The 57671-nt window shown below is 69.1% G+C and carries 41 protein-coding genes (1 of these 41 cut by a window edge); 24 read left to right on the top strand and 17 right to left on the bottom strand.

The window, feature by feature from the left end:
- From ACIRQP_RS13435 to ACIRQP_RS13410, 6 genes are all read left to right on the top strand, one after another.
- Positions 1-329, top strand: the end of a protein-coding gene (locus ACIRQP_RS13435; RefSeq protein ID WP_403888087.1) for a sterol desaturase family protein. It extends 592 nt beyond the left edge of the window; only the last 329 of its 921 coding nucleotides appear in the window; its start codon lies off the left edge, out of view; its stop codon occupies positions 327-329.
- Between the two features lie 146 nt (positions 330-475).
- Entirely contained in the window at positions 476-9973 is a 9498-nt protein-coding gene (locus tag ACIRQP_RS13430; RefSeq protein WP_403888084.1) for an amino acid adenylation domain-containing protein, read from the top strand.
- A complete protein-coding gene (locus ACIRQP_RS13425; RefSeq protein WP_403888081.1) occupies positions 9963-11627 on the top strand; it encodes a phytoene desaturase family protein in 1665 nt (554 codons plus the stop codon). Before ACIRQP_RS13430 ends, ACIRQP_RS13425 begins: the two co-directional genes overlap by 11 nt.
- Before the next feature lie 146 nt (positions 11628-11773).
- Complete coding sequence (locus ACIRQP_RS13420; protein ID WP_403888580.1) at positions 11774-13471, top strand: phytoene desaturase family protein; 1698 nt, start codon at positions 11774-11776, stop codon at positions 13469-13471.
- 39 nt (positions 13472-13510) lie between these two features.
- The gene (locus ACIRQP_RS13415; protein ID WP_403888078.1) at positions 13511-14746 is read left to right on the top strand and encodes a cytochrome P450; all 1236 of its coding nucleotides are present in this window, start codon (positions 13511-13513) and stop codon (positions 14744-14746) included.
- Between the two features lie 287 nt (positions 14747-15033).
- Positions 15034-16851, top strand: a complete 1818-nt coding sequence (locus ACIRQP_RS13410; RefSeq protein WP_403888075.1) for a right-handed parallel beta-helix repeat-containing protein — start codon at positions 15034-15036, stop codon at positions 16849-16851.
- A gap of 280 nt (positions 16852-17131) precedes the next feature.
- On the opposite strand, the gene ACIRQP_RS13405 is transcribed toward ACIRQP_RS13410, so the two are convergent.
- Positions 17132-17926 carry an SAM-dependent methyltransferase gene (locus tag ACIRQP_RS13405; RefSeq protein WP_403888072.1) on the bottom strand — a complete coding sequence of 265 codons (795 nt, stop codon included), beginning with the start codon at positions 17924-17926 and terminating at the stop codon, positions 17132-17134.
- Positions 17927-18036: 110 nt separating this feature from the next.
- Positions 18037-18798, bottom strand: coding sequence for an SDR family oxidoreductase (locus ACIRQP_RS13400; RefSeq protein ID WP_403888069.1), 762 nt, complete (start codon positions 18796-18798; stop codon positions 18037-18039).
- A gap of 189 nt (positions 18799-18987) precedes the next feature.
- Here ACIRQP_RS13400 and ACIRQP_RS13395 point away from each other — a divergent pair, with 189 nt between their 5' ends.
- The 6 genes from ACIRQP_RS13395 to ACIRQP_RS13370 all read left to right on the top strand — a co-directional run bounded on the left by ACIRQP_RS13395 (position 18988) and on the right by ACIRQP_RS13370 (position 27809).
- On the top strand, positions 18988-19944 hold the full coding sequence (locus ACIRQP_RS13395) for a helix-turn-helix transcriptional regulator (protein ID WP_403888066.1): 957 nt from the start codon (positions 18988-18990) through the stop codon (positions 19942-19944).
- A 124-nt stretch (positions 19945-20068) separates the two neighbouring features.
- Positions 20069-22603 (top strand): CehA/McbA family metallohydrolase, encoded by a 2535-nt coding sequence (locus ACIRQP_RS13390; RefSeq protein ID WP_403888063.1) that lies wholly within the window; start codon positions 20069-20071, stop codon positions 22601-22603.
- A gap of 307 nt (positions 22604-22910) precedes the next feature.
- Positions 22911-23513 (top strand): hypothetical protein, encoded by a 603-nt coding sequence (locus tag ACIRQP_RS13385; protein WP_403888060.1) that lies wholly within the window; start codon positions 22911-22913, stop codon positions 23511-23513.
- A 213-nt stretch (positions 23514-23726) separates the two neighbouring features.
- Complete coding sequence (locus tag ACIRQP_RS13380; protein WP_403888057.1) at positions 23727-24383, top strand: 2Fe-2S iron-sulfur cluster-binding protein; 657 nt, start codon at positions 23727-23729, stop codon at positions 24381-24383.
- On the top strand, positions 24380-25402 hold the full coding sequence (locus ACIRQP_RS13375; protein ID WP_403888054.1) for an FAD binding domain-containing protein: 1023 nt from the start codon (positions 24380-24382) through the stop codon (positions 25400-25402). The genes ACIRQP_RS13380 and ACIRQP_RS13375 overlap by 4 nt, the downstream gene beginning before the upstream one ends.
- A 7-nt stretch (positions 25403-25409) precedes the next feature.
- On the top strand, positions 25410-27809 hold the full coding sequence (locus ACIRQP_RS13370) for a molybdopterin cofactor-binding domain-containing protein (RefSeq protein ID WP_403888051.1): 2400 nt from the start codon (positions 25410-25412) through the stop codon (positions 27807-27809).
- 138 nt (positions 27810-27947) lie between these two features.
- Here the strand turns inward: ACIRQP_RS13370 and ACIRQP_RS13365 are convergent, their stop codons facing one another.
- The 4 genes from ACIRQP_RS13365 to ACIRQP_RS13350 form a co-directional block, all read right to left on the bottom strand.
- The gene (locus tag ACIRQP_RS13365; protein WP_403888048.1) at positions 27948-29006 is read right to left on the bottom strand and encodes a VWA domain-containing protein; all 1059 of its coding nucleotides are present in this window, start codon (positions 29004-29006) and stop codon (positions 27948-27950) included.
- Positions 29007-29321: 315 nt separating this feature from the next.
- Positions 29322-29756: an SRPBCC family protein gene (locus tag ACIRQP_RS13360; RefSeq protein WP_403888045.1), complete on the bottom strand. Its 435-nt coding sequence runs from the start codon at positions 29754-29756 to the stop codon at positions 29322-29324.
- Positions 29753-30226, bottom strand: coding sequence for a MarR family winged helix-turn-helix transcriptional regulator (locus ACIRQP_RS13355; RefSeq protein WP_403888042.1), 474 nt, complete (start codon positions 30224-30226; stop codon positions 29753-29755). The genes ACIRQP_RS13360 and ACIRQP_RS13355 overlap by 4 nt, the downstream gene beginning before the upstream one ends.
- On the bottom strand, positions 30223-30765 hold the full coding sequence (locus ACIRQP_RS13350) for an MBL fold metallo-hydrolase (RefSeq protein WP_403888039.1): 543 nt from the start codon (positions 30763-30765) through the stop codon (positions 30223-30225). Before ACIRQP_RS13350 ends, ACIRQP_RS13355 begins: the two co-directional genes overlap by 4 nt.
- Positions 30766-31161: 396 nt before the next feature.
- On the opposite strand from ACIRQP_RS13350, the gene ACIRQP_RS13345 reads away from it, so the two are divergent.
- The 4 genes from ACIRQP_RS13345 to ACIRQP_RS13330 all read left to right on the top strand — a co-directional run bounded on the left by ACIRQP_RS13345 (position 31162) and on the right by ACIRQP_RS13330 (position 34762).
- Entirely contained in the window at positions 31162-32160 is a 999-nt protein-coding gene (locus ACIRQP_RS13345; RefSeq protein ID WP_403888036.1) for a DUF1996 domain-containing protein, read from the top strand.
- An 87-nt stretch (positions 32161-32247) separates the two neighbouring features.
- A complete protein-coding gene (locus ACIRQP_RS13340; protein ID WP_403888033.1) occupies positions 32248-32814 on the top strand; it encodes a sigma-70 family RNA polymerase sigma factor in 567 nt (188 codons plus the stop codon).
- Positions 32811-33539, top strand: a complete 729-nt coding sequence (locus ACIRQP_RS13335; RefSeq protein WP_403888030.1) for an anti-sigma factor family protein — start codon at positions 32811-32813, stop codon at positions 33537-33539. Before ACIRQP_RS13340 ends, ACIRQP_RS13335 begins: the two co-directional genes overlap by 4 nt.
- A gap of 299 nt (positions 33540-33838) precedes the next feature.
- Positions 33839-34762, top strand: coding sequence for an SCO0930 family lipoprotein (locus ACIRQP_RS13330; protein ID WP_403888027.1), 924 nt, complete (start codon positions 33839-33841; stop codon positions 34760-34762).
- Positions 34763-35230: 468 nt separating this feature from the next.
- Here the strand turns inward: ACIRQP_RS13330 and ACIRQP_RS13325 are convergent, their stop codons facing one another.
- Entirely contained in the window at positions 35231-36673 is a 1443-nt protein-coding gene (locus ACIRQP_RS13325) for a hypothetical protein (protein ID WP_403888024.1), read from the bottom strand.
- A gap of 309 nt (positions 36674-36982) precedes the next feature.
- On the opposite strand from ACIRQP_RS13325, the gene ACIRQP_RS13320 reads away from it, so the two are divergent.
- A complete protein-coding gene (locus tag ACIRQP_RS13320) occupies positions 36983-37276 on the top strand; it encodes a WXG100 family type VII secretion target (RefSeq protein ID WP_403888021.1) in 294 nt (97 codons plus the stop codon).
- A gap of 517 nt (positions 37277-37793) precedes the next feature.
- Here the strand turns inward: ACIRQP_RS13320 and ACIRQP_RS13315 are convergent.
- On the bottom strand, positions 37794-38462 hold the full coding sequence (locus ACIRQP_RS13315; protein ID WP_403888019.1) for a hypothetical protein: 669 nt from the start codon (positions 38460-38462) through the stop codon (positions 37794-37796).
- Between the two features lie 243 nt (positions 38463-38705).
- Here ACIRQP_RS13315 and ACIRQP_RS13310 point away from each other — a divergent pair, with 243 nt between their 5' ends.
- Both ACIRQP_RS13310 and ACIRQP_RS13305 read left to right on the top strand, forming a co-directional pair.
- Positions 38706-39083 (top strand): hypothetical protein, encoded by a 378-nt coding sequence (locus ACIRQP_RS13310; RefSeq protein ID WP_403888016.1) that lies wholly within the window; start codon positions 38706-38708, stop codon positions 39081-39083.
- A complete protein-coding gene (locus tag ACIRQP_RS13305; RefSeq protein WP_403888013.1) occupies positions 39080-39703 on the top strand; it encodes a hypothetical protein in 624 nt (207 codons plus the stop codon). Before ACIRQP_RS13310 ends, ACIRQP_RS13305 begins: the two co-directional genes overlap by 4 nt.
- A 116-nt stretch (positions 39704-39819) precedes the next feature.
- On the opposite strand, the gene ACIRQP_RS13300 is transcribed toward ACIRQP_RS13305, so the two are convergent.
- The 4 genes from ACIRQP_RS13300 to ACIRQP_RS13285 form a co-directional block, all read right to left on the bottom strand.
- On the bottom strand, positions 39820-44211 hold the full coding sequence (locus ACIRQP_RS13300; RefSeq protein WP_403888011.1) for an FtsK/SpoIIIE domain-containing protein: 4392 nt from the start codon (positions 44209-44211) through the stop codon (positions 39820-39822).
- Positions 44212-44328: 117 nt separating this feature from the next.
- On the bottom strand, positions 44329-44694 hold the full coding sequence (locus tag ACIRQP_RS13295; protein ID WP_403888008.1) for a contact-dependent growth inhibition system immunity protein: 366 nt from the start codon (positions 44692-44694) through the stop codon (positions 44329-44331).
- Between the two features lie 142 nt (positions 44695-44836).
- Positions 44837-46807, bottom strand: coding sequence for an RNase A-like domain-containing protein (locus ACIRQP_RS13290; RefSeq protein ID WP_403888005.1), 1971 nt, complete (start codon positions 46805-46807; stop codon positions 44837-44839).
- A 159-nt stretch (positions 46808-46966) separates the two neighbouring features.
- Complete coding sequence (locus ACIRQP_RS13285; RefSeq protein ID WP_403888002.1) at positions 46967-48199, bottom strand: MFS transporter; 1233 nt, start codon at positions 48197-48199, stop codon at positions 46967-46969.
- 116 nt (positions 48200-48315) lie between these two features.
- Between ACIRQP_RS13285 and ACIRQP_RS13280 the strand changes: the two genes are divergently transcribed.
- Positions 48316-48762 (top strand): winged helix-turn-helix transcriptional regulator, encoded by a 447-nt coding sequence (locus ACIRQP_RS13280; RefSeq protein ID WP_403887999.1) that lies wholly within the window; start codon positions 48316-48318, stop codon positions 48760-48762.
- A 104-nt stretch (positions 48763-48866) separates the two neighbouring features.
- Here ACIRQP_RS13280 and ACIRQP_RS13275 read toward each other — a convergent pair whose 3' ends face one another.
- The 5 genes from ACIRQP_RS13275 to ACIRQP_RS13255 all read right to left on the bottom strand — a co-directional run bounded on the left by ACIRQP_RS13275 (position 48867) and on the right by ACIRQP_RS13255 (position 54327).
- A complete protein-coding gene (locus ACIRQP_RS13275; RefSeq protein WP_403887996.1) occupies positions 48867-49274 on the bottom strand; it encodes a nuclear transport factor 2 family protein in 408 nt (135 codons plus the stop codon).
- 418 nt (positions 49275-49692) lie between these two features.
- Positions 49693-51153, bottom strand: a complete 1461-nt coding sequence (locus tag ACIRQP_RS13270) for an MFS transporter (RefSeq protein ID WP_403887993.1) — start codon at positions 51151-51153, stop codon at positions 49693-49695.
- 143 nt (positions 51154-51296) lie between these two features.
- A complete protein-coding gene (locus tag ACIRQP_RS13265; protein WP_403887990.1) occupies positions 51297-51578 on the bottom strand; it encodes a metal-sensitive transcriptional regulator in 282 nt (93 codons plus the stop codon).
- Positions 51579-51650: 72 nt separating this feature from the next.
- Positions 51651-53879, bottom strand: coding sequence for a heavy metal translocating P-type ATPase (locus ACIRQP_RS13260; RefSeq protein WP_403888577.1), 2229 nt, complete (start codon positions 53877-53879; stop codon positions 51651-51653).
- A 136-nt stretch (positions 53880-54015) separates the two neighbouring features.
- Positions 54016-54327, bottom strand: a complete 312-nt coding sequence (locus tag ACIRQP_RS13255; RefSeq protein ID WP_403887987.1) for a heavy-metal-associated domain-containing protein — start codon at positions 54325-54327, stop codon at positions 54016-54018.
- Positions 54328-54503: 176 nt separating this feature from the next.
- Here ACIRQP_RS13255 and ACIRQP_RS13250 point away from each other — a divergent pair, with 176 nt between their 5' ends.
- The 4 genes from ACIRQP_RS13250 (at position 54504) to ACIRQP_RS13235 (ending at position 57528) form a co-directional block, all read left to right on the top strand.
- Complete coding sequence (locus ACIRQP_RS13250; protein ID WP_403887984.1) at positions 54504-55502, top strand: hypothetical protein; 999 nt, start codon at positions 54504-54506, stop codon at positions 55500-55502.
- A 121-nt stretch (positions 55503-55623) separates the two neighbouring features.
- Complete coding sequence (locus tag ACIRQP_RS13245; protein WP_403887982.1) at positions 55624-56004, top strand: BlaI/MecI/CopY family transcriptional regulator; 381 nt, start codon at positions 55624-55626, stop codon at positions 56002-56004.
- Positions 56001-56936, top strand: a complete 936-nt coding sequence (locus ACIRQP_RS13240) for a M56 family metallopeptidase (RefSeq protein WP_403887979.1) — start codon at positions 56001-56003, stop codon at positions 56934-56936. Before ACIRQP_RS13245 ends, ACIRQP_RS13240 begins: the two co-directional genes overlap by 4 nt.
- A 115-nt stretch (positions 56937-57051) precedes the next feature.
- Positions 57052-57528, top strand: a complete 477-nt coding sequence (locus tag ACIRQP_RS13235) for a GNAT family N-acetyltransferase (protein ID WP_403887976.1) — start codon at positions 57052-57054, stop codon at positions 57526-57528.
- The last annotated feature ends 143 nt before the right edge of the window (positions 57529-57671 follow it).

Here is a 57671-nt window from a genome sequence, read left to right as displayed (position 1 = left end):
CCGTCTTCGGAGTGGGCCTGTTCGTCGTCGCCCAGGGGTATTTCGTCCACGCCAATGTCGCCGTACGGCTCGGCCCGCTCAACCATGTCTTCGTGGGGCCCGAGCTGCACCGGCTGCACCACAGCACCGATCTGGCCGAGGCCGGGCACTACGGCTCCGACCTCTCCGTCTGGGACCGGGCGTTCGGCAGCTTCACCTGGCGGCCCGGCCGCGAACCGGCCGCCGTCGGCCTCGTGGACCCGGATTCGTTCCCCGGGACCGGCTCGATCGTCGCCACCCTGGTGCATCCCTGGCGACGGTCCGCGAAGGCCGGTGAAACCGCTGGCTGATCTCCCGGACCCCCGCTGTCGCGAACACCCCCGCTTTCGCGTCGCGCGTACCGCACCCGCTCTCCGCCCCCGCTTCGGCGTAGAGGCCCGGGTGCCCGCGCCTGCCCTTTGTGCACGTTGCGTGCTGACGACTCAAGGACGCTTCCATGGCTGAATCGCTCCCCACCACGCCTCCCGAGAAGATCGCGCTCATCGGCATCGGCTGCCGTTTCCCCGGCGGAGCCGGTGACCACCGGACCTTCTGGCGGAACCTGCTGGACGGTAAGGACTGCATCACACCGACACCGCGCGACCGGTACGACGTGACCACCCTCGGCAGCCGGGACAGGACCAAGCCCGGCCGCCTGGTGGGTGGCCGGGGCGGATACATCGACGGCTTCGACGAATTCGATCCCGCCTTCTTCGGCATCAGCCCCCGCGAGGCCGACCATATGGACCCGCAGCAGCGGAAGCTGCTGGAGGTGACCTGGGAGGCGCTGGAGGACGGCGGCCAGAAGCCGGCCGAACTGGCCGGGGGCGATGTCGCTGTGTTCATCGGCGCGTTCACCCTGGACTACAAGATCCTCCAGTTCTCCGACCTCCGGTTCGACACCCTGGCCGCGCACACGGCGACCGGCACGATGATGACGATGGTGTCGAACCGCATCTCGCACTGCTTCGACTTCCGCGGCCCCAGCGTCTCCATCGACACCGCGTGCAGCTCATCCCTGGTCGCCGTGCATCTCGCCTGCGAGAGCCTGCGCCGGGGTGAGAGCACCCTCGCCCTGGCCGGCGGCACCCTGCTGCATCTGACGCCGCAGTACACGATCACCGAGACCAAGGGCGGCTTCCTGTCCCCGGAAGGCCGCTCCCGTACGTTCGACGCCGGCGCGGACGGATATGTACGCGCCGAAGGCGTCGGTGTCGTAGCGCTGAAGCGCCTGTCCGACGCTCTGCGGGACGGTGATCCGATCCACGCCGTGATCACCGCGAGCGGGGTCAACCAGGACGGACGCACCAACGGCATCACGGTGCCGAGCGCCGACGCCCAGGTCACCCTGATCGAGCGGGTGTGCGCCGAGGCCCGGATCGCACCGGGCAGCCTCCAGTACGTGGAAGCCCACGGCACCTCCACCCCGGTCGGCGACCCCATCGAGGCCGACGCGCTCACCCGGGCCCTGGCCGTCGGCCGCGAACCGGGCGCCCCCTGTTATGTCGGCTCGGTCAAGACCAACATCGGGCACACGGAATCGGCCGCCGGAATCGCCGGCCTCATCAAGACCGCCCTCAGCATCGAGCACCGCACGATCCCGCCGCACATCAACCTTGAGCGGATCAACCCCGCCATCGACCTCGACGCCGCGCCCTTCAGCATTCCGGCACAGGTCACCGACTGGCCGGCGCACAAGGGCCCGGCGCGGGCCGGCGTCAATTCGTTCGGCTTCGGCGGCACCAACGCGCACGTCCTGCTGGAGGAGGCACCGCCGTCCACCGCCGAGGCGCGGCCGTCAACACCCCGCCCGCGCCACAGCGTTCTGCCGCTGAGCGCGCGCGACGCGTCCGCCCTGCCCGTGCTGGCCGAGGCGATCCGCCGGGAACTGGCCGAGCCCGCCGCGGGCGCCCCCGCGCGGGCCGTGCCCCTCGCGGACCTCGGCCACACGCTCGCGCACCGCCGCCAGCACCATGACGCCCGGCTGTCCGTCGTCTACTCCTCCCGTGACGACCTGGACGAGGCGCTCGCGGCGCATGTACGGGGCGAGGCCCACCCCCGCGTGCTCGTGGGCCGACGGCGCGCGGAGCGGCGGCGGCCGGCCTGGGTGTTCACCGGCATGGGCCCCCAGTGGTGGGGCATGGGCCGCGAACTGTTCGCCTCGCAGCCCGTCTACCGGGACGCCGTCGTACGCTGCGACCGCGAGATCGCCGCGCTCACCGGCTGGTCCCTCGTCGAGGCGATGAGCGCGGACGCGGCCGACTCGCGGATGGCGGAGACCTGGCTCGCCCAGCCCGCCAACTTCGCCGTGCAGATCGGCCTCGCCGCCCTGTGGCGCGCTCATGGGGTACACCCCGACGCCGTCGTCGGTCACAGCACGGGCGAGGTCGCCGCGTTCTACGAAGCGGGCGTGTACAGCCTGCGCGACGCGGCGCGGATCGTCGTGCACCGCAGCCGTCTGCAGCAGCGGTTGGCGGGTACCGGAAAGATGCTCGCCGTGAGCCTCACGGAGGAGGAGGCGGCACGCCGCGTCCGGCCGTACGGAGACCTGGTGTCCGTCGCCGCGGTGAACAGCCCGGCCGCGATCACCCTTGCCGGGGACGAGACGGCCCTCGGCGCACTCGCCGAGGAACTGCGCGCGGAGAAGATCTTCGCCAAGTTCCTCACCGTCCGCGTGCCTTACCACAGCGCCCGCATGGCGGAGATCAAGAACGAGCTGCTGTCCTGCCTCTCCGGCATCGAACCACGCCCCGCCCGGGTGCCGCTGTACCTGACCGCGCGTGAGGGCCGGGCCCAGGGCACCGAACTCGACGCGGACTACTGGTGGAACAACGTCCGCGACAGCGTCCTCTTCCGCTCGGCCGTCGAGCGCATGGCGGACGACGGCCACCGCGTCTTCCTGGAGATCGGCCCGCATCCCGTGCTGGCCCACGCGATCAGGGAATGCCTCGCGAACAGACCCGCCGAGCAAGGCACGGAGGTGGTGACCCTGCCCTCCGTCCGCCGTGAGGAGGACGAGGAGATCCGCTTCACCACCTCGCTCGCCGCGCTCCACAACCTCGGCTTCGACGTCGACTGGGGCGTGCTCCAGCCCGCGGGAAGGCCCGTACCGCTGCCGGGCTACCCGTGGAAGCGCGACCGGTACTGGACGGAGCCGGAGCCGGTGGCGCGGGTCAGGCTCGGCCGGGTCGACCACCCCCTCCTCGGCCGCCGGCTGGCCACCGCGGAGCCGGTGTGGGAGACGGAGCTCGACCTTGAGACCACCCCGTACCTGGCCGACCACCGTATCCAGGGGCGAGCCCTGTTCCCGGCCGCCGGCTATGTCGAGATGGCCGCTCAGGCGGTACGGACCCTGACCGGCGGCACCGAGACCGCGCTCGGCGACATCGAACTGCGCAAGGCGCTGTTCCTTCCCGATGACGCGTCCCGCACCGTGCAGTTGGCTCTCTCCCTGGAGGACTCCTCCTTCACCGTCGCGACCGGCACCGGCGAGATCGGGGAGCGCGCGGTCCACGCCAGCGGTGTGGCCCGCGCCGACCACCGCCCCGCTCCCGTGGCGCCACTGGACATCGACGCGGTCAGGGCACGCGGCGAGCGTCATCTCGACAGCGGAGCCTGCTACGCCTCGCTGAGCTCTCTCGGCTACCACTACGGTCCCGCCTTCCAGGGCATCGAGGAGGTGTGGACCGGCCGGGGCGAGGCGCTGGCCCGGATCCGCCCGCCCGAGGCCATCGGCGACGACGCGGCGCGCCACCACGTCCATCCCGTCCTGCTCGACTCCTGCTTCCAGGCTCTTCTCGCCGCCGGGGGCCTGGGCGGTCCGCGCGCCCTGCCCGCCCCGGCGGGGGGCGACGGCCCGGCGGGCGGGTCCACCGGCATCCTGCTGCCCCTGTCCATCGCCGAGGTACGCACCGGCCCGGTCGGCGACCGGCCGCTGTGGGTCCATGCCACCGTCACCCGGCAGCGGGACGGCGAACTCGTCGGAGACATCACCCTGTATGGCGACGACGGCCTTCCGCTCGGGCAGGTCGGTGGTTTCCGGGCCGCCGACGTGGAGCGGGCGTCGGCCGCCGTGGGGCTGGGCACGATCGACAACTGGCTCGCCGAACCCACCTGGACCGCGTGCCCTCTTGAGCCCGATCCGGCCACCGCTCCGGCGTCCGGCGGCTGGCTGCTGTTCGCCGACGCGCCCGGCGGAGTCGCGGACGCGCTCGCGGAGCTCGTCACGGCGGGCGGAGGCCGCTGTCACCTCGTACGCCCCGGCGACTCGTACACGATCAGCCGACGCGCGCGCACCTCGACCGTGGTGCCCGGCAGCGCCGACGACCTGCGCCGGCTTCTGGCCGACCTGGCGGAGGACCCGGACGGTTCCGACCCCGGCACCGCCGTCGACACCGTCGTACACCTCTGGAATCTCGATCTGCCGGCCCTGGACGAGACCGGGCGCGGGCACCTCGAAGAGCACAGCACCACCGGGGCGTTCTCGCTGGTCGCCCTCGCGCAGGCGCTTCAGGAGGACTGGCGTCAGATCGCCGCGCCCGCCGCCCTGCACATCGTCACACGCGGTACGCAGGCCGCCGATCGCGGCGACGCCGTAGAGCCGCTGGGCGCCCCGGCCTGGGGCATCGGCCGCGTCCTGCGCCACCAGGAACTGACCGCACACCGGGGCAAGCTGATCGACCTCCCCCTGGTCCCGGACGGCGCGCGGGCGGCCGACGGGCGACGGGCCGAGGCGCGGTTCCTGCTGAACGAGATCCTGACGGCCGCCGCGCATCCTGGGCAGTACGAGGACGAGATCGTCCTGCGCCAGGGCCGCCGCCTCATCAGCAGGCTCACCCGCCCCGGCGGCCTCACCCGCCCTCTTCCGCCGCGGCTGCGTCCGGACGGCGCCTACCTCGTCACCGGGGCATTCGGCGCGCTGGGCCGGCTCCTGTGCCGCTTCCTCGTACGGCGCGGTGCCCGTCATCTCATCCTCGTCGGCCGTACCCCCCTCCCCGACCGCGCCACCTGGCGCGACCTGGACGGCGACTCGCCCGCCGGCCGCGGCGCGCGGTTCGTCAAGGAGCTGGAGGCCCTGGGCGCGCACGCGGTCCACGCGCGGCTGGACGTCACCGACGAACCGGCCCTGGCCGCGTGGCTGGACGCCTACCGGAGCCAGGACGCCCCACCCGTGCGCGGCGTGTTCCACCTCGCCGGGCACGTACGGGACACCCTCGTGCCCGCCATGGACCGGGCGGCCTTCGACTCCGTCCTCGCGCCCAAGGCGGCCGGTGCCTGGCTGCTCCACCGGCATCTGCGCGACGCACCGCTCGACCACTTCGTCCTCTTCTCCTCGATCGCCTCTCTGCTCACCACCGCGGGCCAGACCAACTACGCGGCGGGCAACGCCTTCCTCGACGCGCTGGCCCATCACCGCCGCTCCCGTGGACTGCCCGCGCTCAGCATCGACTGGGGCCCGTGGGCGACCGGCATGATCGAGGAGCTGGGTCTGGTCGAGCACTATCGCGCCGGCCGCGGCATGAGTTCGCTCTCGCCGGGCGCGGGCATGGCCGTGCTGGAGCGTGTCCTCGGCCAGGACCGTCCCCAGCTGCTGGTCGCCACGGTGGTGGACTGGAAGGTCTTCCTCGCCTGGTACGCGTCGCCGCCACCGCTCGTCACGGAACTCGCCGACGGCGCCGACAGCGGCACCGGATCCGACGAGGGCAGCAGCTTCCTCGATGTCTTCCGTGCGGCGGACGAGGAGCGCCGCGCCGAGCTGGTCGCCGAGCGGTTCACGGCGGTGGCCGCCACCGTGCTGCGGGTGCCCACCGAACAGGTCGGGCGGACGAACAGCCTGGCCGCCCTCGGTCTCGACTCGCTTCTGGCGATGGAGCTCCGCGCTCGCGTCCTCGCCGAGACCGGTGTCGCCCTGCCTCTGGTGGCTCTGCTCAGCGGTGCTCCCGCCGCCGAACTGAGCGGTCAGCTGCACCTGGCGGCGGCGGCTCTCGTCGCGGAGACGGCGGACACCTCGGGTGCCGCCGCCGCGGTCGAGATGTACGAGGACGAGTCCTGTCATCCCCTCACCCAGAACCAGAAAGCGCTGTGGTTCCTCAAGCAGCTCAACCCGGACGGCTTCGCCTACAACATCGGCGGCGCTGTCGAGGTCAGGACCCGGCTGGAACCGGAGCTGATGTTCGACGCCGTCCGTACGCTCGTGGCGCGGCATCCCATGCTCCGCGCCAACTTCTCGCTGGAGGACGGCCGGCCGGTGCAGCGCGTCTCGGCCGCGGGCGAACCCGACGTGGGGCTGTTCGACGTCCAGGGCCGCGACTGGGACGACATTCACGACCTGATCGTCCGCGAGTACCGCCGTCCGTACGACCTGGAGAACGATCCGCTGATCCGGATCCGGCTGTTCAAGCGCGGCCCGGACCGCTGGGTCATCATGAAGGCCGTCCACCACATCATCTCGGACGCCATCTCGACCTTCACGTTCATCGAGGAACTCCTCTCGCTGTACGAGGGGACGCGCGAGGGCCGCCCCGTCGCGCTGCCGCCCGTACCGGCCCGGTATCTGGACTTCCTGAACCGGCAGAACCGGTTCCTGGCCTCTCCCGACGCGCGGCGCATGCTGGACTACTGGCGCGGGAGCCTGCCCGCCGAGGTGCCGGCCCTCGATCTGCCCACCGACAAAGCGCGGCCGGCGGTGCAGACGCACAACGGCGCGTCCGAGTTCTTCGTCCTGGACGCGGACCTCAGTGCCCGCGTCCACGCCCTGGCCCGCGAGCACGACGTCACGATCTACATGGTGCTGCTGAGCGCCTACTACGTCCTCCTGCACCGCTACTCGGGCCAGGACCGGATCATCGTCGGCAGCCCGGTGACCGGCCGCACCGATGAGGAATTCGCCTCCGTCTACGGCTACTTCGTCAATCCGCTCCCGCTGTACGCGGACCTGTCGGGCGCCCCGTCCGTCGCCGCGCTGCTCTCCCAGGTCCGCCGGACCGTTCTCGGCGGGCTCGACAACCAGGAGTACCCGTTCGTCCTGCTCGTGGAGGAGCTGGGCCTCCAGCACGACCCGAGCCGGTCGGCGGTATTCCAGGCGATGTTCATCCTGCTGGCCCACAAGGTGGCCTCGGAGCAGTACGGATACCACCTGGACTACATCGAACTCCCCGAGGAGGAAGGCCAGTTCGACCTGACGCTATCGGCGTACGAGGACGAGGCGGAGCGGCGCTTCCACTGCGTCCTGAAGTACAACACCGATCTCTTCCTGCCCGAGACCGTGGGCCGGATGGCCCGGCACTACGTGAATGTGCTGGACGCCCTCACCCGCGCGCCCGCCGACCGGCCGGTGGCCCGTCTCGACCTGCTCGGCGCCGAGGAACGCGCACGCGTCGTCCATGACTCCACCGCGCTGGGGCGCTCGCTCCCCCACGACAGGCCCGTGAACCAGCTGATCTCCGAGGCCGCCGCCCGCCACCCCGACGCTGTCGCGGTCTCCGTACCGTCCGAGACGGGTGGCACCGAGCATCTGACGTACGGCGAACTGGAAAGCCACGCCCGGCGCCTGGCCGGCCGCCTGGCCGACCGGGGTGCGGGCCGCGGGGACGTCGTCGCCGTGTGCCTGCCCAAGTCACCCGAGCTGATCGTCACCCTGCTCGCCGTCCTCAAGGCCGGCGCCGCGTATCTGCCCCTCGATCCCGGCCATCCCACCGACCGGCTCACCCACATGCGGGACAACGCGGGGGCGGCCCTCGTCATCACCGGCGCCGCGGACCGGGAACGGCTCGCGGCCCCGGGGGTCGAGATCCTCACCGACGTCCTCGTGGCGGGCGGCCCCGCCGGGGCGGGCGGCAGCGGCGCGCCGCACCGCCACGCCCCCCGCACCGATCTGGACTCGCCCGCCTACGTCATCCACACCTCCGGGTCGACGGGCCGCCCCAAGGCCGTGCGCGTCAGCCACCGCGCCCTGGCCGCCCTCCAGGCCGCCTGGCAGGAGGAGTACGGCCTCGGCGCGGAGCCCGGCGTCCATCTCCAGCTGGCCGCCGTCTCGTTCGACGTGTTCACCGGCGACCTCGTCCGCGCCCTGTGCTCGGGCGGCCGGCTGGTCCTGATCGGCCGCGATCTGCTGCTCAACACCGCCCGGCTGTACGAGACGATGACCGCCGAGGACGTCGACTGCGCCGAGTTCGTCCCGGCCGTCGCCCGCGCGCTCATGGACCACTGCGCGTACGGCGGCCACCGGCTGGACTTCATGCGGCTGCTGATCGTCGGCTCCGACGCGTGGAAGGTCGAGGAGTACGAGCGGCTGCGCGGCCTGTGCGGCCCCGACACCCGGGTGATCAATTCGTACGGCCTGACCGAGGCGACGATCGACAGCGCGTACTTCGAAGGCCCCGCGGAAGGACTCGAACCGAACCAGCTGGTGCCGATCGGCAGGCCCCTGCCGAACTGCTCCCTGCACATCCTGAGCGACCACCACGACCCCGTACCGCCCGGCGTCACGGGCGAGCTGTGGGTCGGCGGCGCGGGTCTCGCCCTCGGGTACGCGGGCGACCCCGAACAGACCGCGGAGCGCTTCGTGTCCCTGACCCTTGACCGCGGTCCGGGGGCCGCCCCCGAGCGGCTCTACCGCACCGGCGACCTGGCCCGCAGGGACGCCAGGGGCCTGATCCACCTCCTCGGCCGCGCGGACGCGCAGCTGAAGGTGCGCGGCCACCGCATCGAACCCGGCGAGATCGAGTATCCGCTGATGTCCCTGCCCTGCCTCGCCCAGGCCGTCGTCACGGTTCGTACCGACGCCCGGGGGGAGGCGGCCCTGTGCGCCTACTACGTACCGGTGGCGGGGAGCGAGCCGGATCCGGGAGAGCTGCGCGGTCACCTCGCCGAGCGACTGCCCACCTATCTCATCCCGGCCTACTTCACCGCGCTCGACACCGTGCCGCTCACCTCGAACGGCAAGGTCGACGTCGCCGCGCTGCCGGAGCCCCGGGCCGAGTCCGGAGAGGAGAGCCATGAACCACCGGTCACGCTCTACGAGGAACGGATGGCCGCCCACTGGCAGTCCCTGCTCTCGCTGGGAGGTGTGGGTCTGCGGAGCGACTTCTTCGCCTCCGGCGGCAGTTCCATCAAGCTCATCGAGCTGATCCACCGGCTCCAGGCGGAGTTCAACATCACCGTCCCGGTCAGCCTGCTCTTCAAGGTCACGACACTGCGCGGCATGGCCAGGACGGTCGAGGACATCATCACCGGCAAGATCTCCGGCGGCCGGCCCTGTCTGACGTTCAACACCGGCCAGGGCCCCACGCTGTTCTGCTTCCCGCCGGCCGGTGGGCACGGGCTCGTCTACCGTCGGTTCGCCACGCATCTGCCCCAGTACGAACTCGTCGCCTTCAACCACGTCGACGGCGACGACAAGGTGATCCGCTACGCGGACCTCATCGAGACAGTCCGCCCCGAGGGCCCCTGCCCCGTGTTCGGGTACTCGCTCGGCGGCAACCTCGCCTTCGAGGTCGCCAAGGAACTGGAGGGGCGCGGACGTGAGGTCCCGCATGTGGTGATCATGGACTCGTACCGCATCCTGGAGGCCCATTCGCTCGCCGCCGAGCACATCGAGGCGTTCGAGCACGAGTTGCGTGGCCATCTGCACCGCCACACCCGCTCCACGGCCGTCGCCGACGAAACGCTCGCACAGGCCAGGGAGTACCTGGACTTCTGCGGCCGCACGCCCAACCTCGGCACGGTCGCGGCGACCGTCAGCGTGATCTCCGACGAGCGGAAGGCGGCCCTCTACTCGGCCGGCCGGCGCGGCACCTGGCACGGCAGCTCGACCACCCGCACCGAACTGCTGCGGGGCCGCGGCACGCACGCCGAGATGCTCGACGAGAAGTATCTCGCGCGGAACGCGGAACTCACCGTCGCCGTCCTCACCGGCGTCACCGGCCTCGCCGGAGGTGAGACACATGTCGCGTGAGACCAGGCCCGTGTGGCAGCGGCGTGAGCGGAGTCCGGGCGACAAGCCCCGCGTCATCATCGTCGGCGCCGGCATCGGGGGGCTGTCCACCGGCTGCTACGCACAGATGAGCGGCGCCGAGACCCGTGTCTTCGAACGGCACGTCCTGCCGGGGGGCTGCTGTACGGCGTGGTCCCGGCAGGGCTATGTCTTCGACTACTGCATCGAGTGGCTCACCGGCACCGGCACCGGCAACGACGCCAACCGGGTGTGGCGGGAGCTCGGAGCCCTGGACGGCAAGACCATCGCCAACTTCGAGATGTTCAACACCGTCGTCGACGACGGCGGGCGCGCGGTGACGTTCTACAACGACCCCGACCGGCTGGAGAAGCACCTGCTGGAGATCTCGCCCGTCGACGCACGGCCCATCCGTGCCTTCTGCCGTGATCTCAGGCGCTTCATCGACATCAACCACTATCCGTTCATCACTCCCCCGCCTCTTCGGACACCCAGGGAGAAGCTGGCCGAGTTGCGCGTGATCCTGCCGGACTTCCTGCTGTTCTGGCGGACCGCCGTGACCCGTATGGAGCGCTTCTCCGGCCGGTTCCAGGACCCACTGCTGCGCCGGGCGTTCCCGTTCATCTTCTTCCAGGACCACGAGGTCTTCCCGCTGCTGCCGTACCTGTTCAACATGGCCAGCGCCCATCACCGGAACGCGGGCTTCCCGCAGGGCGGCTCGCTGGGCCTGGCCAGGTCGGTCGAGGAGCGGTACACCTCGCTGGGCGGACGTGTCGACTACCGCACACGGGTGGCGCGCGTCCTGGTGGAGAACGATCGCGCGGTCGGTGTGGAACTGCGCGGTGGCGAGCGGCACTACGCCGACCACGTCGTCTCCGCCTGTGACGGCTACACCACGATCCACGGGCTGCTCGACGGCCGGTACACCAGTCCCAGGGTCGACAAGCTCTTCCGGATGATGGACCGCCCGGAGCTCGTCTACTCCGGGGTCGTCTCCGCCTTCGTCGGGCTCAAGGGCGAGTTCGACCCCGCGGAGCGGCACAGCACCACCTATCTGCTGTCCGACGAAGACTGTGCCGCCCTGCCGAGCGTGCTGCAGAAAAGCCTGGTGGTCCAGTTGCGCTCCCGCTACTCGGACGGTTTCGCCCCACCCGGCAAGTCCGTCGTCCACTGCACGTATTTCAGCGACTACACGTACTGGAAGGACTTGCGGCGCACCGACCGCAAGGCGTACTGGGCGCGCAAGCAGGAGGTGGCCGACTTCGTCCGCGCCTTTCTGGAGCGGCACCACCCCGGCATCGCCGAGGCCATCGAGGTCATCGATGTGGCCTCGCCCACGACCACCGAGCGGTATACCGGCGTGCGGGGCGGCAGCATCCTGGGCTGGAAGTCCTTCACCGACGCCGATGACGTGATCACGGAACTGATCAACAAGGACCGGATGCGGCTGCCGGGCCTGCGAGGTTTCTCGCTGGCCGGGCAGTGGTTCGGCGGTGGCAGCCTGATCCGTACAGCCGCGAGCGGACGGTTCGTCACCCAGTTCATCTGCCAGGAACTGGGGCTGGAATTCCGTGCCTGGGAGAGCGGCGGAACAGAGCCGTGGCATCCGGGAAAGCTGGGCCGGCTGCCGCAGCTCGAACACCGGGGTGTCCGGTGAGCGCATGGTGAGCGCCCAAGCAGCCCCTGCCCCTGCCCGAGTTTCTGTCCGAGTTCCCGATCAAGCTCCCGCCCCCAGTAGCCCCAGTAGCCCCAGAAAACCGAGGAGAGCAGCGTATGGCGCCTGCCACCAAGCGCAGGGAATCCATGATCATCATCGGTGGCGGGCTCGGCGGCCTGTCCACCGGCTGCTACGCGCAGATGAACGGCTACCGCAGCCAGGTCTTCGAGATGCACGAGATCCCCGGCGGCTGCTGCACCGGCTGGGGCCGGGGTGACTTCACGTTCGACTGCTGCATCAGCTGGCTGCTGGGCAACGGCCCCGGCAACGAGATGCACCAGATCTGGCTCGAACTGGGCGCCCTCCAGGGCAAGGAGATGCGCCACTTCGACGTGTTCAACATCGTGCGCGGCCAGGACGGGAGGGCCGTGTATTTCTACTGCGACCCGGACCGGCTCGAAGCCCATCTGCTCTCCCTGTCGCCGGCCGACGCCCGCCCCATCCGCTCGTTCTGTGCGGGACTGCGGAAGTTCCGCGCCTGCCTTCCCGCCTATCCGTTCCTCAAGCCCGTCGGCCTGATGAGCCGGTGGGAGCGCTGGCGCATGCTGGCCGGTTTTATCCCGTACTTCAACCTCTTCCGGACGTCGATGTCCGTACTGATGACGGAGTACTCGTCCCGCTTCAAGGACCCGCTGCTGCGCGAGGCGTTCAACTACATCCTGTACGAGAAGCACCCCGCGTTCCCTGTGCTGCCCTTCTACTTCCAGATGGCCGCGCAGGCGAACCTGTCGGCGGGGGTGCCCGAGGGCGGCTCCCTGGGGCTCGCCCAGTCGATCGCCCGGCGCTACACACGGCTCGGCGGTGAGATCACGTACAACGCCAAGGTCGAGGAGATCCTCGTCGAGAACGACCGCGCGGTCGGCGTTCGGCTCGCCGACGGGCGCGAGTACCACGCGGACATCGTCGTCTCGGCCTGCGACGGCCCCACCACCCTGATGAAATTCCTTGGTGGCCGGTATCTCGACGACGACTACCGGCGGCTCTTCACCCGGACCATCGAAGAGCCCGGCATGGTCTTCCCCGGCTATGTCAGTGTGTTCCTGGGCCTGCGGCGGCCCTTTCCACAGGGGGAGCCCACCACCACGCATCTCCTCGGCGAGGAGACCGCCTCGCGGCTGCGCGGCATCCGGCATCCGAGCCTCAATGTCCAGTTCCGCAGCCGGTACTATCCCGAGCTCTCGCCGCGCGACACGACCGTGATCTACGCGACGTACTTCTCCGACACCGCGCCCTGGCGGGAGCTGAGCGAGGGACCGGAACAGCTGAGCCGTCTGCGCCGGGGAGGGGAGCTGCACACGCTGCCCGTACGGCGCGGACGCGCGTACTCACTCGCCAAACGCCGGGTACGGGACACGGTCGTCGACTTCCTGGACGAGCGCTATCCGGGCCTCAAGGACTCCATCCAGGTACGTGACACCGCCACCCCCCTCACCCAGATCCGCTACACGGGCAATTACGAGGGCACCTTCCTCGGCTGGCAGCCCTTCGTCGAGGGCGGCGAGGCCATGGAGGAACTCGTCAAGAAGCACGGTCCGGTCCTGCCCGGCCTGGAGAACTTCTATCTCTCCGGTGTCTGGGCCACCACGGGCGGCCTCATCAGGGCGGCCGGCGCCGGACGGCAGGTCATGCAGTTCATCTGCCGCGACGACGGCGTCGGCTTCACCGCCTCCGTCGATGATTCCGCGCCCCCGCCGACCCATGTCCTCATCCCCGTGGGTCCCGGGTCTCCCGTGCGCGAGCCGGACACGTCCTCACCGCCCGAGCCCGCGCACCTCCCCCACTGAACACCAGGAAACACCGCACCAGGAAAGGCGGACACCCCCATGTCTCCCCTGTCCCCCCGTCCGGACCAGCACTCCGCGCAGCATCCGAAGCCGCTCGACTATCCCTTCTGGACCAGCGAAGGTCTGGATCTGCACCCCGCATACCGTCGGCTGTGGGACCGGCCTCTGGCCCGGGTGCGTCTCCCCTACGGTGAGGACGCCTGGCTGGCGACCCGTCACGAGGATGTCCGTACCGTCCTGTCCGACCCCCGCTTCAGCCTCGCCGCCGCTGTCAGCCGCGACCAGCCCCGGATCGGGCGGATGCCCCGCACGGGCGGTGGCCTCATCGCCAGCGACGCCCCCGACCACACCCGGATGCGCTCCCTCCTGAGCAAGGAATTCACCGCGCGCCGTATCGAGCGACTGCGCGACGAGATCCGCAGGACCGCCGACGGTCTGCTCGACCGGATGACGGACATCGGACCGCCCGCCGACCTGATCGAGGAGTTCGCCTTCCCGCTGCCCATGACACTTATCTGCGAACTGGTGGGCGTGCCCGAGTCGGACCGTCCTCATGTCCGGGCCTGGGCCGACACCGTGTGTTCGGGGAGCGCCTCGCCCGAGACGATTCAGCGGCAGGCCACGGACTTCTTCGCCCGTATGCGGGACTGGACGGATACGCGCCGCCGGGAGCCCGCCGACGATCTGCTCACGCTCATGGTCCGGGCTGACAAGGACGGAAGTGTTTCCGAGGGCGAGCTGATGGGGTTGCTCAACGAACTCCTCGTCGGCGGATTCGTCACCACCACCAACCAGATCGGCAATTTCTTCTCTCTCCTGCTGCTTCCCCGGGACGGCGAGGAGGACCTGACGGCCCGGCTGCGCGCCGAGCCCGGTCTCATCCCGAAGGCGGTCGAGGAACTCCTGCGCTACGTGCCACTGCTCAACGGACTGAGCCTGCCGCGCTACGCCACGGAGGACGCCGAACTGGGCGGGGTTCTGGTCCGCGCGGGTGAGCCCGTCATCGTCTCCCCCTCCGCCGCCAACCGGGACCCCGATGTTTTCGACGACCCGGACCGTGTGGTTCTCGACCGTGCCAACAATACGCATGTGAGCTTCGGGCACGGGACGCACTACTGCCTCGGCGCCCACCTCGCCCGGCTGGAGCTCCAGGTGGCACTGGAGCGAGTACTCAGCCGTATGCCGGACCTGCGTCTGGCGGTTCCCGTGGAGGAAGTGCGTTGGCGCTCAAAGGAGTTCTTCAACGGCCTGCACGAGCTGCCCGTCACCTGGTGACCTCACCGGGCGACCTCACCGGGGCGAGCCGACGGCACCGGATCCGCCGGCCCGCGGACAGGCCGGCGGCACAGCGCCGTCCCGCAGCACCGACCCCATCACCATCCCAAATCCTTTTCAGCGGTAAGTCGCCAGATATAACTTCATGCAGAGCCAGGACTATTGACGAGCCGGAAGTTGGGCAGTTGAATCGCATGGGCAGAAGTGCCCAGTGGGACGGGTGTGTGTCTTGGCCCGCCCGTCCGGCTCCGGTTCCCCCCACCATGGATCCCGTCAAGGGGTGACGCATGTACCGAAGAGCATTATCCGTCCTCTGTGGCGTCGCGCTGCTTGCCGCCTGCACTCTGTCCATTCTTCCCCGCAATGAGGTTCGCGCCGACGTCATTGGCGCGGCTCATTCCGAACTGGTTGCCGCGGCCGCCGGCGCGACAACACCCTTCGTCACGGTCGAAGCCGAAACCGGGACGCTCGGCGGCAACGCCCGCCTCCGCTCCATAAGCCCGGGAGCACCGGCACCGACCGCGGCTTCCCTGGAGACCGAGGCCTCGGGCTACGCGCTGGTCGAACTGAAGGCCACCGGTGATTCGGTGACGCTGCCGAACAACACGGGCAAGAACGCCAATACCCTCGTGGTCCGCGTCTCGATTCCGGACGCACCGGCGGGCGGCGGCATCACCGCGTCGCTGAACCTTTATGTGAACGGTGCGTTCCGCCAAGCGATCACGCTGAACTCGAACCAAGCGTGGAACTACCGCGAGGCGACCACCAACCCCGACGACCCCCGCGCCGGCGGGATGCCCTACCGCTTCTACAACGAATTCCCCGTCTGGATCACGGGTGCTCCGATCGCCGCGGGCAGCACCATCAAACTCCAGAAGGACGCTGCCAACACAGCCGCCGTCTACGACATCGACTCCGTTGACCTGGAAAACGTCGGCGCCGCGCGGACCCAACCGGCCGACTCACTCTCCGTCGTCAGCTACGGCGCGGATCCGAACTTCGTGAAGGATTCGACGGTCGCCATCCAGAACACGGTGAATGCCGCCCGAACGCAGGGAAAGTCGGTGTGGATCCCGCAGGGAAAATACCTGACGAACAGTCTGGCACCCACGCCGTTGAACTTCACCGGCGTGAAAGTACAGGGTGCCGGGATGTGGCATTCCACCATCTATCGTAAGGTTCCTCTTCCGGCCAACTCCTGGCGTTCGCAGATCCTGGTGGGCTCGGGAACCACGCTGACGGACCTTCAGGTCGACGCCAATGCCATCTGGCGGGGAGTCGGTGGCACCGGCGGTTCGGACTACGGAATCAATGCCAGCGGCGCCGGTGGCTGGCTGATCGACCGGATCTGGACGCGACACATTGACGCCAATTGGCTGTCGGGCACCAACGGCGTTATCCAGAACAGCCGGACCGCGGACACCTACGGTGACGGTTTCAACGTCAACAACGGCAACACGCCGAATCCAGACAAACTCGGCCTCAACATCACGGTCCGGAACAACTTCGCCCGGAACACCGGTGACGATTCCTTCGCCACGTACTCCGACGCCGGCGCCGACGGCGCCAACGGCCAGATGAGCGGTACAAAGATCCTCAACAACACCGCGATCGCGCCCTGGTGGGCCAACGGCATCCGGGTCGCCGGCGGACAGAACATCGAGGTGAGAAACAACCTGGTGAACAGCGTGTCCTCGAACAGCGCGCTGGAGCTCAGTGTGTTCGGCGACACGGGACACCCCTTGCAGTCGGTCACGGTCAGTGGAAATGTCCTGCTCGGCGGCGGTGGCTGGAACGGCGTCCGGCACGGTGTGCGCATCGGCTCTCCGTCCAGCACCTCGCTGTTTCCGACCGCTTACTCGAACGTGACCATGAGCGACAACGTCATGCGCGGATCCCTCCGTGCGGGCCTCCACATCGATCGAACGCGCGTCAACGTAAAACTGACGAACAACACGATCGACCGCCCTGCCAAGCAGGGAATCTGGATCCCGACGGGAGTCACCGGCACAGGGTCCTTCACGGGGAACACGGTGCAGAATCTGTTCCCGGGCCAGGTCGCGACTCAGAACGACTCATCGGCCACGTTCAAGATCACCGGCTGAAAGTATCTGGCCCGACGCTCAGTTCAGCTCGCGGTCGGGCCTGCGCTCCAGTCCGTCCAGCGCAGGCCCGACCGCGACGCGGGTGGTGTGATCCGCGTCGTCCCGGAGCCCCTCGACCGCCTCGAACTCTCCCGCCGCCCTGGGAGAACCGCGCGGACCTGCCCAGCGCGGACTCGGGCTGTGACGGACACCGGTGACGCCGCCGAATCCCGAAGCGTGGGGCCGCCGAACGTCGCGAGCCCCGCCCTCCGGGCGGACGGCGCCATGTGTCGGACAGCCCTCAGCGCTTGATCCCGACGAACCCCCACTGCTCCACCGGCGTCCCGGTGAACGGCTCCTCGGGGCGCCACAGACTGATCGAGCCGAACCCCGGGTCGACCAGCTCCAGACCGTCCGCGAAGGAGCGGACGATCTCGGCGGGACGTGACTTGTACGGCAGGGCGCCACCGCTTTCGTACTCGTCCGACGCAGAGCGCGTCATCGGCGTTTCGATCGTGTCGCACAGGACAAGGCAACTGCCGACGGCGACGGCGTCCAGGTAGCTGCGCAGCAGGGCGGCGGCCCGGTCGTCGTCCACGACATGGCCCAAGGTGGAGAGCAGCATCACCGCGACCGGCTGCGTGAGGTCGAGGGTCTTCGCGGCCTGATCCAGCACCGTCTTCGAGTCCGTCAGATCCGCGGGAACGTAGTCCGTGGCGCCCTCAGGGCTGCCGACGAGCAGCGCGCGTGCGTGGGCCAGCACGATCGGGTCGTTGTCGATGTACACGATCCGCGATTCCGGGGCGGCCTCCTGGGCCACCTCGTGGGTGGAGTTGGCCGTCGGCAGCCCGGTACCAAGGTCCAGGAACTGCCGTATCCCGGCCTCCTTCGCCAGATACCGCACCGCCCTGGCCTGGAACCGGCGCGAAGCACGGGCAATGTCGATGATCTGCGGGAACATCTCCTCCAACCGGGCGCCGAGTTCCCGGTCGACCCCGTAATTGTCCTTGCCTCCAAGCCAGTAGTTCCACACCCGGGCCGAATGCGGCGTCCCCGTGTCGATTCTCCGGTTCACCGGTGCCTGCTCCGCGTTCATCGCGCTCTCCTCCCGTGTTCCCCGCACATCCCGGGCGGGGCAAGCCCATGCTCCCCCACACGTTACGCACACACCAGCGACACATGTGAACAACTCCGGTGAGGGAGCTGTCAGTCCTGGCGGCTGGGGAGCATGGCAAGGGCCTGGGACCGCTGTGCGACGAGGTCGTCGTAGGTGCCATCGCGCTCGGCCCAGCGGTGCATGAGAACCCGCTCGACCAGGATCTCGTCAGGGGTGGGGTTCTGTGAGAGCAACCGCATGACCTCGGCGGCGAAACCGTCGAGCGGCAGTGCGTGCGGGTTCACTTTCTCCTGTCCTGCCGTGGCGACGGCCGGGGGGACGAGCTCGACGACGCCGACGCCGGTGCCGTCGAGTTGTGCGCGCAGTGCCTCGGAGTAGGCGTGTACCGCGGCTTTCGAGGCGGCGTAGGTGGGCATGGGCGGGAACGGCAGGAAGGCGATGCCGGAGGTGACGGTGACGAAGGTGCCGGCGCCGCGTTGGACCAGGTGCGGGGTGAAGGCGTCGATGACCCGGATGGTGCCGACCAGGTTGGTGTCGACTGTCGTCCGCGCCGCCTCGAAGTGCACCGGGTCGCGCAGGTCCTCCATGAGCATGACGCCCGACATGGTCACCACGGTGTCCAGCTCGGAGTACTGGGCGAGTACGGCGTCACGGGCACGTGCCACGGAGTCACCGTCGGTGACATCGATGCCGAACGTGCCGATGCCCTCGTCGGAAAGTTCGGAGAGCGCCTCAGCGCTGCGACCGCCGACGGCCACGGTGCTGCCTGCCGCGGCGAACCGCCGGGCCAGTTCCCGGCCGATGCCAGAAGTTCCGCCGACGATGAAAACGGTGCGGTTGGAGAGATCCACGAGGTCTTCCCTTCAGTTCGGAGCACCGACGGCGTTCTGGCCCGCGGCGCATTCGGCGATGATCTCTGTCCTTCTCAAACAGTGATGCCGCAAGTCTTGACGTCATCCGCCGAGTGTGGCAGGGCCCCCGTCTTCCCTGGTCCTGTCAGGGCCCCCTCCGGGACGCGCGCACCGCATTACGGTGGCGTTATGAAGGATGAGGAATCCGGCAACCAGCTCGGCAGCTACCTCCGCGCCCGGCGTGAGCTGGTCTCCCCGGCGCAGGCGGGGCTCCCGCCCGGCGGCAACCGCCGCGTCCCCGGCCTGCGCCGTGAGGAAGTAGCCCTGCTCGCCGGAATCAGCGCCGATTACTATCTGCGCCTGGAGCGGGGCCGCGACAAGAACCCCTCGCCCCAGGTCCTCGAATCACTCGCGCGCGTCCTGCGTCTCGACGACGTCGAGCGGACATATCTGCTCGGCCTCGCGGCGGCACGTCCCAGAGCACCGCGCCGCAAGCGACCCGAGCACGTACCGGCACGGGTGCGCCAGCTCCTCGCCCACCTTCAGATTCCCGCGTTCGTCGAAGGACGCGCCTTCGACGTCCTGGCCTCCAACCCCATGGCCGTCGCCCTCTCCCCGCGCCTGCGACCCGGCCAGAACCGGCTTCGTTCCCTCCTCCTCGATCCCGAGGAACAAGCCTTCCACCAGGACTGGGCGCAAGCCTCCGCCGACTTCATCGCCACTCTTCGCACCACCATCGGGGACGACACCGGCAACCCCCGGTTCGTCGAACTCGTCGGCGAGCTCGCACTGTCCAGCCAGCGGTTCCGCACCCTGTGGGCCCGACACGACGTCCGCGACCTCGACGGAGGCACCACCACCGTCCACCACCCCGTCGTCGGTGAACTACGGCTCCACCGCGACAAACTCCCCGTCGACGACGTCATCCTCGTTGTCTACTACCCCGACAAGGACAGCGACAGCGACGAGAAGCTGCGACTTCTCGCCGCACTCTCACCCACCGAACCCACCGAACCCACCGAATCCGCCGAACCCACCGAACCCACCAGGGGCCGCAGGCCGCCTGACACGTCGGGGTCGCCGGACGGTGGCCGTGACCAGGCCGGCGGCCATGATCACGACGCCGGACCCGCGTCCGGCCACTGACGGTGTTCCGCCGTGCGGCGCGAATGGTTCGTGATGGGTTCATTTCACCGAACAATGAGGTTTCTAACATCGGTGCCGATTCGCACCGCTTCGGAGTGAAGCGGTACAGGAAAGGCGTGCGTCGATGGATACACCGAGAGAACCGGGCTCTGCGCGCAGTGCGGCGGAACCGACCGAGCTGACCCGCAGGAGATTCGCGGTCGTGGCGGGCGCCGCTGTCGCGGTGGCCGGCATGGGCGCCGGCTCCGCCGACGCGGCCACCGGAGCAGGCCACGCGGGATTCGCCGCGGACAAGGGTGGCAAGGGCGGCGCCGGCAAGGGGCCCAGGGCACCAAAGGGCCAGTGGCTGGCAGGCGACACCCACGTCCACGACGACCACTCGTCGGACGGCAGCGCACCGCGGCAGACGTCGAAACAGACGAAGCCAGGCAACCTGCCCGTCGGGGACCAGATCGCGCAGGGCGAGAAGACCGGTCTCGCCTTCATGCCGCTGACCGACCACCGCACCTACGACCAGCACTGGGACCCCCAGTGGAAGTCGTCGAAGCTGCTCCTGATCCCCGGCGAGGAGGCGAACGGCTCCCCGCACGGCATCGTCCTCGGCAATGTGGACGTCATCGTCGACGGCGCCAACCCGGCGGGTTCCGCGGCCTTCCGGCACGTACAGCAGTCCGTCTGGGACCTGCACGCGCAGGACGCCGTCTGGTCACAGGCCCACCCGGACGACGGCGAGTACACCCCGGCCGACGGTGTGAATGACAACGCCAGCGTCCAGGGCATGAACATGGTCGAGGTGCTGAACGTAGCGGGCGACCCGGACGCGCAGATGGACTACGCCGAGAACCGCTGGAACGCAGGCTTCCGCTTCGGGGTGGCCGCAGCCAGTGACTGCCACTTCCGTGAGCTGTGGGACATCGCGGGGCCCGGACAGCCGACCACGCATGTCTTCGCCGGCGAGCGCTCCGTACGGGGCGTCCTGGACGCGTTCCGTGCCGGCCGTACGACGGTCTCGCAGAACATCGACGGCCCCTTCGTCACCATCGAGGCGGACGCCGACGGAGATGGGGTGTACGAGGCGATCGGCGGCGACGAGATCGTCGTGGCCGAGCGCCGCCTGCCCAGGAAGGCCACGCTGCGGGTGACGGTCAAGGGCGGCGCGGGCACCACGCTCCATGTGTACGCGGCGCCCGGCCGCTCCGCGGGACCGGTCGCGACATTCACGCCGCGGAAGGCGAACGAGACCTACGTACTGCCACTGGTGATCAAGAACGGGGACCACACCTGGTACCGGGCCGAGGCCCGCTCCCCCGGCAGCGCCTCCGGCTCGGAAGCCGACCCCGGCCGTCCCGACCAGTTGCGCGGTTCGACCTCGCCGGTCTTCCTGTCCCTCGGTGCGCCGGCCGACCCCATACCGGAGATCGCGCTCCCGGCCGCTGACACGGGCAAGGACAAGGCGACGATGGTGATCGGCGAGCAGGGCGTGTTCACGGGATTCCCCGATGTGGCCGTGGACGGCAAGGTCACCCACGTCGTCGCCGAACTCCACGAGGACGGGGCCACCAAGGTCGTCTATCGTCAGCTCGACAACAAGGGCAAACTCACCAGGACCCTCACACTGTCCGGCGGCTCGGCCACCGCGCGCTTCCCGCGCGTCGTCGCCTCCGACAAGAACGTATGGGTGGTGTGGCGGGACGAACTCGGCAAGGAGCAGCCGCACCGGCCGGTGATCCTGCTCGCGCAGAGCACCAACGGCGGCCATTCCTTCAAGGCCCCCCAGCGGCTCAGCAAGGATGAGGGCCGCGCGATCCACCCGGCCATCGCGCTGACCGACGACAAGCACCCGCTGGTTGCCTGGTCGGACAACAGCGGTGGCGCGTTCGACGTATTCGCCCAGACAGTCGGCGTCGACAAGGCCGCCGTGAACATCTCGGCGGCGGGCAAGACGGTCTCCGCCGGCACGGCGGACGACTCGCGCTCCCCGCGCTACCCGGCGTCGTTGTTCCCGGCGATCGCCGTCGACGACCACCGGCACGCGGTGATCACCTGGCAGGACAACCGCTTTGACCCGGATCCGCTGTGGACCGGTCACACCCCGCCCGCAGGGCTGCCTGCGAGCGGTGGCACGGATCCCGACAACTGGCAGATCCTGGCCGCCGTCCGTAAGAGTCCGAGCCACAGCTGGGGAACCCCCGTGCAGGTCAGCGCGGTCACGGACCGCGCCGACAGGCATCCGGGTCTGGCCGTCGACGCCGAAGGAACGTTCGTCGCCGGGTGGGAGAGCGGCGCGCTGCAGAGCTCGGGGGCGAACCTCCAGCTGCGGGCGAGCCGTTCGACCGACGGCGGCACGACCTGGACGCCGTTCGAGCAGGTCGGCACGGCCCCCGAAGCGATGAGCCAGCGGGTCAGGCTCAGCCAGGACCCGGACGGTGCGGTACGGGCGGTGTGGTACGACTCCCGCGCGGCGGACTGGCGGTGGAAGGTCTTCACCGCGACGCTGCACACGAAGGCGGGCTGGTCGGCGGCGCGGCAGGTGACGACGCGTGGCAACAACACCTGGCCGGCGCTGCATCAGGGGGTCGTGGTCTTCACCAGCGACCGCGCGGCGACACGTACACAGCGCGACTGGACGCAGCAGATCCACCTGGCGAAGGTGCGCTGACCGGCCCGGCAGGCCGGGTGCCGCGCCGACCGGGTCACGGCGAAGGACCCGCCCGTACGACCACACCGTACGGGCGGGTCCTTCGGGCTTTCGTGGGGCTGTGCGGCCACCCTCACAGGGCGTATGTGCCGGGCAACACCCAGTCCGGGGCGGAAGCCGGGGCGGTGTCCAGTCCGGGTGGAACGGCCGCGCCGATACGGCTGCCGCCGCCGGGTCGGCTCCTGAGGGGGCCAGACCGGGACCATAGGCCTCTTGGAGTCACCGGCGGTCTCGCGCTCGGCGCCGGCAGCGGCCACACTCTACTGTCATGGACGCAGGTTTAGCCGCGGTCTGCGGCGCGTTGGCGGCAACGGTCGCCACCATCGGAGCGGCGTTCGCCACCGGCCGCTCCCAGCGCGAGACGGCCCGGATCGCGGCCCATACCGAGCACCACAGACAGCGCCGTGAACCACGCCTCGCGGTCTACCGGGCGTTCATCGCCGCGACGGAAGGGCTGCGGAAGGCGATCGGGCAGCGGGAACCCGGGCCCCACGCCCTCACCGATTTCACGAGCGCCTATGTGCGTGGTTGCCGGGACCGGGCGTCGGACATGAAATCCGTGTGGTTCGACATCGCCCTGGCAGGTCCCAAACATGTGTCGACGCTCGCGGAGGAACTCGCCCAGTCCGCCGACGTGATCTCTTCCCTCTGCGTGGAGCTGGGACGTATCAGAAAGGATCACGAGGAGGATCCGGCCACGAAACTGCCACCGCACACGGACGCCCTGCTCATCTCGTTCGAGCAGACGGTTCAACCCCTGATGGAGAGCCTGTCGGCATTCACCGAGGCTGCCAGGGACGCCCTGGACGACAATGGACTGAGCGGTCTCCACGCCCCCTCCCGGCCGGTGAGGCCGACGCCTGATCGCTGAAGTTCGTAGCGCCTGGTCCGTGAAGTTTCGGGTCCACCGCGACGGGGTTACGGTGAAGCTGTACGTCATTTCGAATGCGGGCAAATGCGGGCAGCGAGGAGAGCGCCACGCGCCCCGAAGCCTTCTGCCGGGCGGCACCCGTGTCCGCCGTGCGGGGGTCGAGCCTCTCGCACCGGCCCAGCTTCGCGTCTGACAGGGCGCCAGGAGAGTGCGATGAGCGAGCCCCAGGACCGGGAGACGCAGAACCGGGAGGTACAGGACCGGGAGACGCAGGACGGCACGCCACAGGAGCAGGACCGGGCCGTGCCCCTCTCGGCCATCACCTTGACCGTCAGCGGCCGTTCATGGCCCCTCGAAGTGGATCCGCGTACGTCGCTGCTCGACGCGCTGCGCGAGCATCTGCGTCTGAGCGGCACCAAGAAGGGCTGTGACCACGGCCAGTGCGGCGCCTGCACGGTGCTGATCAACGGTCGGCGCGTCAACTCCTGTCTGACGCTCGCCGTGATGCACCAGGACGACGAGATCGTGACGATCGAGGGAATGGGGAAACCGGGCGAACTCAGCCCCATGCAGGCGGCCTTCGTAGCGCGGGACGGCTTCCAGTGCGGCTACTGCACCCCGGGTCAGATCTGTTCGGCGGTCGGCATGCTCCGTGAGGTGGAGGCGGGCTGGCCCAGCCATGCCACCGCCGATGTCTCCTCCTCGCGGGTCGAGCTGACCGACGAGGAGATCCGCGAGCGTATGAGCGGCAATATCTGCCGGTGCGCCGCCTATCCGAACATCGCCTCGGCCATCCGCGACGTCGCGCACGCGCAAGACGTCGCGCACGCGCAGGGCGGCCAGGGAGATACGCAGGGAGACCCGCGATGAAGCCCTTCACCTACGAGCGCGTGACGGACGCGCGGGCCGCGGTGGCGGCGGTGTCCCGTCCCGGCGCGAAGTTCATCAGCGGTGGCACCAATCTGCTCGATCTGATGAAGCTGGAGATCGAGCGGCCGGACCATCTCGTGGACATCAGCCGGCTGCCCCTGGGGAGCGTCGAAGAGCTGCCGGACGGAGGACTGTGGATCGGCGCGCAGGCCGCGAACTCCGATGTGGCCGCCGACGCCCGCGTGCGGACCCGCTACCCGGTCCTGTCCGAGGCGCTCGTCGCCGGTGCCTCGGGCCAGTTGCGCAACAAGGCGTCCGTCGGCGGCAACCTGTTGCAGCGCACGCGCTGCCCGTACTTCTATTACGCGGACTCGGGCTGCAACAAGCTTGATCCCGGCTCCGGTTGCGGTGCGATCGGCGGCTTCAACCGTACGCACGCGATCCTCGGCGCCAGCGACGCCTGTATCGCGACCCACCCCTCGGACATGGCCGTCGCGATGACGGTGCTGGAGGCGCGGATCGAGCTCCTCGACGCCGACGGGTCCACGCGTGCTGTGGAGATCGGGGACTTCTACCGGCTGCCTGGAGACACCCCGCACATCGAGACGGTCCTGCGGCCCGGCGAGTTGATCACGGGCGTCGAACTGCCCCCGCCCCCGCCGGGCGGGCAGCTCTACCGGAAGGTACGGGACCGGGCCTCGTACGAGTTCGCGCTGGTCTCCGTGGCGGTGGTCGTCTCGACGGGGGGCGGCTCCACGGACGGTGGCTTGTCGGACGAGAAGACGGTCACAGACGCCCGGGTGGCGTTCGGCGGCGTGGCGCACAAACCCTGGCGGTCGGTCGAGGCGGAGGCCGCGCTGCGGGACCGTCCCGCCACGATGGCGACCTACCGCGCCGCGGCCGAGGCGGCGATGCGGGACGCGGTGGGGCAGGGCGCCAACGACTTCAAGATCGAGCTGGCCCGGCGCACGCTGTGCCGCACGCTGGACCGGGCGACCCGGGCGACCCGGGCGAGGTGAGGAGGCCATGGTGGAGAAAGCCATGGTGGAAAACGCCGCGGAGGAGAAGTCCGGGGTGACGAAGGCCGGAGGGGACAAGGCCGGAGCGGAGAGAGCCGGGGCGGAGAAGACCGGCGGGCGGGAAGCGGCGGTGATCGGCCGGCCGCTCAACCGCGTCGACGGCCCGTTGAAGGTCACCGGCCGCGCCACCTACGTATACGAGGAGTGGGACGCGCAGGAGCGGTACGGAGTCGGGCCGCCGCTCTACGGGTACATCGTCGGCGCGACCATCGGCAAGGGCCGTATCACACGTATCGACACCGCACGCGCCGAACGCCTCCCCGGCGTACGTATGGTGATGACCCATCACAACGCTCCGCCGCAGGGCACCTGGAACGACTCCACGTTCCTGGAGTTCCCACGCGCCTTTCCCGCCCTGACCAGCCCCGATATCCACTTCCACGGTGAACCCGTGGCGCTCGTCGTCGCGGCCACCTTCGAACAGGCCCGGGAGGCGGCCGGTCTTGTCGACGTCTCGTACTCCGTTGAGCAGGGACACTACGATCTCGCCGCACGTCTGGATCAGGCCCATCCGCCGCACAAGATGAAGATCGGCCTCGCGGCCGACACGGCGGTGGGTGATATCGAGAGCGGGTTCGCCGCCGCCGAGGTCAGGATCGATCGGCACTACACGACGCCGTGCGAGTCCTCCCAGCCCATGGAGCCGCACGCGTGTCTCGTCGTGCCGCACGGCGAGGACCTGATCGTCCACACCAGTACCCAGATCGTGCACTCGGCGCGTACGTCCATCGCCACCACGCTCCTGGTGGACGAAGAGCGGATCCATATCGCCAGCCCGTATGTCGGCGGGGGATTCGGCTCCAAGCTGCGTGTCCACTACGAGACGATCCTGGCCGCGATCGCCGCCCGCGCGCTGGACCAGCCGGTCAAGATCGCGCTGACCCGGCAGCAGACCTTCCCCCTCGTCGGGGTGCGCCCCGCATCGCACCAGCATGTGCGCCTCGGCTCGGGGCGGGACGGCCGGCTGGTCGCGATCGCCCACGACGTCACGATGCAGACCAACCCCGACGTGGAGTACGCGGAGCAGATCGCCGCCACGACGCGCAGCCTCTACGCAGCTCCACACCGGGCGACGAGCCACCGGCTGACCTCGCTCGATCTGCCGCGCGGAGAGGACGTACGTGCCCCTGGGCACGCGCCGGGACTGCTGGCGGTCGAGTCGGCGATGGACGAACTGGCGCATCAGCTGTCGATGGACCCGGTCGAGCTGCGTATCCGTAACGAGCCTGAGCTGGACCCTGAGCGAGGCGTGCCGTTCAGCGAACGTCATCTCGTGGACTGTCTGCGTGAAGGGGCGCGCCGCTTCGGCTGGAAGCATCGCGCAGCGAGGCCCGCGAGTCTGCGGGAGGGGCGGTGGCTGGTCGGCTACGGCGTCGCCTCCGCGATCCGTCCGCATCCCCAGGCGGCGACGAGGGTACGGGTCCGGGTGGTGGCGGACGGCAGCGCTGTCGTCCTGTCGGACATGACAGACCTGGGCACGGGGACGTACACGGCCCTGACGCAGGTCGCCGCCGACGGGCTGGGACTGCCGCCCGAACGGGTACGGGTGGAGCTGGGGCGTTCCGAGTTCCCTGTCAGCGCGGGGTCCGGCGGCTCGTGGGGCGCGGGCAATTCGAGCACCGCGGTCCACCATGCGTGCGCGGTCCTGCGCGAGAAGCTGCTGACGGCGGCGTGCGGCGACGAGCGTTCCCCGCTGTACGGCCGGGACCCGGCGGCTGCGGTGTTGGCGGACGGCAGGGTGCGTATCGATGGTGTGGCGGAGGGGCTGGGCGAGATCGTGGCGCGTGTCCGGGCGGGGGGCGGGGGCCCGGATGGGGAAACAGAGGCGGGTCTGGAGGCGGAGGGCGTGACACCGCCCGCGAGGGAGGACCCGAACTACGCGGCCTACTCGATCAACACCTACGGAGCCCAGTTCGCGGAAGTCGGCGTCGACGCCGACACGGCCGAGATCCGGCTCCGGCGGATGCTGGGCGTCTTCTCGGTGGGCCGCGTCCTCAACGCCAGGACGGCACACTCGCAGCTCATGGGCGGCATGATCTGGGGGCTGGGGATGGCCCTGGAGGAAGGGGTGGACGTCGACGTACGCTCCGGCGCGTTCGTCAACCGGGATCTCGCGCAGTACATGGTGCCCGTCCACGCCGATGTCCCCGAGGTCGACGCCGTCATCCTCGAAGGCTCCGACGACAAGGCCAACCCCCTCGGCGCCAAGGGCGTCGGCGAACTGGGCATCTGCGGCGCGGGCGCGGCGGTCGCCAACGCCGTGTTCAACGCGACGGGTGTGCGTGTACGGGACTTCCCCGTCACGCTGGAACAACTCCTGCCGAGCTTGCCGCCGCAGGACGTGTGAGGCCGGGGCGCCGTGAGCGGCACGCGCCGCTGACGCCTTTCCCGAAAAAGCGGAGCCGGCAAAGGGGTGAGGTCCACGACCGGCCGACGTTTCGTGGCTGATCCTGGACCCACCCGCTCCGCACTCTTTTCTTGGATTTCAGAGCATGATGAGCAGACGTGTCTGCGGCTTGAGCTTCCTGTTCACCGAACGACTCTGCACGTACACCTCCAACTTGGGATTGTTCCCCGCCTTCACGGAAACGGTCCCCTGGATACCCGTACCGAACAGAAGGCTGCGTGCCGCGTCGCCCGTATAGGCGCGATCGGTGTCCTTCTCGACCACGATGACTTCCTTGTTGGGCTGAACCTGAGCCCGGGTGCCCAGCTGGTAGTAACACGAACCGCGTTCGTACGTCACGCCCGGATGTGAATCGACGAAGGGGCGAATCTCGATCTCCTTGTCGACCTTCAGGAGTCGGTACTTGTCGGCCGGAATCGGTTCGAGGTTCGCCCGCACCTCGTCGACCGATATGTCCTGGCCGACGGCGAACAGGTTCTTCGTGCCGCGCACGCCCTGCTCGCGGCCACGGAGGAAGCTGGTGGCGGCAGCACGCACGGTGCCGATCGCCTCCTCGACGCCCTCCTGGGAATCCGCATCCCAGACGGCGATGTTTCCGGCCGGGAAACCGTAGTTCTGGGCGGTGCGCTTCGCCAGGGAGTTCGGGACGAGGATCGCGGACGTCCAGTGGCCCGGAAGCCCGCCCATCTTCGCCGCGATCTTGTCGAGCCAGGGGCCGAGGATGGCCATGTCGCCGTCGTGCCTCCGGTCACCACCGGAGGCGTTCTCCTCGCCGTCCGTCACCACGATCTGGAGGAAGCTGTGCTCGCCGTATTCCTCCCAGATATGACCCAGGTCGTCCAGGGACTTCAGAGAAGCCTCGATAAGGGCCGTAGCGCCATTGTTGACCTTGTACAGACCCCGCATGGACGGCAGATGCTTCACGTCCATGTCCCAGACCAGATTCTCCACCCTGTGGTCGAAGGAGTAGAGGCTGATCCGGGTCTCATGGCCGAGGCTGTCCGACTCGGCCTTCAGGCCCGCTACGAACTCGTCCACGACACGGATGAGCTGACTCTGGTGCTGATGCATGGAACCCGAACAGTCCACTACCAGCGCGACGTGATTCACCTTGTGCTGGATCTTGTTGGCGGACATGTTTCTGCTCCTTCTCCGAGCTTCCCCGAGTAATGCTTGAACTCTATAAGCAGGCACTGACAACAGGGTTTGACGCACGATCACCTGCCCGCGCCCGGCGACGCGCTCGGCACCCAGGAGACGCCTGCCCACGGGGTCGGATCGGCGTGGTGCGGCCCGTCACCATCTACGGCCCACGGCAGAGCGTGGTCACGCCGCCCGGATCGCCGAAGATCCACACGGTTCTTCCCTCGGTTCGGCCGTCGAGCCGCTGCGGTGGAGCAGGTCGGTGACGCCGTCGCCTCACACGCTCAAGATCCGCCTCCTGCGCATGTCCTACTGCTCCAGGATTCTTTTCAGCGTGCCGAGGTTGTCCCGCATCCCGCGCTTGAAGAGCCTCTCGGCCAGCGGCCCGAGATGCCCGGCCGGGCCCGGGAGCCCGGCCGCGCTGATCGTGCCCTCCAGGGTGAGTTGCGTCGCGTCCCGTACGGGCTGGACGCGGTAGCGGTAGACGAACGGAGTCGGCCCGCTCAGCGATGTGAAGGTGACCTCGTCGCCGTCCGAATAGCTGGTGATCGCCAGGTCGTTGAGGACGGCTCCGCCGGGCAGGTCCCGGTGCACCTCATATCGCGTTCCGAGACCGCCCGTGCCTTCGACGCGCCGTACGCGCCGCACCGCGGCGTACCACCTCGGCATGGTCGTGAAGTCGGCGACGAATGCGAACACCCTGGCCGGCGGGGCGATGACGTCGAGGCTCAGCTCGAAGGTCATTTTGGTTGCCTTTCTTCGGCGGCGAGGCGGTTCGCCAGGGCGAGTCCGGCCGGCGACTGTCGGGTGAACGCGTGGAGGAATGTGATCAAAGCGTCGATGTCCGTGCCTTCGGTGGCGCGGTCGAGCAGGTCGTAGAGCTGGTTCTCGATCTCGGCGACGCGGTGGGCTTTGTCGCGGCCTTGTGGGGTGAGCGTGAGCCTCACCTGTCGCCGGTCGTGCTCGTCGGGAGTTCTCCTTACGAGGCCCGCGGCGACGAGGCGGTCCACGATCCGGCTTGGGCTCGTGCCGGTGTCGCACACGATCATGTCGCCGAGCTCCCTGAGAGCGAGCGGGCCGTGATCGGCGATGATGCGCAATGCTTCTGATTGCGCCGGCGTGACACCGATCTCGGACATCATCGCGGTCAGCCGGCGGTTGCCTTCTCGTTGCGCCGCGAGGATGAGGTAGCGAAGCTGCTCAACTGTTCTCAAGCCAGCGCCCTCGCGTGCCGCTCCAACGCTGTCGCGAGGAGCGAGGTGGGCGGCGAGGATGGGCATGCCCCGGTGCCGGCGAAAACCGCGAACCTCTTGTCGACCTCAGCGAGCTCTGCCGCGCTGACCAGCACCTGTGCCGACTTCGGCAGCTCCCGCAAGCCGCCGATGTGGTCCTGATGCAGGTGAGAGACGATCGCCACGCGCACGTCCGCGATGTCGTAACCCTGATCGCGAAGTCGCCCGGTCAAGGTCGCATCCGGGGGAATGTCGAACCTGGCGAGCCGACGGTAGATGTGTCCGGCCGGACCGCCGGGGAAGTACCCGGGATCGGTCACCGAGTGCCGGTCCTGGCCGGTGTCGAACAGCACCAGCCCCTTGTCGTGTTCGATCACGTACACGTTGATCGGACGGGGAGCGGTCCACTGGCGAGAGGTGTTGACCCACCACAACAGCGGGGTGCCGTTGGTTTCGACGTGCTCCGGACGGATCTGGACGGTGCCAGTACTGACGGCCGAGACCCGATTGACCAGGTTCATGATGAACTCCTCGGGCGATACATGTCGTGACATGCATGTCGTGACACCCATCAGGCGGTCAGTGCGGCACCCCTGTCAAGCGCCAGCAAGAGCCCCAGTGCGTATCGCCTTCGCGAGACATTCGGCTCGCACGGGGGCGCCGGGGCGCTCGTCGGGGTGATCGGCGCATGAAGGCCCCTCCCACGACGCCGCCCCGACGGCGACATGACCCCGACGGCGACATGACGGTGGGACGAAGCCTCGAATGTGCATGTTCGGGTGGAGACAGAGAGTTCTCCGTCGTTTCATGAAGATTTATCGCCGGATAGGCGACGCTTGGGTTACGAAAGCGCAAGACACTCGTAAGTAACCGGTCTCGTGTCCAACCACGCAGATCCCTGTGGCAACCTGTTGAACGTGCAACGAGGAATCCCGTTTGGCCGCGTCGGGCTGTCCCTGTCCCTTATCGCCGTCGTGGCCGTGGTGGCGGCACTGTCGCTGGTGGTGTCGGCCGGCAGCCGTGACACCAACGGAGCGGGCTTGGACATCGGCCCCTTCCCCGAGGATTTCGTCGACATCAACCACGTGCCGCGCAGCACACCGCCCGCCCCGGGGCCAGGCGCCTCCACCGGCACCTTCACGGAGGATTGCGGCCGAAACGCTCAGGGGCGGCACCGCAACGCGGACAACCTCGTGGTGTCCCCGGGCCTGAAGAACGGCGCCCACCACACCCACGACTACGTCGGCAACCTGTCGACCACCGCGTTCTCCACCGACGCCGACCTCGCGGCGGCCGAAACCACATGCACCAGCAGCAACAAGTCCACATACTACTGGCCGGTACTGCGCCGCCAGGACCGGCCCACCACCCCCACCCCGGGGGTCACGGACACACACCACGGCAACATCGGGGAGATCCTTCCCCCGAAGAAGGTGACCGTGCAGTTCCGAGGCAGCCCGACCACACACGTCGTGCCGATGCCCCGCTTCCTGCGGACGATGACGGGAGACCCGGTCGCGGGCACCGAGGGGCCGGCGCAGGCACACGCACAGTGGGGATGTGCCGGGTTCCCCGACCGGTTCACGATGCACTACCCCAAGTGCCCCGACGGCAAGGTCACTCGCACCTTCGACTGGCCGAGCTGCTGGAACGGGCTCGACACGGACAGCGACGACCACCGCGCACACCTCGTCTTCCCGGCCGCGAACGGGCTCTGTCCATCCGGCACCTTCCCGGTGCCACAACTGCGGGTCGTCGTCTCTTACGACGTACCCGACGACGTGCCCATCGCGGTGGACGCGTTCTCCGAACAGCAGCACAACCCGGTAACCGACCACGCCGGTTTTGTAGACGTCCTCACGGCAGGCCAGATGACGAAGGTCGTCTCCTGCCTCAACGAGGGTCGTCACTGCTGACCGTGTGGCGAGCACCACGTTCCATGGCTGAACGGTGACGCCGACGGTCTCGTGTTGAGGTCGAAGCATTGGGAGACGGAGTGGGTGATGGCGGTACTGAGGTCTCGCGCTCAACAAAGCGCGAGTCACGAAGCGCTGATCCGTGCGCTCTACGCCGAGCACGGCAAAGCCCTGCTTGCGTACGCGACACGGTTGACAGGAGACCGACTCGCCGCGGAAGACGTCGTCCAGGAAACGCTCATCCGTGCGTGGCGCCATCCGGAGGTCATGTCCAACGCCCAAGGGTCGGTACGCGGTTGGCTACTGACCGTGACCCGCAACATCATCACTGACCGGTACCGCGCCAAGGCCGCACGGCCCACCGAGGTCGCCGAGTCCGAGTCCACCCCGCCCATCGAGCGCGACCACGCGGACGCTGTCGTGGAGTCGATGGCGATGCTGGAAGCGCTCGACCAGCTCTCGCCCGACCACCGTGAGGTGCTGGTCGAGATCTACTACCATGGGCGCACGGTCCCAGAAACGGCGGGACAATTGGGCATACCCGAGGGTACGGTCAAGTCCCGGGCACACTACGCTCTCAAGACACTGCGGAAGCTCTACACGAGCAAATCCGGAGGCAGTGGTGTCAGCAGGCTCAGTGAGGTGGCGGTGTGAGCACGCAGCATCATCCCGGCGAACAGCTCGGTGCGTATGTCCTCGGCGTCCTCGAAGCCGCGGAGCGGCAGGAGATCGAGGAGCACACGAAGGTGTGCCCGGAGTGCCGGACCGAGTTGGAGGAGTTGCGAGAAATGGAGGCCGCTCTCGGCACCGTGCCTCCCGAGGCGTTTCTCGAAGGCCCCGTCGAGGACGGGGACTTGCTGTTGCAGCGCACGCTGCGCCAGGCCAGGGCCGAGGTGACGAGCGCCCGGCGGCGGCGCTCCTGGGGAGTGGGGGTGGGCGCCGCCGCCTCGGCCGCGATCCTCTTTCTCGGCGGATATCTGGTGGCGGGTAACGACTCAACGCCCGACACGGAGGCCGGAGGAGCACCGGCCGTGACGTCACCGCCACTCTCTGCGGCACCCGAGGACATCAGGGTGGCCTCGGCCACGGACGCGGACACCAGCGCGCGGATGACGGTGCGTGTGACGCCGGCCACCGGGTGGGTTCGGGTCAACGCGGCGGTCAGCGGTATCCCCGCCGGTGAGCGCTGCCGGTTGGTGGTGGTCGGCGACGACGGCCAGCGGCAGGTCGCGGGCAGTTGGGTGGTCCGCCCCGACGCCAAAGGGGGCGACGGGAAGGGCGCCGACCTCGACGGCTCCGCCGCGATCGCCGCGGACCACGTGAAGTCGATCCTCGTAGAAAACACCGCGGGCAAGAAGTACGTGACCGTTTTTCTCTGAGACCTCCGTCTCCGTCCCGTCGACGTCCCGGCCGCGCCTCATAGCGCGCCGGGTACGTCGCGTTCCGGCGGCACACATCGCCACCCAGGTCCGCTGTCGCGGACGAGCCCTCCGCGGCCGGACCGGATGAGCGCGTGGTTCCGCGCTTCCCGAGATCCGCCCCACACCGTCCATCGCCCGGACCGGCGAGTCCGTCACCGAATACGGAAACTTCAGCTGAACCCTCGGAGAGGGCGGTACGTGTGAAGGGCAGGTGGCTCCGCAGGGAGCCCGAAGCTCCTGAGCACGAAGGATCCGTGATGACGAAGAAGACGTGGAACGTACTTGCCCTCGGGACGTCCGCACTCGCACTCCTGACCGTGTCTGCCTGCGGCACCAGCAGCGGTTCGGACAACCAGGCCGCGAAGCCGAACGCCTCACCGGCTATCAGCGTCATCCCGGGCGCGGCCGACGCATCCCCCGTCGCCAAGGCCACCGCCGGCCGGCTCACCGTCACCACCGACGACAAGCTGGGCCCCGTCCTGAACGACGGCAAGGGCATGACCCTCTACGTCTTCGACAAGGACACCACCCCCGGCACGTCCGCCTGCTCCGGCGACTGCGCCAAGCTCTGGCCGCAGGTCCCCGCCGACGGGACCACCGTCTCCACCGACCTCAACCAGGACCTGCTCGGCTCCATCACCGGAAGCGACGGCAGCAAGCAGCTGACGCTGGGGGGCAAGCCGCTCTACTACTACGCCAAGGACACCAAGCCGGGAGACACCAACGGCCAGAACGTCGGCGGCGTGTGGCACGCTTCGGCCCCGGATGGCTGGAAGGCCGGGGTGAAGCGCCCCGCCCTCCGCGTGCTCGACGACCCCAAGCTCGGCCCCATCCTCCAGGACAAGAACGGCATGACCATGTACTTGTTCACCAAGGACACGCCGTGGCCCATGAAGACGGCCTGTGACGCCACCTGCCTCCAGAAGTGGACGCCGAGCGGTCTCGTCAACGCGTCGGATGTCGAGGCCATCGGCCTGCCCGCGAAGACCTTGTTCACCTTCACCACTCCGAATGGCACGAAGCAGGAGTCCTTCAACTGCTGGCCCGCGTACACCTTCAAGGGTGACACCCAGCCGGGCCAGACCAACGGCCAGAACGTGGGCAAGGTGTGGTTCGCCATCAAGGCGAATGTCACGGCGGTCGACCGCGGCAAGACCATCCCCGCCGCCAAGGAGGCCTGAGCAGAACGCCTCCGACGGGGGCGGGCCGACGGGGAACCGCAGCGAGAACGGGCAGTGGGCGACCACTGCCCGTCCGCTTTTCGCGCGGCGGGCGCTCCACGACATGGCACCCCTGGCACGGCACGGTGTGGCCACACACCATCCCGCACCGGTGTGCCGAGTGGGGCGCTCGTACGTACCCGACGGCACACCCCCGGCACGGCACAGTACCGAGCACACCACCACCTCGCACGGAAGTGCTGAGAGGCCTACGTACCCGACGGCAAACCCGGCAGCACAGGCGTACCGGCGGGAAGCCGATGGCACCGCCACGGGCGTGCCCACTCCCGACGCCGGCCCCGACCCGGGCATGCCGACGGGCCGTATCCAGGGGCGAGAAACCCACCGGATACGGCCCGCAGAACAGCGCCGTCAGCACATGGCCGTCAGGGGTCGAACTCCCATGACACGGCCGTCCCGGACCCGCCGTCAGGCAGGAACGGTCAGTTTCGCTCCGAGCACGGGAATGTCCACGCTGCCGTGCGCATCGGTGTACCAGCGCCAGTGCGCACCGTTCGCCTCGCCGCAGACAAGCCCCGTCCAGCCCGCCCCACCGGGCCCGCAGAGCGCCGCGAGTTCCGCCGCCTCGCGGCCGTTCGGCGTCCCGGCCATGACGACGAGCCCCTTCACCGGCCGCCGCGCCGCGGCGCCCACCACGGTGCGGGAGGTGTCATGGGGCCGCGCAACCCCCGCCTCGACCCGGGCGACCTGCTGGAGCTCGGCCGGAACGTCGAGCGGCGGTGTGCCGTCGGCGCCGCGCAGCACCGTCACCGGGGTTCGGGGCTTGCTGCGGGCGACCTCGGCCAGCAGGTTCCGCACCACATCACGGGCCACCGCGTAGTCGCCGGTCACCGAGAGGACGCCGTCCAGCCTGCTCATGTCCACCAACACCGGCTCACCGTCGTCGTCCGTCCCCACACGCACGAAGCACGCCGCGTCGAGGGCGGCCATCGCCATCGTTGTGGTGTCCGTGCCGTGCACCGACCGGGCCGTCGTGGTCGGCGGCCTGCGCCACCGCGTACCCTCGATGTTCTGCCACGGCTCCGCGAGCTTGTCGGTCGACGGCAGCCACACGGTCACACCGGAGTTGTCGATGCGCAGGGCGTGCACGGGCGTCTCGGGCTTGTTCCGCGTCGGCACGAACTCACCGAGGGTGTCGTACGCGCGCCGCACGGTCTCGGCGTCGGCCGCGAACCGGGCTCCCACCGACCGACGTGCCGTCAGTCGACGCCGTCGCCGGGCAGGGTCGCCCAGCTTGTGCACCCCGCGTCGCAACACGTCGAAGCCCCGCTTCACCCGGCGCCTGGCGACGATGCCGGCCGTCACGATGGCCAGCAGTACCGCGCCCGCCCCGGCGATGACCGCGGGCAGTGGCAGGGTGAACAGGACCGTCTGCTGCTGGGTCTGTGGTGGCGCCGCCGGTGCGGCGCCCCGGCCGTCCGGGGGCGGGACCGGCTGCTGGGTGGAGGTGTCCCTGGCCAGTTGGACGTCCGGACCCGAGGCGTCATCGGGGAGCCGCAGGATCCAGCCCGGGTGCAGCGCTTCGCCGGGGTCGGTGAGGGCCGCGCCGTCGGGCTGCGCGAGGGAGCGGTTGAGGGTGAAGATCTCACCCGCGCGTGACGCGTCGCCCAGCGTGCTGACCGCGATCCCCTGGAGCGTGGCGAGCTGCCCGCCGCTCACGGCCTGGTCCTTCACCACGAACACCTTGACCGTGCCGTCCCGGTCGGCCGCCTGCGCCGACGTGCTCATGCCCAGCAGGCCACACAGGCCCAGCAGCACGAGCGCGACGGCCCGCACCACCCGGTGCCGACCACGCCCGGCGCCCCTGCTCGTCGGCCGATGCCGAGGCATGGCCTCGGTGCCTTCCCTCATCTGTTCCACCTATGGATGTCGTGATGCCGAATCCCCCACCGCTCGCCGGTGCCCCGCGCGAGGCCACGGTCACGGTGACTCACCCTTCACACGACTCCGCTTCCGAGAAAGTTCGAAAAAGATCTGAACGGTTGTCCGCACCCGGCACGTGTAGAGCGTAGACACACACCGTGGGAACAACCGGGGACCCGGCAGGGCGGTGGTGCGGCTCGAAGAGTCGACCACCGTGGATATCGCCGCGAGGCGCGTACACCGTGACGCCGCCCAGGAACCGCCCCGCCCATCATGTAGCCAGCAAGGAGTAACGCTATGCCCAATTACAACGTCAACTCGGACGAGACGGCTTCCACTTCGCAGGCGCTGCTCAACGATTTTCAGCAGTGCGTCGACAAGCTCAACGAGGTGAAGGGGAAGATCAGCCAGCTGCTCGCCAACGGCTACCAGACGCCCGCGGCCCAGCAGAAGTTCCAGCCGTTCGTCGATGAGTTCGCGAAGGGCTTCGACCAGGTCAACCAGGGTCTCCAGGGCATCGGTCAGTATGTGAAGTCCGTCGGTGACGCCTTCAGCCAGACCGACGAACAGCTCGGCTCCAACCTGTCCTAGTGCCGCGACCGGCAATGTTTGCCCATCGAGGAGCGGCGTCCGGTCCGTGTGATCGCAAGGCGGCCGGAAGTCCTGGTAGCGGAGCTACCCGGGCTTTTGGCCAACGCCGCGAGCGCGCGTGCTGGGGGCCGCTACGGGGCAAACGTTGCCGGGAGGGGCACCAGTGCCCCGCACGTGGGCCCCCGGGTCACGGTCGCACACACCACCCTGTGCCACCTGCCCCCGGGGGCCCACACCTGTCTGCCGTTCCTCCAAGGGCGGTGAACACTGTGATGCCCTGAATCGTGTGCCGGACGACAGCAGTTGGCACAGCTCATGGCCGGCGAGGCAGGGACCACATCGAGTTCATCCTCTGGCCGTCGTCGCCGTCTCGGGCGTACCGCCGGCCGTCGAGTACCCGGGTGCCCGGCGTCGCGACAAGGCGTGTGCGGAGCCGGCACCGCTGACCGGGACGCCCTTCACCGGCGAGAGCCGCACACACCTGTCCGCCGGGGCGCGACCCGCCGCCCACGCACGGTCACTGTTGCGCTTTCTCCCCTGCGGGCCCGGCCGCGAACCAGGTTCCCCCCACGCCCTGACCGTTGAGGTCGCCCGGCTTGGAGTCGCCCGAGTAGCGGTACAGCGGCCAGCCGCCCACCGTGACCTGGACCGTGCCGTCCTGGCGCCGGAGCGCACCGACCTGCTTCTGGTCCACGCCCGCGAGGTAGACGTTGCCGCCTTCCTCGATGGTCACCGGCGGCCACTGCGTGGCGCACTGCCCCTCGCAGGCGGAAATGCCGGAGCCGGGGGTGTCCATGTCGAAGCGGTACAGCGCCGCCTGGTTGATGTTGATGAGGTGGGGCGCGGTGAGCGGCGGCGAGATCACCGCGGAGAGCTGGACCCACTTCGGTGGCTGCTCCTGTACCGCGGTGCCGACCACCGTGCCACCGGTACCCGTTTTGCCTGATTCGGCGGCAGTGTTGTCGACCACCTGCAACGTGGAGTTGCTGGAAGGCCGGCTCTGGGACGGCGCGGGGGCGGACGCCGCCGCGGGCGGCGGGCTGCTCGGCGGGGCCGCGCCGGCGCTGTCACTCACCGAGATGGTCTTGCCGCAGGCGGCGAGGCCGACGGAACCCGCCAGGACGAGGGCTGCGGCCAGGGCGGCGCGGGTGCGCCGACGGGCGAAAGGGGTGTTGCGCTGAGGCATGGGAGAAGTCACGACCCTCACACGAGGCCAGGGCTCACACCGTTCAACCCGATCGGTGTTTTCTCGACCGGCTCCCGGACGGGGACACGCCGGACCGCGAGTCCCCGGCGGTGCAGGGGTGTCCCCCGTCGGACCGGGGTGTCCCCCCGCCGAGCCGGTGGCGTCACGGTGAACGAATCACGCCCACCCCACGTGTACGTCCTGAGAGAACACCATCATCACCGCCAACACGTGGGGGGTCACATGTCCGGAGACATTTTCATTCCCGGCGACGAACTGGACGCGGCGCGTCAGGCGCTCCACTTCGTAGACGGCAAAATCGACATCGGCACCACTCAGTTCGACTTCGAGAAGGCGTTCGGCCCGGATCTCGCGATCCACGGGGCGGCTCAGAACTTCGAGAACAAGTGGGTGGACGGCAAGAAGCAACTCAAGAAGCAGGTCGAGGACCTTATGAAGGCCATGGACAGCATCATGGACAGTTTCCAGAAGACGGACAACGACGCCGTGGCCGGCCTGAACGACGACACGACAGCCTTCCTGAACGACATCAACAGCGCGTTCGGCCTGAACAAACTGGATGAACTGGCCAAGGCCAAAGAATCGGGAGGCACCCAGTGAACTCCGCACAACGTTTCGTCCTTGACGTGCCCGACTCGTGGCGCGAGGTCGACATGAGCGGCGCCGCCATGGCCGAGGTGCGCGCCGATGCCCTGGCCCAGACGGACGATCCGGTGGCACGGGCGAACATCAACGACATGTTCCGCCAGGGGCGGGACCTCCTCAGGTCCGCCCGCAACCACGGCGCGCTGCTGGCGACCGGCACCGTCACGCAGTACGACGACGGCCTGTTCATGGGCTACGCGATGGTGTTCGCCATTCGGACGCCGGACGGCGTGGAGCTGACCCTGCCGCTCGTCGCCGCGCAGATGGGGGTGGAATCGGCGAACGGCAAGGCCCCGAAGGACCGGAAGATCACCTCGGCGAAGATCCCCGCGGTGGGCACCGTCACCCGGGTCACGGGCACCGAGACGACCCGGGTGACCGCGGACATCGACATGCAGTTGCTCTGCGTGCACACCATCATGCCGGTGCCGGGAAGGGCACGGGAGTACCTCGTGGTCACCTGCGCGAGCCCCAACCTGCCCTTGAAGGAGTCGGTGTACGACCTCTTCGACGCGATCACGAGCACCTTCCGTTTCGTCTCGGCGGAGGGCAAGGTCGTGAGCGGTGTGAGGTGACGGGCCGCTGAGAGAACATCCGCGGTGTGAGGTGACGGGGGGACGCACACCGAAAGGGCGGTCCGGCTGTTGAAGCCGGACCGCCCTTTCGGTGTGTGCCGTGTGCGGACGTTCTCTCAGAGGTCCGCGACGTCCAAGAACGGTACCTGCACGGTGGTGAGGGTGCCGTCACCGACGTGCAGCAGACCGCGGCCGGGCTGCGGTGCGAGGCCGACCACGCCCCGGGTCAGTTTCACGCCGATGACGTCGCCGTCGGCCGGCGACTGCGGCGAGAGCAGCATGCCGGTGCGGTTCCGCTTCACCTGGCCCACCCAGCCCCCGAGGCTCAACGAGAGCGACTCCGCGTTACCGGCGACCATGAGACCCCAGCCGTTGCCGGCGCCGCCACGGGCCAGCAGTGCGAGGTCGGAGTCGATCTCGCTGCCGATGAACAGCTCCGCGTCGTCGATGAGGATGACCGCGTTGTCCTCGGGCACATTGCCCAGCATCTGCCGGAAGTCCGCCACCGACACCTCGGAGTCGGTGATGAGCGCGGTGACGCCCGGCCGTCCCTCCAACGACCGCAGCGGCGACCTGCGCGGTGCCAGGACGATCACGCCCCCGCCCGCGTCGAGCACCGAACGGGCGGCGGTCAGCAACGCCGTGCTGCGCCCGGTCCGGGGCGGCCCCGCGATGACGAAAGTGGGCACCTCGGCCAGATCGGGGGCGAGCCCGGTCAGGGTGTCGCCGCCGACGGCCACCAGTGGAAGCATGGGTGCCGTCTGCGGGCGCAGGGCGACCGCCTGGGTGTAATCGATCTGTTCCGGCAGAACATCGAGACGCGGGGCGCGACGTTCCGCGGGCACCGCGGCCTCGCGCCGGGTGATCTCCTCGCCGAGCGCCATGAGAGCCTCGGCCTGCGCGGTGCCGGACAGGTCGGAGCCGAGCACGGCGAGCTGGACCTCGGTGAAGTCCTGGGTGCGCATGGCGCGCCCGGGGGCCGGGTCGGTGGGCGCCGACTTGGTCGGGATGCCGACCGAGGAGTAGTCGGCCTTGTCGTTCAGCCGCAGCACGAGCCTGTCCTCGGTGGTACCCGAGAAGCGGCTGTTGCCGAGGATCCGGTCACCGGCGAGGACCACATGGATGCCGACGCCCGCGCCGTCGCGCAGCAGCCTGATCACGCGTTCCATGTAGCTGCCGTTGTCGAAGGTGACGTACTCGCGGTCGAAGACCTCGAACCGGTCGACCATGAGCACGATGTGCGGCAGCCGCTTCCCGGGCTCGGTCATACTCCGCAGTTCTGCCAGGTCGGCGGTGCCGCGAGAACCCAGCACGCCCTGGCGGAAGGTGAGTTCGGCGGTGAGCCGGTCGAGGAGGCGGCCGAGGCGTTCGGTCTGGTTACGGTCGACGACGGCCCCGCAGTGGGGAATTGCCGTCAGTGCGTTCAGGGCTCCGTTGCCACAGTCGATGCCGTAGATATGGACGTCGTCGGCACCGTGGGCCTGGGCGAGCGCGGCGGCAAGGGTGCGCAGGGCCTGCGACCTGCCGCTGCGGGGCGAGCCGATGATGTGCAGATGCCCGGCCCGGTCGATGTCGAAGGTGAGATCCGAACGGCTCTGGAGGGCCGGCAGGTCGACCATCCCGTACGCGACGGCGGGCAGCGCGGCCTCGCGTTCCGCGGACGGTGTGGGCGCCGGCGACGGTGCCCATTCCAGCAGGTCCGGAAGCGCGGGCAGCCAGGGGCTCGGCTGGTGCGGCACCTCGGCGACGCGGGCCGCCTGCGCGACGGCCGCGGTGAGCACCGCCAAGTCGGTGACGATGTCCGTCTCGCCGCCCCCCGACTTCTTGCCGCCGGCGTGGAGGAGGGGGCCGCCGAGGTCCCGCCAGGACACCGTGAGGGCATGCACCGGCACCTCGGTGTCGGCGGCCACCCGAGCGCCGGGGCGCCGCCCGCCGACCCGGCCGGACTGGAACGGCAGCAGCGCCGAGGGCCCCAGCCGGGCGTAGGCACGGCCGGGCGTACCGGGCGAGATCTCCCCTGCGTCCGGGGCGTCGATGATGTCCCGGCTCTCCGAGGTGTCGGTGGTGCGCAGCGCGATCCGCAGGTTGGTGTTGGCACGGATGTCCGCCGTCACGGCGCCCGTCGGGCGCTGTGTCGCGAGGACCAGGTGGATGCCGAGCGACCTGCCCCGCTGGGCGATGTTGACGAGGCCGGAGATGAAGTCGGGCAGCTCGCGCACCATGGACGCGAACTCGTCGATCACCAGCAGCAGCCGGGGAAGCGCGGGGAGTACGTTGCCGCCGCGGAAGCGCTTGTCGAGGTAGTCCTCGATGTCCTTCGCGCTCGCCCGCGCCAGCAGTGTCTCGCGGCGCCGCAGTTCGGCGCCGAGGGACACCAGGGCGCGTTCGACGAGGTGGGTGTCGAGGTCCGTCACCAGGCCCACGGTGTGCGGGAGGTCGGCGCACTCCGCGAACGCGCTGCCGCCCTTGTAGTCCACGAGGACGAACGTCATCTCGTCCGGGCGGTTGACCACGGCGAGGGTCGCGACGAGGGTCTGGAGCAGTTCGGACTTGCCGGACCCGGTGGTGCCCGCAATCAGCGCGTGCGGTCCGTCGCGCACCAGGTCCACCGAGAATTCGCCGTCGTAGCCGCTGCCGAGGACGGCTCGGGTGGAGCGGCCGGACAGGGACCAGCCGCCGACGATGGCCTCCGCGGTGGGCGGCTCGACGCCGAGCAGGTCGAGCAGCCTCACCGAGCCCGGCAGGGCGCTCTCGTCGCTGTCGCCCACTCCGCGCAGCGGCGCGAGGGAACGGCCGAGGCGCTCGTACCAGGCGGGTTCCGGGGAGTCCGTCCGCACTTCGAGCGCGCCGCCGCCTCCGGTGCGGACCGTGGAGAAGGTCGTGGAGCCGGGCTCGGTGACGATGACCGCGCCGCACTCCTCGGGCAGCAACCGCTCCTCGCGGTCCATGCAGATGGTGTAGACGCCGACCGCGGGGCCGTCACGCAGCAGGGATATGACCCCGGGCAGCGAGCGCGCCCGCCGGGCCTGGTCGAGGACGACGATGATGTCGGGGTAGCCGTTGACACCGCCGCGCACCAGTTCCGGGCCCGACTGCCCCCGGGCCATGACGATCTGGCCCAGTTCGCCGATGCGGCGGGCCAGGGAGTCGGTGGTGGAGCCGACGAGCGCGTACGCGTCCTCGCCCGTCGGCTGCGTGTGGGGCAGCCAGCGGGTCCAGGACCAGTCGCGCTCGCCCTCGAGGCCGGCGAGGACGACGATCCTGAGGTCGGCGGGGCTGTGCAGGGACGCCGCCTGCGCGGTCAGCCAGCTCGCGACGCGGCCCGCGTCGCCGCCGGCGACACCGGCGACCCCGGCCTGCCGCAGCCCTACCGACACCGGTACCTGGTTCAGCGTGGGCACGCGGTTGCGGCGGTGCTCGTCCTGTGTGGGGTCCTGTACGGACAGCGAAGAGGGCAGATTGGCGGTGCCGACGCGCAGCCCGAGGAAGTCCGGATCCTGCCAGCGGCGCTCCCACAGCCGCTCGGACGGCTGGGCCGCCATCTGGAGCAGGGTCGCCGGATCGGGCAGGGCGAGCCGCAGGTTGAGCTGCTCCTCGACGACCGCCGCGTCGACGTCGTCGTTTATCCGGGCGAGCTTCTTCTCGTACTGCTCCTTCTGCTCCCGGTACTTGAGCATGGCCTGCTTACGGCCGCCGAACTGGCTGACCAGCGCCGCGATCGGGGAGAGCAGGGCTATGAAGATGAACACCCAACGGTGGGTGATGAGGATGGTGACGAGCGCGCTGCCCGCGGGCAGCAGCAGGATCGGCAGCAGCGGGATGGGCCGCTTGTCCGGCTTCGTCGGTGGGGAGGGCAGCTGGAACTTACCCTGCGCCTTATGGGGCAGAAAGCGTGGCGGCCGGTTGAACTCAAGGCCGAGGCCGTCCGCGGCGGGGGTCAGCGGTGCCCGCGCGGACACCCTTGAGGTGAGTTCCAGCAGGATGTCACCGAAGGAGAGTTGGCTGCCCTCGCGCCAGGTGGCGGTCCCGTCCACGGGCGCGCCGTCCAGCTGGGCCTTGTTGGTGAAGAGCAGTTCCGCGGTACCGTCGAGACGAATCCGCAGCCGCGCGGCGACCGGCGGGGCTTCCCCGGCCAGCCTGATTCGGCAGGTTTCGTCGCTGCCGATGTCGTAGTCGCCGGGCACCAGGCGGAACACCGTGCCCGCGCCGGGGCCGGACACCACCTTCAGCTCGGTCCTGCCCTCGGGCTCGGGCGTCTTCGGCAATGGAGTGCCGAGCCCGACTGTCATACCGTCGCGCACCCCCGCGGACTGGATGGTGGCTTCGGCGTCGACGGGTTCCGCGTCCACGTACAGGGTGGGTGGGCCTTCGTGGTCGCCGCCGGTGTGGCCGACGGCGCGCGCCAGTTCCGCCGCGAACCGGCCCGCCCGCGCGGCGGGTTCGGTGTCGACGACCACAGTGGGCGCCTCCTCCGCCAGCGGGTCACGCACACTAACCTTCAGTTGCACTACTCGCGTCCTTACATCGGATGAACAGCCGGGGATGGCGGGCGACCCGCTCCGGTACAGCGAAACGGTGTCCGGTCCGGCCGGGGCGACAGCTGTCTGACCACCGGCCGGACGACGTCATGCGTCGGTGGTCGGCCCAGCGGTTTCCGGCCCAGCGGTTTCCCGCCCGTCGGTGGTCGGCTCGTCGGAGTCCTCCTCCTCGGCGAGGAGGATCTCCCGCACGGTGGTCAGCCACTCCCGACCCGTGATGTCGTCGTAGCGGGGGTCGTAGTAAGCGCGGAAATCGCCGAGCCACATGGTGACGATTTCCTCGTCGGACATCCCGGAATCGAGGATCTCCGTGATTTCCGATGCCGCTTTCTCCACGGTTTCGGTCGCTTCATTGTCGCGGAACACCTCTACGACACCAATGGGGGTGTCCGCTTCCGTATCGAAATCCTGGTGAAAGTATGATCCGGCGAGACTTCTGAGGCCGTCGTACACAGGGAACCTCCGGGGAGATGGGTGGATATCTTGTGGGTCAGCGGTGCACCGGAGCAGGTGCGCCTCGGACCGCTTCGGGAAAGTACTCACGGTACCCCGTTGGCCGCAACCTACCATCCGTACGGCAACGCTCGGTGACCCGCTACGACGTTGGGAATGACGTGATGATCCTGAATCCGTCCGGAGCACTTGAATCTTTCTCTATCACCGTCGTCACCTTCGTCGGACTGGTCTGCGCGAAATTCCCGTTGCTATCTTTGGTGAGGCTCTTGGCTCCCGTCCCAGGCGGCAAAAAGGACGTGAAGTCACTCCTCTGCAGCGGAACCTTTCCCTTCTTCGTGGGAGGAGGAGGGGGGCTATTGAGGAATTTTTGTATATCAGCACTGTGTTGGCTGAGGTTGTCCGCGGTGGCTTTGTCCGCGTCGCCGAGCGTGTTGAAGGTCGAGGCAACCGGGATTGGTCTGACTGGCTTTTGTCCGGGTCCTCCCGGTTGACCGTTCAGACGGCCCTGGAGAAACGCATCGTCCTTGGCCACGTGCCGGTCGATGGCGTGGCCCTTGTTCCCCGAACCGGTGCCCACTTCGTGCGCGGTGAGACCATCTGCGTTGAAATTCGAGAACGGCGAGTTCAGCCCCGTATTCGTGGTGGGAACATGTGTCGCCGGTGTCGGTGCTTGGTTTCCCGGGGTCGATGAACCTGCCACGGGAGTGGTGGACGTTTTGGTGGGAATGCCACCGGCGGCCGCCGCGGCACCCGCCGCCCCCGCGGCACCGGCCGTAGCCGGCCCGGCGGTCGGAGGCGTCGTCTGTGGCTGTGGTGACGATGTGTTGGCTTGCGGGGTGTTGTTCTGCGGTGTGGGCGTGTTCTGCGCACCGGTGGTCTGCGGGGTGTTGTTTTGCGAGCCGCCGGTTTGCGCGCGTGTGCCGCCGCCTCCGGAGGAACCCGCTGCCGGGCCCTTCTGAGGGAAGGGGGACTTCTTGCCGAAGGTTGATGCTCCGGCTCCGAGGGCGCCGCCGGCGAGGCCGAGGGCGCCGGCGTTCGCGATGTTTCCGGCGTCGAGCCCTTCGCCGTCGATGACTTCTGTCGCTGCTTCTTCGGCGGCGTTCTCGGCGCCTTCTTTGACGCCTTCCTTGCCGATCTGGGTGACAGGGTGATTGAGGATGCCCTGGATGGATTTGCTGTTTTTGATGGAGTCGCCGATTTTGGTGATGCTGCCGGTTGCCTTGCCGAACGCGCTGCCGGCCGCACCGGCGCCGCCGACGAATTTTGCTGCGCCGGGGAGTCCCTTGGCGGCGCCGCCGATGGCGGTGACTGCTTTTCCGCCGAGCTTGACGAGGGAGCCGCCCGGGATGAGACCGACGAGACCGGTGAGGATGTCGCCGAGGCTGAGTGTTCCTGTGGCCGCGCCGACGATTGTGGTGAAGGCGAACAGTGCTCCGCCGAGGAGTGCGCCGGCGACGGGGAAGAAGATGGAGGTGATGGCGATGAGGGCGCCGAGGAGGATCTGAACGAAGGGGAAGTCTTTGAAGAAGTCGGCGACCTTCTGGAAGAAGCTGCGTTCCGGGATCGCTTCGCCGGCTGCCCGGTAGAGCACGTCTTCGCAGGCCTTTTTGGCCTTTTCGCGCATGGCCGCGGCATCGCCGGCCATGAGCTTTGCGCCCGTCATCTTGAGGTTTGCCTGGGCGATCTGGTCCTTCTGCTTCTGGTTGTCGCTCTTTTGCTGGTCGGTGGCGTCGTCGGGGAGCGTGGGTGGGGTCTGGTTGGCCTGGTCGCCGACTTCGAGGGCTTGGTCCATGGCCTTGTCCAGAAGGTCCTGCGCTTCGACGAGTTGAGGGCCGTAGGTGGTGTACGCGTCGGCCGCGTCGTGGTAGGAGGTGACGGTCTTCTGGAGTTTGTCGGGCAGGTCGCTGATGTGTTCGCGAAGCTTGTTCATCGCTTCGCCGCGGCCAGTTTCGACCTGGCCGCCCTTCTTGAGGAAGTTCAGGGCTGTTTCAGCTTCGTCGCCGATGGATTGATAGCGGTCCCGGACCCGGTTCATCTCGTCGATGTCCCCTGGAGCGGGATCGTTGTCATACCCGACGACCTCAAAGCCCGACGGGTGCCGACGTGCCACGGTGCTCCCCCGGGGTGTGCTGTGCGGACTGCTGTTGCCCCATACACGAGGCGCGCCCGGGGACCGTTCATCCGTCCTTCGGATCGCTCGCCCCGCCCCGCCCTCCATGGTTTCCTCGGGGGACCCGCAGCGTCCGTCCGGATCCGGGACAGGAACCGTTCAGTCGGCGGCTGTGATGGATGGATTCGGGGTACCGCGTCGCGTGACTGCCCACAGGAGGAGCGCGAGAAAGCTGATCCAGCCGCCCAGTGCGCACACGGCTGTCCAGCCTGCCACCGCGTAGAGGGTGGTCGCGGCGACGGCGCCGGAGGCGCTGCCGATCGAATAGAAGACCATGTAACCGCCGATCAGTCGGCTCCCCGCCGCCGGATGCAGTGCGTAGATCAGGGTCTGGTTGGTGACGTGGACCGCCTGTACGGCGAGATCGAGGACGATCACGCCGACCGCCAGCGCCCAGAGCGAGTGCCGGGTGAAGGCCAGGGGCAGCCAGGAGACGGTGAGCAGGGCCAAGCCGATGCCGGTGGTTCGCTGGGAGAAGCCGCGGTCATTCAGGCGGCCTGCCGCGGTGGCGGCGAGGGCGCCCGCGGCTCCGGCCAGTCCGAATGCTCCGATTTCGGTGTGGGACAAGGAGATCGGGGGTGCGCTGAGGGGCAGCGCGACACTGCTCCATAGAGCGCTGAAGGCGGCGAAGATCAGCATCGCGAGCAGGGCCCGCACACGAAGGAGGCGCTCGCGCGCGAACAGCGTGATGGTGGAGCGCAGCAGTTGCCCGTACCTCCTGGCCGTCGGCGTGGCACTGTCGCGGGACGGCAACAGGCGGTGGAGTGCCAGGGCGAGCACGCTGGTGAGAACCGCGGAGGAGAGGTAGACGGAGCGCCAGCCGGCGAGGTCGGCCAAGAGGCCGGATACGGTGCGGGCGAGCAGGATGCCGGTGACCACACCGCTGGTCACCAGGCCGACGACCCGTCCGCGCTCCTCGGGCGGAGCGAGGGATGCGGCGAAAGCCACCAACGTCTGGGTGACCACCGCGAGCAGCCCCACGGTTGTGAGGCCCACAAGGAGGAGCGCCGCGTAGTCGGCGGTGCCGACCGCCGTCAACGCCATCGCCAAGAGGAGAAGTTGCGCCACGATGAGACGTCTGCGGTCGAGCATGTCTCCCAGTGGCACGAGAAAGAAGAGTCCCAGCCCGTAACCGATGTGAGTCAAGGTCACGACTGCGCCGACCGTCGCTGTGCCGATCGAGAAGTCGCGGCCCAGTGTCACCAGGAGTGGCTGCGCGCAGTAGACGTTGGCCACAGCTGTTCCACAGGCTACGGCGAGGAGCAGGGTGACTCCTCTTGACAGTTTGAACCCGGACGTCCCCGCGCTCAGCCCTGTGGCCTCTGTTGTCATGCCCCCGCGATCTCTTCCCACGCCGATCCCTCTTGCGGTTGGTTTCATCTTGCTACCAGTGGGACGGTAACCCGATCTGGTAGCATGTTGCAACCAACATGATGAGGGAGGGCGACATGGTGGAGCGGACACGCTTCAATGACAGCGACTGTCCCGTCGCGCGATCAGTCGACACGATGGGCGACTGGTGGTCTTTGCTGATCGTGCGGGACGCCTTTGACGGCAGCCGCCGCTTCGGGGAGTTCCAACGCGGCCTCGGCGTGGCGAAGAACATCCTCTCCGCGCGCTTGCGTCACCTGGTCGCCGCCGGAGTCCTCGACGCCGTCCCCGCCTCGGACGGCAGCGCCTACCGCGAGTACGTACTGACGCCGAAAGGCGAGGGCCTCTTCCCGGTCATCGTCGCGCTGCGACAGTGGGGCGAACAGAATCTGTTCGCCCCCGACGAGCCACACTCCGAGATGATCGACCGCCGGCAGGGACGTCCCTTGCGCGCACTGGAGGTCTACTCCGCCGACGGGAGGCGACTCGACGCGGGCGACACCACCGTCAACAAGGTCGGCTGACCGGGACGCCCGAACATCCACGAAGTGCGTTCAGCTCGGCCGCCGTCGCCGCGGCGGGCGGAGACGGCGGCCGGTCAAGCCGTCGCGCAACGATCGCGGAACCCTCAGGCATCGCCGAATGGGGTACCTGCGAATTCCCAGGCGTCGGTGATCTCACCATTCCGCACCTTCACCCACAGCACGTATCGATTCTCGAAAGGCGCACCTGTGGATGTGAGGCCCTTCATCGACCAGAGCGCTGCTCCGGACTGCCCCTGACTGATCGTCTGATGCACCGTGGACTGCAAGGATCCCTCCTGGTAGTACACGGAGAACACCCTGTCGAGAGCCCCCACCATGGCCGCACGGCCGTGCACAACGCTGGGCATGATATCGGGATCGATGGGAAACTGAAGGCGCCAAGTAACGTCCTCGGCCAACAGGGGACCGATTGCCTCCGGGTTACCCGCCGACTGTACGAGGCGTGCGGCGTATTCGCCCGGGAGGGAAAAACCTTCTTGAAGACCACTCATGCTTACCTCACTCGATTCCACGCTGGTTGGTCCCGCGTCTCACCTTGCTGACGAATGCAGCGCGCAGCGAGCGAAGTCTTTTCACCACTGCCGAATCGGCCGTTCCGACCGATGAAGGACTCGCGGTGCCCAATTGCGCGAAGCCTTCCCCATTCGGAGCGGCAGTCTCGCTCGCTGCAGCTATATGACGGACTCCGAGGGTCGGATGTGAGGTGGCCGAGAGCACGGATCCAGGTGGTTCGCATCACAGGGGGCGGCCTCGTACCTGATCGCCGCGGGCGACGCCACGAGTTCTTCACGTGGCGCCGAACGGCAGCAGCCGCGCGCGCCCGGTCGCCGCTGTGCGGGAGCCACGGGCGGCGCCGCCGGACGGGACACGTGGTCCTTGTCCGGCGGCGTCGGCGGGTCGGCCGAGCCCTCAGAGGGCTTCGGCGGTACGGGGCTTGCTCTGGTTCGCGTCGGACGGCGCGGTGGGTGCCGGAGCGGTGTTGGTGCGCAGGGTGAGCCAGGCGATGACCGCACCGGCCGCGGCGATGGCGGCGGCCCCCACGAAGGCCGCCGAGAAGCCGTCGGTCAGAGCGACGGGATTGCCGAGCTCCTTGGCCCCGTACGCGGAGGCGACCGCGGTCATCGCGGCGAGCCCGAGCGCCGAGCCCACCTGGTAGCTGGTGTTGACAATGCCGGAGGCGAGGCCGCCCTCCTCAGGACGCGCGCTGGACAGTGCGGTGCCGAGGGAGGGAATGAACGCCAGCGACATACCGGCGGCGGCGAGCAGCGAGGCCGGCAGGACGTCGACCCAGAAGTTGCCGTCGGGGCGGGCGAAGGACAGCCAGATCATGCCGCCCGCGAGAGCGAACAGACCTGTCACGATCAGCGGCTTGGGGCCGAACCGGCCGATCATCCGGGGCGCCAGCACGATCATCATGATCATGATGGCGACCGTCATCGGCAGCAGCGCGGATCCGGAGGCGAACGCGCCCAGGCCCAAGACCTGCTGGAGGTACAGGTTGAGGAAGAACCACATGGGGATCCAGGCACCCGCCATCAGCAGCTGGGCGATGTTGGCGCCGGCCAGGTTCGGCGCGCGCCAGATACCCAGCCGCATCAGCGGCTCGCGGCGCTTGGCCTGGATGGCGACGAACGCGGCGATCAGCGCGACGCCCGCGGCCAGCACGAGCCAGGTCTCGGCCGAGGCCCAACCGGTCTCCGGGGCACGGACGATGGCGAAGACGGCGAGGGCGAGACCAGCCGTGACGGTGACGGCGCCCGCGATGTCGATCGAGCCGCGGCGGGCGGGTGCGGACGGCATGACGCGCGGGGTCAGGGCCAGGACGATCACCGCGATGGGGATGTTGATGTAGAACACCCATGGCCAGCTGGCGTACTCGGTGATGACGCCGCCGAGGAAGACGCCGGCCGTACCGCCCGCCGGGGCGGCGGCGCCGTACAGGGCCAGCGCCTTGGTCAGTTCCTTCGGGTTGCCGCCGAAGAGCATCATCAGCAGCGTCAGGGCGGACGGGGCGATCAGTGCGGCGCCGACGCCCTGGAGCGCACGGCCGGTCAGCTCGATCCAGACCTCGCCCGCCAGGCCGGCGGCGAGCGAACCACCGGCCAGGACGATCCAGCCGGCGGTGAAGAGCCGCTTGGCGCCGAACAGGTCCGACAGACGTCCGCCCAGGAGCAGGAGCCCGCCGAAGGCGACGACGTAGGCGTTGAAGACCCAGGACAGGTTCTCCTGCGAGAAGCCCAGGTCGGTCTGCATCTTGGGGAGCGCGACGCCGATGATCGAGGTGTCCATGATCACCATGAACTGGGCGAGGGCGATGAGCGTGAGCGCCGTCCAACGACGCGGATCAGCTGGAGCGGTGGGCGATGACATGATGATCTCCTATACGGGAGGGGGGTATGTGCGACAGTGGGAGAACCAATATACCCCCGGGGGGTATTTGGTGCCGGGTCTTCGACAAGAGAAAGAGGAGAGGGAGAGAGGAGGGGGAGAGAGGAGATGCGGCGCGGACCGCGTCAGGAGCGGACCAGTCGTGCGATCGCCTGGGAAGCCTCTCCAACCTTTTCCTTGGCCTGGTCGCCTCCTTGCCCGATGGCCTCGGAGACGCAGCAGTTGAGGTGCTCGTCCAGCAGAGCGAGCGCGGTCGAGCGGAGGGCGGCGGTGGTGGCGGAGACCTGGGTGAGCACGTCGATGCAGTACGTGTCCTGCTCGACCATCCGCTGAAGACCGCGCACCTGGCCTTCGATCCGGCGCAGCCGCCGGAGGATGTCGTCCTTCTGATCTTCGTAGCCCGGCATTGATGCCTCGTCTCGCAGTCTGGTCCGGGGGGTCGGGGCCGGCGTCGGTCCCGACCTCCGGGAGCAGCGGATTCAGGATGCGGCCTTGAAGCCGCGCAGTCGTAGGGAGTTCCCGACGACGAAGACGGAGGAGAAGGCCATGGCCGCGCCCGCGATCATGGGGTTGAGGAGTCCGGCGGCGGCGAGTGGGAGTGCGGCGACGTTGTAGCCGAAGGCCCAGAAGAGGTTGCTCTTGATGGTGCCGAGGGTTCGGCGGGAGAGGCGGATGGCGTCGGCGGCGGCGCGCAGGTCGCCGGTGACGAGGGTGAGGTCGCCGGCCTCGATGGCGGCGTCGGTGCCGGTGCCCATGGCGAGGCCGAGGTCGGCCTGGGCGAGTGCGGCGGCGTCGTTGACGCCGTCGCCGACCATGGCGACCGATTTGCCCTCTGCCTGGAGGCGCTTGACGACATCGACCTTGTCCTCGGGCATGACCTCCGCGATCACCTCGGTGATCCCGACCTCCTCGGCCACCGCCTCGGCGACGGTCTTGTTGTCGCCGGTGAGCAGGACGGGCGTGAGCCCGAGGGCACGCAGTCGGCGGATCGCTTCGGCGCTGGTGTCCTTGACGGCGTCGGCGACTTCCAGGATGCCGCGCGCCTCACCGTCCCAGGCCACCGCGATGGCCGTACGACCCGCGGCCTCCGCCTGCGTCCTGGCGCGCTCCAGTTCCACCGGCAGAGCCATCGCCCACTCCGCCAGAAGCCGCTCGCGGCCGACGAGGACGGCATGACCCTCCACGATCCCCTGGACTCCGAGGCCCGCGATGTTCGCGAAGTCCTCAGGCGTGGGCAGCGCGCCCAGCTTCGCCGCCGCGCCCCGCGCCACGGCCTGTGCGATTGGGTGCTCGGAGGCGTGCTCCAACGCGCCTGCCAGGCGCAGGAGTTCGCTCTCGTCGGTGCTGTCGGTGGTGTGGACGTTCAGGAGGGTCATCTTGCCGGTGGTGACGGTGCCGGTCTTGTCGAGAACGATCGTGTCGACCTTGCGCGTCGACTCCAGGACCTCGGGGCCCTTGATGAGGATGCCGAGCTGGGCGCCGCGCCCCGTACCGACCATCAGGGCGGTGGGGGTGGCAAGCCCGAGGGCGCAGGGGCAGGCGATGATCAGTACGGCGACGGCGGCCGTGAACGCGGCAGTCAGGCCCGATCCGTTGCCCAGCCAGAATCCGAGCGTGCCGAGCGCGAGTGCGATGACGACGGGGACGAACACGGCGGAGATCTTGTCGGCGAGGCGCTGGGCGGCGGCCTTGCCGTTCTGGGCGTCCTCGACCATGCGGGCCATGCGGGCGAGCTGGGTGTCGGCGCCGATACGGGTGGCCTCGACGACCAGCCGGCCCCCCGCGTTGAGGGTCGCCCCGGTGACACTGTCGCCCGACCCGACCTCGACCGGCACGGACTCACCGGTGAGCATCGACGCGTCGACGGCGGAGGTGCCCTCCACCACCGTCCCGTCGGTGGCGATCTTCTCCCCCGGACGCACCACGAACCGGTCCCCGACCACCAACTCCCCCGTGGGCACGGTCACTTCACGGCCGTCGCGCAGGACGGTGACCTCCTTCGCGCCCAGTTCCATCAGGGCTTTGAGCGCGGCGCCCGCCTTGCGCTTGGAGCGGGCCTCGAAGTACCGGCCGGCCAGGATGAACGCGGTGACGCCCGCCGCCGCTTCGAGATAGATGTTCCCCGCGCCGTCACCGCGCGCGATCGTCAGCTCGAAGGGATGGGTCATGCCGGGCATGCCCGCCGTACCGAAGAACAGCGCCCACAACGACCACAGGAACGCCGCGGAGGTCCCCACCGAGATCAGCGTGTCCATCGTCGCCGCGCCGTGTTTGGCGTTGGTCCACGCGGCCCGGTGGAACGGCCACGCCGCATAGGTCACGACCGGGGCGGCCAGTGTCAGCGACAGCCACTGCCAGAACTCGATCTGCAGCACCGGGACCATCGCCATCGCGATGACCGGCACCGTCAGCGCCACCGCGGTCAGCAACCGCTGCCGCAACGGACGCAGCGCGTCGTCCTCCCGCTCCTCCGCCGTCCGCGACGAAGCACCGCCGTCCGGAGAACCGTCGGCCGCCGTACGGGGCGGGGCGGGCTCCTTCGCGGTGTAGCCGGTCGCCTCCACCGTCGCGATCAGGTCGTCGACCGAGACGGCCTCGCCCCGGTAGCTGACCTTGGCCTTCTCCGTGGCGTAGTTGACGGTCGCCTCGACGCCGTCCATACGGTTGAGCTTCTTCTCGATACGGGCCGCGCACGAGGCGCAGGTCATGCCGCCGATGGCGAGCTCGACCTCGGCTTCGGCTCCCGTGCCGGTCGTCGTGGTGGTCACGTCTGCTCCTCGGACTGGAGATTGAGGGGCGGGGCCGCAGGGGGACCCCGCCCCGGACTGTTCAGGTGACGCGCCGTCAGGCGCGGCCGGCGAAGTCGTAACCGGATTCGTCGATGGTCCCGCCGATCAGCGCGTCGTCGGCCTCGCCGCCGGTGACGACCGTGATCAGGCCGGTGCCGATGCCCACCTCCACGCCGATGACGGAGTCCAGGCCGGTGAGCGCCTTGGTGACGATGCCCTGGCAGTGGGCGCTGTTGACGCCGCCGACTTTGTAGACGGTGGTGTGGCTGTCACCGACGGTGGCCGTGGCGGGCGCCGTGGTCGTGGTGGTGCCTTCGGCTGCCTGACCGGTGTGACAGCTGCCCTCAGGCGTACAGCAGGACGACATGAATCGCTCCCCAGTCCGATTGATACCCCAAGGGGGTATGCGGATGACGAGGTCCATGTATACCTCCCATGGGTATGCGACGCAAGGGCACGCCCAGCTTGACTACATACCCCATGAGGGTATGTTGACGATGTCGGCCGCCCCTGCGGAGCGGCCCCTTCAGGAAGGAGACCCCCATGAACACGGGACTCAAGATCACAGCCTTCGGCGCCGCGATCGCCGCCACGTTCGGCACCGCGTACGGCATCGGCACGAGCATCGACCCCGTCGTGGCCACGAAGCCGCCCGCCGCCCACGACGAGCACGCGAAGACGGGTGAGGGAGCCGCCGGGAAGGAGAAGGGCGGACACGAGGAGGCGTCGGGAGGTGCCGGTCACGAGACCGCACCGGCCGGTGGCCTGCAGATCTCCGAGGGCGGATACACGCTCGCTCTCGACACGCCACGCGTCGCGGCGGGGGCGTCGACCGTCCTGAGCTTCTCCGTCAAGGACGAGAGCGGGCGCAAGGTCACCGCGTACCAGCGCGAGCACGACAAGGAGCTGCACTTCATCATCGCGTCACGGGACCTGACGGTCTATCGGCACCTCCACCCGACCCGCGTCGCCGACGGCACCTGGAGCGTCCGGGCCACGCTGCCCGCGGCCGGCGGATACCGGGCCTTCGCCGACTTCAAGCCCGCCAAGAAGGACGCGGCGGGCGTGACGCTCGGCGCCGATCTGGCCGTCTCCGGCACGTCCGAGCCCGCCGCGCTCCCGGCGGCCGGGAACACCGCCGAGGTCGACGGCTACCAGGTCGCACTCGACGGCGCCCTGACCCCCGGCAAGGCGAACGAACTGAAGCTGACCGTCGCCAAGAACGGCAAGCCCGTCACCAACCTCCAGCCCTACCTCGGGGCGTACGGCCACCTCGTCGCCCTGCGCGCCGGAGACCTCGCCTATCTGCACGTCCACCCGAACGGCGAGCCGGGCGACGGCGTCACGAAGCCCGGCCCGGACGTGTCCTTCACCGCCACCGCACCCAGCTCGGGCGCCTACCGGCTCTTCCTCGACTTCCAGCACCAGGGCAAGGTCCGCACGGCCGCCTTCACCGTCGACGTGCCGGCCGCGGGCGCCGCCGGAGCCAAGCCGTCCGCACAGCCCGGTGAGAGCGGGGAGGCCGACGGTCACGAGCACTGAAAGCCCCGCCAGTCCCCCGCGTTACCCGGCAGGGGTATAAGGCCCCCTTTGGAGCGAGCACTCTACGATGTGCGGGGTAGCACACCGTGAAGTCGGTTCAGATACGGAGAAGGGGGACATCGTGCGACCGCTGGGCGAGCTGGAAGCCGAGATAATGGACCGGCTGTGGCGCTGGGGACAGCCCACGACGGTCCGCCGGATCGTGGAAGACATCAACGAGACCCGGCCGGTCGCGTACACCACGGTCATGACGGTGGCGGACATCCTGCACACGAAAGGCTGGCTCAGGCGCGAGAAGATCAACCGCGCCTGGGTGTACGAGGCCAGGCAGAGCCGGGAGGAGTACACGGCCAAGTTGATGCGGGACGCCCTGGGCAGCACGGAGAACCGCAAGGGCGCTCTGCTCCAGTTCGTCGAGCACATGTCGAGCGAGGATGTGCAGGCCCTCGACGCCGCGCTGCGCGCCGTGGTCGGCCCGACCGCGGACGGCGATCACCGGTGAACCACCACCTCCTGCCACCGCTCGCGCTCACCCTGGCCACCGGTACCGTGCTCCCCGTCCTGCTGGCGCGCGGAAACTGGGCGCACCACGCGCCGCGCCTGGCGATCTGCATCTGGGCGCTGCTCGGAGTGCTCTTCAACGCGGGCCTGGCCATGTCGGCCTTCCAGACCCTCCTGCCGTACCGCACCAGCCACACGCTCTCCCATCTCACGGAGGAGTGCCTGCCCTGGAGCGCCGAGCGGTGCCGGCCGCCGGCGTTGTCGGTGCTGTCGTCCCTCGCGGTGATCGACTACGTGGCGGTCGGCGCGACCGCCACGATACTCGCGCTGCCCTGCGCCACTTTTCTCCGCGAGGCCGTACGCGCGCGCCGACACCGGGCCAGGCACGCGGAGATGCTGTCGCTGCTCGGCAAGCGGGACCAGGGGCTGCGGGCGACCGTCCTCGAACACAGCACCCCGGCCGTCTACTGTCTGCCCGGTCGCACCCCGCAGGTGATCGTCAGCACGGGCGCCCTGCGCAGCCTGACCGAATGCCAGTTGAACGCGGCCCTGGAACATGAACGGGCCCACATCGCCGGCCGCCACCACCTGATGACCTTGGCTGTCCAGGCGCTCACCGCGGCCTTCCAACCGCTGCCCCTGGCCCGGCGGATGCGGCACGAGGTGCCGCTCCTGCTGGAGATGGCCGCCGACGACCGTGCGCTGCGGCGGTGTTCGCGCGAGGCGCTGGCCCTCGCGCTGTACGCCATGGCGGCCGGGCAGGCCCCGACGGCGACGCTCGCGGCGGGCGGACCTTCCGCCGTACTGCGCGTACGGCGAATTCTGACCCCGCGTCAGGTCGGCTACGCCGTCCTGCAAGGACTGTTCGCCACCACCGCCCTGATCGCCGGCGTGGCACCTCTGTTCCTGGCCTGTTGTTCAATACCTGGCTAATTCTCTACGCATTAACTAAGTAACTTCGTAAATACGGTTCGGCGGTCGAGTGGCCCAAGTGGCCGCTATTGTTGGGCACTTGGAGTTCACGCTGCACCCAGGAGGTACAGAGCCCATGCCCCCCGTGGAGGTGCGCCCAGCAACCCCCGTAGAGGCACTCGCGATATCCAGACTTCTGGCAGAAGCGATACGCGACAGCTACACCGGGATTCTTGAGGAGCCGACCGTCGAGCACTTGGTAAGTACCAACTGCTCACTCACTCGAATAAAGGCAGAAATCGGAATCCCCGGCGGGGTACCGGGATGGCTCGGCTGGCTGGTGGCAATCGACACCGAAGGGACGGTCGTCGGCGTGGCGGCGGGCGGAGTACCCACGGCGGGCGAGGGCGAGGTGTACTCCCTCTGCGCCTCGCCGGCGCTGCGCGGTACGGGCATCGGCACGGCCCTGCTCACCGCCGTCACCGAACGGATACGGGAGCACGACGCGAAGCGGCAGGCGGTCTCCCTGCACTCCGAACAGGACCCGGCCCGCGGCTTCTTCGTCCGCCAGGGCTTCACGGGCTCGGGGACACGGCTGCTGCGCGGGCTGTGACGCACACGGCACCCTAGGCGGGTCGGCGGGGGCGCCCCCCCCGCCCCCCCCCCCCCCCCCCCCCGCCCGCCCGGTCGCGCCCCGGGGGTTGCAGGCCCGGGGGGCCAGGTTGCGGGCCCGCAGTCAATAGGCGAGGCCCCCCG

It is taken from the genome of Streptomyces sp. NPDC102274 (assembly GCF_044766385.1).
Taxonomy (GTDB): Bacteria; Actinomycetota; Actinomycetes; order Streptomycetales; family Streptomycetaceae; genus Streptomyces.
Note: the sequence above shows the minus strand (reverse complement) of the source record. Positions and strands in the feature narration are given on the sequence as shown.

What these genes read in the sequence shown, in the direction of transcription:
- ACIRQP_RS13325 (WP_403888024.1), bottom strand. Translation starts at nt 36,673, where the DNA reads ATGAGGGAAGGCACCGAGGCCATGCCTCGGCATCGGCCGACGAGCAGG.
- ACIRQP_RS13330 (WP_403888027.1), top strand. Translation starts at nt 33,839, where the DNA reads ATGACGAAGAAGACGTGGAACGTACTTGCCCTCGGGACGTCCGCACTC.
- ACIRQP_RS13315 (WP_403888019.1), bottom strand. Translation starts at nt 38,462, where the DNA reads ATGCCTCAGCGCAACACCCCTTTCGCCCGTCGGCGCACCCGCGCCGCC.
- ACIRQP_RS13415 (WP_403888078.1), top strand. Translation starts at nt 13,511, where the DNA reads ATGTCTCCCCTGTCCCCCCGTCCGGACCAGCACTCCGCGCAGCATCCG.
- ACIRQP_RS13255 (WP_403887987.1), bottom strand. Translation starts at nt 54,327, where the DNA reads ATGTCGTCCTGCTGTACGCCTGAGGGCAGCTGTCACACCGGTCAGGCA.
- ACIRQP_RS13250 (WP_403887984.1), top strand. Translation starts at nt 54,504, where the DNA reads ATGAACACGGGACTCAAGATCACAGCCTTCGGCGCCGCGATCGCCGCC.
- ACIRQP_RS13395 (WP_403888066.1), top strand. Translation starts at nt 18,988, where the DNA reads ATGAAGGATGAGGAATCCGGCAACCAGCTCGGCAGCTACCTCCGCGCC.
- ACIRQP_RS13405 (WP_403888072.1), bottom strand. Translation starts at nt 17,926, where the DNA reads ATGAACGCGGAGCAGGCACCGGTGAACCGGAGAATCGACACGGGGACG.
- ACIRQP_RS13260 (WP_403888577.1), bottom strand. Translation starts at nt 53,879, where the DNA reads ATGACCTGCGCCTCGTGCGCGGCCCGTATCGAGAAGAAGCTCAACCGT.
- ACIRQP_RS13370 (WP_403888051.1), top strand. Translation starts at nt 25,410, where the DNA reads ATGGTGGAGAAAGCCATGGTGGAAAACGCCGCGGAGGAGAAGTCCGGG.
- ACIRQP_RS13310 (WP_403888016.1), top strand. Translation starts at nt 38,706, where the DNA reads ATGTCCGGAGACATTTTCATTCCCGGCGACGAACTGGACGCGGCGCGT.
- ACIRQP_RS13275 (WP_403887996.1), bottom strand. Translation starts at nt 49,274, where the DNA reads ATGAGTGGTCTTCAAGAAGGTTTTTCCCTCCCGGGCGAATACGCCGCA.
- ACIRQP_RS13365 (WP_403888048.1), bottom strand. Translation starts at nt 29,006, where the DNA reads ATGTCCGCCAACAAGATCCAGCACAAGGTGAATCACGTCGCGCTGGTA.
- ACIRQP_RS13285 (WP_403888002.1), bottom strand. Translation starts at nt 48,199, where the DNA reads ATGACAACAGAGGCCACAGGGCTGAGCGCGGGGACGTCCGGGTTCAAA.
- ACIRQP_RS13380 (WP_403888057.1), top strand. Translation starts at nt 23,727, where the DNA reads ATGAGCGAGCCCCAGGACCGGGAGACGCAGAACCGGGAGGTACAGGAC.
- ACIRQP_RS13235 (WP_403887976.1), top strand. Translation starts at nt 57,052, where the DNA reads ATGCCCCCCGTGGAGGTGCGCCCAGCAACCCCCGTAGAGGCACTCGCG.
- ACIRQP_RS13320 (WP_403888021.1), top strand. Translation starts at nt 36,983, where the DNA reads ATGCCCAATTACAACGTCAACTCGGACGAGACGGCTTCCACTTCGCAG.
- ACIRQP_RS13350 (WP_403888039.1), bottom strand. Translation starts at nt 30,765, where the DNA reads ATGAACCTGGTCAATCGGGTCTCGGCCGTCAGTACTGGCACCGTCCAG.
- ACIRQP_RS13265 (WP_403887990.1), bottom strand. Translation starts at nt 51,578, where the DNA reads ATGCCGGGCTACGAAGATCAGAAGGACGACATCCTCCGGCGGCTGCGC.
- ACIRQP_RS13375 (WP_403888054.1), top strand. Translation starts at nt 24,380, where the DNA reads ATGAAGCCCTTCACCTACGAGCGCGTGACGGACGCGCGGGCCGCGGTG.
- ACIRQP_RS13385 (WP_403888060.1), top strand. Translation starts at nt 22,911, where the DNA reads ATGGACGCAGGTTTAGCCGCGGTCTGCGGCGCGTTGGCGGCAACGGTC.
- ACIRQP_RS13425 (WP_403888081.1), top strand. Translation starts at nt 9,963, where the DNA reads ATGTCGCGTGAGACCAGGCCCGTGTGGCAGCGGCGTGAGCGGAGTCCG.
- ACIRQP_RS13430 (WP_403888084.1), top strand. Translation starts at nt 476, where the DNA reads ATGGCTGAATCGCTCCCCACCACGCCTCCCGAGAAGATCGCGCTCATC.
- ACIRQP_RS13340 (WP_403888033.1), top strand. Translation starts at nt 32,248, where the DNA reads ATGGCGGTACTGAGGTCTCGCGCTCAACAAAGCGCGAGTCACGAAGCG.
- ACIRQP_RS13360 (WP_403888045.1), bottom strand. Translation starts at nt 29,756, where the DNA reads ATGACCTTCGAGCTGAGCCTCGACGTCATCGCCCCGCCGGCCAGGGTG.
- ACIRQP_RS13420 (WP_403888580.1), top strand. Translation starts at nt 11,774, where the DNA reads ATGATCATCATCGGTGGCGGGCTCGGCGGCCTGTCCACCGGCTGCTAC.
- ACIRQP_RS13410 (WP_403888075.1), top strand. Translation starts at nt 15,034, where the DNA reads ATGTACCGAAGAGCATTATCCGTCCTCTGTGGCGTCGCGCTGCTTGCC.
- ACIRQP_RS13270 (WP_403887993.1), bottom strand. Translation starts at nt 51,153, where the DNA reads ATGTCATCGCCCACCGCTCCAGCTGATCCGCGTCGTTGGACGGCGCTC.
- ACIRQP_RS13390 (WP_403888063.1), top strand. Translation starts at nt 20,069, where the DNA reads ATGGATACACCGAGAGAACCGGGCTCTGCGCGCAGTGCGGCGGAACCG.
- ACIRQP_RS13280 (WP_403887999.1), top strand. Translation starts at nt 48,316, where the DNA reads ATGGTGGAGCGGACACGCTTCAATGACAGCGACTGTCCCGTCGCGCGA.